A 57,065-nucleotide genomic window follows, 5' to 3' on the forward strand; every position below is an offset into this window, starting at 1 on the left:
TACTTCAGGTTGTTCACGGCGGCCATCGCCATGTCGTCCATCTTCTTCATGAGGTTCGTGATGGTGCTCATGATCTGGGACTCGAGCTGAACCTGCTTCTGCGCCTGCAGGAAGCCCTTCTGCTCGGCCGGGGCGGCGTCGATCATCTTGTCCATCGCCGTGCCAGTGGTGTTCTTCGCGGTGTTCACAGCGGTGTTGAAGACGTCGATCGTGGCCATGAGAGTGTCTCCGGGTCCTGCGAGAGATAGGTTCGTGCGGCACCAGCTACAAAAGGATTATCGCTGAAGGGGGACGGGAGTTTCCTGGGACTTTTCCGCGATCATTTTTTCCCGGGAAGCCCTGACCCGCCCGCCCTGCCTGGCCCGCGCTTCCGCCGCGCCGACGACGGGGGCCAGAAACGCCGCCGGCCCCGGACCGGTACCCTGGAAGGGCACCAGCGCGGGGCCGGAGCGAAACCAACAACCTGGAAGGATTACTTCAGGTTGTTCACGGCGGCCATCGCCATGTCGTCCATCTTCTTCATGAGGTTCGTGATGGTGCTCATGATCTGGGACTCGAGCTGAACCTGCTTCTGCGCCTGCAGGAAGCCCTTCTGCTCGGCCGGGGCGGCGTCGATCATCTTGTCCATCGCCGTGCCGGTGGTGTTCTTCGCGGTGTTCACTGCCGTGTTGAAGACGTCGATCGTGGCCATGAGAGTGTCTCCGGGTCCTGCGAGATAGGTTCGTGCGGCACCAGCTACAAAAGGATTATCGCTGAGGGGGGACCGGAGTTTCCTCGGAATTTCCCGGGATCATTTTTCCCGGCTCCCCGCCTCGGTACCACGGGCTGGATCAGCCCTTCAGCTTGCCCAGGGCCGGGTTCTTCATCCAGGCCTTGAAGGAATCCAGCTGCTGCTGGGACTCGGCGCGGGGGTCCGCCGGCTTCGCGGTGCCAGGCAGCGAGTCCTCGCGGGTCAGCGCGATCTTGGGGCGGCTGGAGTTCTCGAAACCATCCGACGTCTTGTGCCCGCCCGCGCCGCGAGCAGGAGCCGCGGGGGCCGCCGGCGCGGCGACCGGAGGCGTCACGGCGAACTTGGCGCCCAGCTCCGGGTTCATCTCCATCACGGCGCTCTGGATGGTCATGCCGTAGGTGCTGATGCGGTACTGCAGGTACTCCACCACGTGCCCGAGGATGGCCGGGGGCGGCAGGATGGGGTCCTTCATGAAGCGGTTCAGCGAATCCGTGACGTCCTTGTACATCCCCTCATCCAGCGGCGTGCCGGGGGCCGACGCGGCGACCAGCTTGCGCATGTTGCGCACCACCTGGAGGAAGGTGCCCTGGGCCGTCTTGCCCTGGACATCCAGCTCCGCCAGCAGCTTGTCGCGCTTCTCCTTCAGCTCCGGCGGCTCCGGGGGCAGCGGAAGCTGTGTCTTGGGGGGGGTGCTCATGAACCGCTCCATCGGTTGAGGTGAATGAATCCAGCCTACCAGAGATTACGGGGCTTCCAGCCAACGCGCCAGGAGGCGGGTCCCACCCCGCGGATCAGCGCCGGGTAAGGGCGGTGACCATGGCGCCAGCCTTGCGTACCACCGGATCATCCGCCGGGGGCATGGCCGCCGCGCGGCGCAGGTCCTCCAGGGCCTGGGGCTTCTGTCCCATGGCCAACTTCACCTCCGCGCGGCCCACGTAGACGGACGGGTCCTGGGGGGCCAGCTTGGCGGCCACGTCGAACGCGGCGAGCGCGCCCTGCCCGTTCCCCGCGGCCATCTCCACCACGCCGAGCGCCTTGGCGAAGTACACGTCCGTGGGGTTGATGGCGTAGAGGCCCTGGAAGAGCGTGCGCGCCTCCGCCAGCCGGCCCTGGTAGAAGAAGAAGTAGGCCGTCTTGGCGATGGCGTACAGCTCGTCGTTGGAATAGCCGCGCACCTCGCGGAGCGTGGCCTTGCCCTCCGCCCAACGCTGCAGGAGCGCGGTGAGCTTCGCCTCGTCCTGCGGATCTTCCGGGTCCAGCGCCGCCATGGGTCAGTAGCCCTCGTCCTTCTGCTCTTCCCACATGCGGCGGATGATCTCCTGCGACTCCGCGCTCACCTGATCCACCAGGCCCAGCATCGCGGACTCGCGCTGCAACAGGGCCTTGAGGCGCTCCAGGCGCTCCGGGGGCGCGTTCACCTTGGACAGGCCGCGCTCCAGCATGCGGCGCTGCCCGTCGTCCCCGCGGCCCGCGACGCTGGCCAGGTGCGGCCGGTCGCTGAAGCCCTCCAGGTCCGCGTCGTGACCGCCCGGATGGGGCGGAAGGGGCAACCGGAGCTCTTCCGACGAGTGCGCCGGACCGATGAAGTCCAGGAGCGCCGCGGAGGGCATCGACGGGTTCTTGATGTTGCCCGCCTTGCGCAGCTTCTTCGCCCGGTCCAGCTGGGACGGGTCCACCAGCCGCTCGCGGACACTGCGGGGACCTCCCCAGGGCCAAAGCGCGGTGCTGGGGGGCTGATTGTTGATTCTGGCCATGGTGGCCCGACTTCAATACAGGTGGGGGCCCCGCGTCCAGCCCCCTTCAGCGCCCGCCTGCATGCTCCCGCTGGAGCGCGTAGACGAAGTTCAGCACTTCCGCGACCGCGTCGTAGAGCTCTTCCGGGACTTCCTGCCCCACGTCCACCCGGTACAGGGCGTGCGCCAGGGACACGTTGCGCATCACCGGGATGCCGTACTGCTTGGCGATCTCCCGGATCTTCTCCGCCTTGAGGCGCATCCCCTTCGCCACCACGCGCGGGGCACCGTCCGCCTTGGTGTCGTACTTGATGGCGATGGCGATGTCCGCCTCGTCGTCGCTGGCCATGGCCTCCTCCTCAGGCGCGCGCAGGCGGCGCCGCGTTCTGCTGTTGCTTGAGCCCGTAGACGAAGTTCAGCACCTCGGCGACCGCGTCGTAGAGCTCCTCCGGGACTTCCTCGCCCACCTCCACGCGCAGGAGCGCGTGCGCCAGGGGGACGTTGCGCAGCAGGGGGATGTCCGCCTCGCGCGCCAGCGCCTTGATGCGCTCCGCCTTGGCGTCCATGCCCTTCACCAGCACCCGCGGCGCCCCGTCCTTGTTCTGGTCGTACATCAGCGCCACCGCGACGTGGTCCGGGTTGGTGACGATGACGCTCGCGTCCTTCACGGCCTCCATCTGGGCTCCCTCCATGATCTCATGGTGGAGCTCCTTGCGCTTGGCCTTGTGGTGCGGGTCGCCTTCGCTCTGCTTGTACTCCTTCTTGACCTCCTCCTTCGTCATCATCATGTCCTTCATGAACGACTTGCGCTGCCACCACACGTCGAACACGCCGAAGATGACGAAGAGCATCACGATGCGCACGCAGACCCGGTAGAGGATCTCTCCCATGATGGCCATGATGCCGTGCGTGTCCTGCCGCACTGTTTCGATGACCAGGGGCATCGAGTCCCGCACCACGCCGGTGACGACGTAGGCGGCGACGGAAATCTTGATGAGGTTCTTGAGCAGTTCCACGAAGGACTTCTTCGAGAACATGTTCTTCAACCCCGCGATGGGGTTGAGCTTGTCGAACTTCGGGATGAGCGGGTCGATGGTGAAGAGCGACCCCACCTGGAGGAAGTCCATCAGCCCGCCCAGCACCGCCGCGCCGGCCACCACCGGCACCGTCAGCAGCAGCAGCGTGCGCAGGCCCATGATGAGCAGCTGCGTCGTCGCCAGCCCCAGGTCCTGCGAATGGGCGATGGCGTCGAAGCTGAAGCGGAAGAGCGTGGCGATCTCCCTCTCCACGGTGTCCCAGGTGCCCTTGACGATGCCCAGGCCCGCGACGAGCACGGCCACGCCCGTCAGGTCCTTGCTCTTCCAGGTCTGACCCTTCTTGCGCGCGTCGTCGAGCTTCTTGTGCGACGGTTCTTCTGTTTTGTCGCCACTCTCGTCCGACATGGAGGAATCCCGGGAGGCGTGAGCCGGCTCAGGCCAGCAGCTGGATGGCGTGCTGGAACATGCGGAGCATGTTGACCAGCTCCTGCTGCATGCGGCCAATCACGACATGGATGGCGATGAACATGATCAACACGCCCACCAGCGGCTTGAGCGACATGGAGATGAAGAACACCTGGATCTGCGGCGCGACGCGGTTGATGGCGCCCAGGGACAGGTCGGTGACGAACGCGGCCACCATGCCGGGGCCGGCCAACGCCAGGCTGATCTTCAACAGGTCCGCGAAGGAGCGGATCAGCAGGTCGAAGAAGGGCCACACGCCGCGGCTGAAGCGCGGGAACCCCTCCAGCGGCACGATGGCGAGGCTGTCTCCGAGCGCCCGGATGATGATGTGGTGTCCGTCCAGCGACAGGAACAGCACCACGCACAGCTGCACCTTGAGGCTGGAGAAGAGCGACACCTGCGTGCCCAGCTGCGGCACGTAGAGCTGGGCGTTGTTGCTGCCGGACATGGTGTCCATCAGCGTGCCGGCCACGCGGGCCGCGTCGAACACCATGTTGACGATGTACGACAGCGACAGGCCGATGAAGATCTCCTTGAGCAGCAGCCCGATGTACGGGAGCGCGCTCAGGGGAATCCGGTCCATGCTGTCCGCGACGGACGGGAAGAGCACCGCGGACACCAGCAGGCCCAGGCCCAGCTTCATCTCCGAGGGAACGACCTCGCCGCCCAGGAACGGGCTGAAGATGAGGATGGGCATCACGCGGCACATGATGAGTGCCATCGTGAAGATGGTGACCGACAGGTTGACCCGAGCACCCAGCTCGGCCATCACTTCGCCGATGTTCATCTGCCGATGAGCGCCGGAAACCGGTCGAAGACGTGGAAGGTGAAGCGCAGGAGCTGACCGCCAATCCACGGGCCCGTCATGGCCAGCACGCCGAAGACGAGGACGACCTTGGGCGCGAACGAGAGCGTCTGCTCTTGAATCTGCGTGGTGGCCTGGAACAGCGAGACGAGGAAGCCCACCAGGAGGCTCATGAGCACCGGCGGCGCGGAGACCACGAGCACCAGGAACAGCGCCTCCTGGGTGATGAACGTGAGCTGATTCATGGGAGTACGGGGCTCCTTACAGGTAGCCGATGACCAGGCCCTTGGCGATGAGGTACCAGCCGTCCACGAGCACGAACAACAAGAGCTTGAAGGGCATGGAGATGGTCGTGGGCGACAGCATGTGCATGCCCAGCGCCAGGAGGATGTTGGCGACCACCATGTCGATGACGATGAAGGGCACGAACAGCAGGAAGCCAATCTGGAAGGCCTCCTTCAGCTCGGACACGACGAAGGCCGGGACGATGACCATGAAGTCTTTCGGGCCAATGTCCTTGCGGTCCTCCTCCTTCCGCATCTTCTTCGCCAGGCTGTAGAAGAGCGTGCGGTCCTTGTTGGTGACCTTCTTCATCAGGAATTCGCGCAGGGGCTCCTTGGACTTGTCCGCGGCCCCCAGCATCGTGCCCACCGTTTCAGAGGAGAAGACGGACGTCCCCCGGGACCAGACGTCGATGCCGCCCGCCCGGTACATCTCCTGGCCCACGGGAGCCATGATGTAGACGGTGAGGATGATGGCCAGGCCGGTGATGACCTGGGTGGGGGGAATCTGCTGGGTGCCCAGCGCCGAGCGGACGATGGAGAGCACCACCGAAATCTTCACGAAGCTGGTCACCATCATCAGCGCGAACGGGACCAGGGACATGGCCGCGAGCGCGAGGATGAGGATGAGCGGACGGGAGGTGAAGGAGTCGGAGCTCACCGCCTCCTTGACCATTTCATCCGGCATCGAGTCGCCGCCCTTCTTCGCCGCGGACACGACGAAGGGGTGCAGCGACACGAGGGCCGCGAAGAGCCAGGGCGGAGCGCGGAACAGCAGCGGGCGAGCGGGAGACGAACGGTTCACGTGACGGCCTTCAGACGCCCGGCGGCGGCGTGGTGCCACCGGTCCGGCGGGAGAGGAGCTTCTGGAGGAAAGGACTCAGGGACACCGGCGACGACGGCGGACGCGCGGCACGGATGCGCTCCACGGCGTCGCGGTCCAGCTTCGAAACCAGTTGCACGCCACCCTCGCCGCCACCCACCAGCAGGTACTCGTCCGCGGCCTTCAGGACGAAGAGCGTGCGCCGTTGGTCCAACGGGATGCGCTCCATCACCGACACCACCGACGCCTTGCCCACGGGTACGCCCTGCAGGCCCATCAGCCGGCGCAGGCCCACGTTGAGCGTGAGGTAGATGGCCGCGATCACCGCGCCCAGCAGCGCCACCGTGCGCACCACCACCCAGCCCAGGCTCTCCTGCGCTTCTCCGCCTTCGGCCTCGGAGATGCCCAGCTCGCGGTCCAATTCGTCCGCGTGGCGCTTCGCGCGGGCCGCGCTGTCACCCGAGGCAGACGGGGCCGCCTCTGGAGCCTGAGCTGGAGCCTGTACGGCGGCCGCGTCCGTCGCGGGCGCCAGAGCCGCAGGGGCCGGGGCCGCCACGGAGGCGTCAGGCGTGGAGGCCGCGGGCGCCTGCGCCAGGACGGCGGGCGACGCGAAGAACAGCGCGGCGCCGAGCAACAGGCGCGAGGAGGAGAGACCGAGGACCGCCATGGATGGGCGCGAGCCTAGTGCACCCGAGTCAGGACCGCCACGGGCCCGGGCACGACCACGCCCCCCTGCCCGCCTGCCTTGTGACGCATGGGCGCAAACGCTTCAGCTCAGGTGGATGATGCGCACCCCGAGCTGGCCCTCCAGCTCCACGAGCTCGCCCCGGGCCACCACCTTGCCGTTCACCGACAGGTCCACGGGCTCACCCGCCCCACGGCGCAGGTCGATGACCTGGCCTGTGCGCAGGCCCACCACCTGTTCGGCCGTGATGGGCACACGCGCCAGCTCCACCGCCACCTGCAGGGGCAGGTCGCTGAGCAGATCGCTTCCGTCCTTGTCGTCCAATGCCGCCCCTTCGAGTTCCGGAGGAACGCCCAGCTCCGGATTGGTGAAGTCCTCGTTGTCTTCCGACCCGCCCCCGGACTCCCCACCCTGCGGGTTGCCCGGCTCCCCGGGGATGATGTCCGTGATGCGCGCCCGGTAGCGGCCGTGCTCCACGGACACGTCCGCCAGGAAGTGGCCGGTGCGCCCCAGGCCCAGCCGCAGCTGCGCCGTGCCGGGCTCGCCCCGGTCCGGCCGCGCCGACAGCATGTCCAGGAGCAGCACGTCCTTGATGCGCAGGGACGCCAGGTCCTGGGCGGACAGCTCCGCCACGCCAATCTCCGCGCGCAGCCAGTCGCGCAGCGCGGACAGGCGCCGGCCGTTCGCCTTCATGTCCTGACGGCGGTGGTCGCGCCGCTGGGCGCTCTCCACCGCGGGTTCCGCCGCTTCCAGCACCGCCGACGGCACCACCAGCCGCACGATGCCGCGGTGCGAGCCCAGCACCGCGTTCAGGTGCACCGCCAGCATCGGGCCGTCCTCGCCCAGGCGGGCGGAGACTTCATCCACGCCGCGCGCCACGCCGTCCAGCCGGGGCCGGGGAACGCCCGGCTGCAGTCCAGGCACCAGCTCCTTCAGGGCCTCCAGGACGACGTAGCCCATCACGCCCTCCTCGATGTCCGTCAGGGGGCGCAGGCCCACCGTCTCACCGGCGCCGCCCAAGAGCAGGTCCACCGCCGAGTGCGCCAGCGACAGCTCGATTTCGAGGATGGCCCGGCCCTTGAGCGCGCCGGGGGCCAGCACCGCCAGGAAGGACGGGTCACCCAGGAACCGGCGCAGCTCCGTCATGGGGCGCGCCTGGGCGGACTCCACCGACAGGCGCACGTCCACGTCGAAGAGGGCCTTGAGGCGCGCGCAGACCGTCTCCAGCGTGCCCGCGTTGGGCGTCAGCCAACGCATCCGCTCCGCCAGCTGGCCCTGCGTGCGCGACACCTTCTCCAGGTTCGTGAACGCGAACTTCCGCCACGGTGACACCGGAGCCGGGGCCGGCGCGGGGGCCGGGGCTTGCGCGGACTTCGGGGGCGGGGGTCCCAGCTTCCGGGTATCGACCAACATGGTTCGCTCGAAGACTCCGGGCTCGTCGTCCGGCTCCAGGCTCATGTCTTCGCCTCGAACCTCAGATTTTCAAGCGCCAGCCCCCGGCCACCCAGGGCGCTGCGCAGGCCGTCGCTCTGCTCTTCCAGCATCTTCAAGGTGTCGCGGTCGTTGCCGCTGAAGACGGCGGAAATCTTTCCGTTCTTCGCGCTGACCTTGATGGACAGGCCGTTGAGCACGTCACCGCGCAGGTCGATCTGGAACTCCGCGTTGCCCGCGGCGTTGGTGCCCACGCGCACGCGCTCGACGATCTTCTGGGCGATTTCGTTCGCCATGGCGCGCAGCCGCTCGGAGCCCGCGGTGTCCTTGGGCTTGGCCACCGGCACTGGCGCCATCAGCGCGGGGTTGAAGCGGAAACCCGCGCCGGCCATCTGCGCGCCCTTGTCGTCCTTCTCCTTGCTGCCCCCGCCGCCCGCGCCCTTTCCACCTCCGGCGTTGACGTCGATCTTCAGCTCGCCCTTCTCCTGGCTCAGCCGGCCGGCCTGACCTTCGGCCTTGTTCATGTCGCCTTCGCGGACGTCCGTGGAGCGCTTCTCCTCCACGACCTCCGACTTGCGGGCCTCGCCGCCCTTGGACAGGCCCTGCGACTCGCTGTTGCGCTGGGACTGCTGGGCGCCCTGGGTGGACTCTCCGGGCTTGGCGAAGGCGGTCTCCTTCTGGGCCAGCTTCTCGTCGAAGGTCTTGCCCTGTCCCTGCGCCAGGCGCGCCAGCACCTGCTTGCCCAGGGGCTGCTTCAGCTCCTGCGCCTGCTTGGGCTGGGCCTGTTCGGCCTGTCCCTGCTGGACCAGCTTGGAGAAGACGGACTCGCCCTGCACGCGCTTCTGGGTCTTCGCCTCCGCGAGCTTGCGCTCCTGGATCATCCGCTCCGCCAAGCGCGCGGCATCACGATCGTCATCAACTCGGCTCATGGCGTTTCTCCAGATACAGCGGAAGGCGGCGGGAGGTTACTTGCGCTGGCGGGCCAGGAACAAGGCGCTGCCGATCTCCTCCTGGCCCAACTCCTCCCGATCCTCGCGTTCCTTCTTCACCTGCTTGACGAACTTCTCCTTGTTCTTCTCGATGGCCTTGAGCTCCTTGGCGGCCTCGGCCATCAGCATGCGGCGCTGCTCCACCAGGCGGCCCGCCGTCCGGACGACCTCCTTCTGGTGCTCGATCTGGAGGGCGACCTGGGCTTCGTCGTCCTTCAAACGCTGCTCGAAGCGGCCCATCATGTTCATGCCGTTGATGCCGGCGCCCTTGGCCATGATCTGCTGGAAGTACTCCTGGACCTTGGCCTTGCGCTCCTTGCGGCGGCGCTCCAGCTCCGCCTCCAGGCGCTTCTGTTCCTGCTCTTCCTTCGCCAGCGCCTTGACGGCGTCCGAGAAGGCCTGTTCGGCCTCCTCCTTCGCCTTCTCACGCATGTCCAGCAACACCTGCAACCGGTACGGGGGCATGGTCGGGCCATCCTACCCGGAAACGGCCCGTCCACGCGCCTCCCCCGGAGGCATCAGTCCTCGAAGAGGGCGATGAGCTGCTCCACGGTCTCCTCATACGGAGAGTTGGAGTGGGTGTCCTGCTTGAGGAAGTCGATGATGGCGTCGTACTTCTCGATGGCGTAGTCCGTCCTGGGGTCCGCGCCAGCCTGGTAGGCGCCCAGCAGGATGAGGTCGCGCTGCTTCTCGTAGGTGGAGAGCGTCTCGCGCAGCTTGCCGGCGGCCTTCTTGTGTTCCTTGCTGACGATGCCGCTCATCACACGGCTGAGGCTCTGGAGCACGTCCATGGCCGGCCACTGGTTTCGCGCGCCCAGTTCACGGTTGAGGATGAAGTGGCCGTCGAGAATACCTCGGACCTCGTCGGCGATCGGATCTTCCATGTCACCGCCGGCCACGAGGCAGGTGTAGATGGCGGTACACTTGCCCTTCGCCGAGTTGCCCGTGCGCTCGAGGATGCGCGGCAGCATGGAGAAGACGCTGGGCGGGTAGCCCTGACGCGCCGGGGGCTCGCCGATGGCGAGGCCGATGTCGCGCTGGGAGCGCGCCAGACGCGTCACCGTGTCGAGCATGAACAGCACATTGCCGCCGCGCTCACGGAAATACTCCGCGACGGCCGTGGCGACGTAGGCGGCGCGCAGACGCACGAGGGCGGGCTGGTCGGACGTGGCGCACACCAGCACGGCGCGCTTCATGCCCTCCTCGCCCATGGCGTCCTCGATGAACTCACGAACCTCGCGACCACGCTCGCCGATGAGCGCCACGACGCTGAGGTCTGCTTGCGTGTTGCGGGCAATCTGCCCCATCAGCGTGGACTTGCCGACGCCGGAGCCAGCGAAGAGGCCCACGCGCTGGCCCTCGCCCACGGTGAGGAGCCCGTCGATGCAGCGCACGCCCAGGGGCAGCGGCCGCTCGATGCGCTGACGGGTGAAGGGGTCCGGGCAGTCGCGGTCCACGGGCCAGTCGACCAGGTTCTCCCCCTCCAGGGGCATGCCGTCCATGGGCTCGCCGATGCCGTTGAGCACGCGGCCCAGGAGCCCGTCGCCACACTTGATGGTGAGCGGACGGCCGGTGGGGATGCACTCGCTGTCCGGACCGATGCCGTACAGCTCGCCCAGGGGCATGAGCATCACCTCGTCGCCCACGAAGCCCACGACCTCCGACTTCATCAGGCCGCGCTGGCGGTTCTTGACGAGCACCAACTCGCCGATGCGCACGTTGGGCACACTCGCCTTGATGACGAGCCCCGTCAGCTCCGTGACGCGGCCGCGCACCCGGACGAGGGACGCTTCCTTGATGAGGTCGTAGTAGCGCGAGAGGTCGATGGCCATGGCGGATTCCGGGAGGGGCTCGAGGGCGCGGCGGGGGCCAGCAGACTCAGGGAGGGCCGCTCTTGCGACCGGTGTCCGGCTGCAGGAGGTTCTGGAGCATCTCCAGCTGCGTGGGCAGCTGCGCGTCCACGGTGCCGAACTCCGTCTGGACGATGCAGCCCACGGGAGCGACCTCCGGGTCCTCCTTGATGGCCAGGTCCACCGTGCGACCGATGAGCTCCATCAGCTGCGGGCGCTTGGCGCGCAGCACCGTGGCCGTCTTCGGGTGCACGCGGAGCACCATGGCGCGCGCGTTGCGGAGGTTGTCGATGGCCGCGGCGCACATGTCCACCAGCAGCTCCGGCTCGCGCTCCAGGTCGCGGCCGAGGATCTTCTCCGCCATCTTCAGCGCCAGCGAGATGATGTCCTGCTCCTGGGAATTGAGCATCTCCCCGGCCTGCATCTTCGCGCGCAGGAGCAGCTCCGTGGCCTGGGCGATTCCTTCCTGACGGCCCAGGTCCCTCGCCTTGGCGAAGAGTTCCTCCTTCTCGCGCTGGGCCTCGGCGAGGATGCGCTCACGCTCGCGCTGGGCGTCCTCGATGATGCCCTGGGCGCCCTGGCGCGCCTCGAAGACCTCGGCGTTCATCACGCCCGCGCGCGGCGGACGCAGCGCCGGCCGCTCGGACGTGGCGACGACCACCGACTCCGCCAACCCGTCCCCCTTGATTACCTTGCCGATCGCCATGGGCCGCTCCTTGGGGAACGGATGCTAGCGCGTTCCGCCGCGCGGTCCACGCCCTCCCGGACCACCCGCGTCATCCGGGCCCGGCCGGTCGGTGGGAGGGGGGCGCCGGCGGCCCACCTGCGTTCCCTCCGAGGACCGGGGCGAGGATGCCTGGCTGGAGAGCACGCGCGGGGGACGCTCCGGCTCGCCCCCTGGTTCGGGACGCGCCGCGGGACGACTGCCCGTGCGCGAGCGCAGCACGCGGGCCCCGTCAGCGGCTTCCCCGGAGGGTTCCGGGCGACGGGGGGCGCGCTCCTCCGCGTCGGCGGGAGGCCGCGCGGGGCGCTCGGCCCGGACGGAGCGGCCTTCCGGCGCATCCGGCTCCGGCGGGCGTGACGCACCGCGTGCACCCAGCCGCGAGGGCGGAGGTCCAATGCGGGCGCCGTCTGGCTCCGGCCGGACGGGACGCGCGGGCCGGGAGCCCTCTGGATCACGGCGACCGGGAATGGCCCCGGTGGACGCGCGGGGCGCGGGCCCCACCGACGAGCCCCGGTCCACCGGCATGCGGCGCATCTGGGAGCCGTTCGCATCCCCTTCCGGGGCCGCCATGGACGCGCGGGGCGGGGGCCCACGCTCGCGCTCCACCGGCATCCGGCGGATCTGCGAACCACCCGCCTCACCTTCCTGTGCCCCCATGGAGGCACGGGGCGCGGGCCCACGCTCGCGCTCCACTGGCATCCGGCGCATCTTCGAACCGTTCGCGTCCCCTTCTGGCGAAGCCATGGACGCGCGGGGCGCGGGCCCCACCGACGAGCCCCGCTCCTCCCCTGGAGCCGGACGCGGACGTCCGGCGGGGGGAGCCGCGCCCGGGCCCGCGTCACGGCTGGACGCCGCACCCGCGCGACGGGCCGCGCGCTCGGCCATGAAGTCGCGCTTGGCGCCCGCATCCGCGGACTCTTCGGCAGGGGGGGCTCCCCGCAGGGCCTTGGGGGCTCGGAGCGCGGGCGGGCGTGACGGATCCGGGGCTGTGGTGCGCAGGCCTTCGCGCGGCGCGGGTGCCGCCGCCGGACGGGCTCCCGGAGCCGCAGGACGTGCTCCCGGAGCTTCGGGACGGGCTCCCGGGGCCGCGGGCGCGGGCTTCCGGGCCCCCGGCGGTGGAGGGAGCACGGCGGCGGGGCGCGGCGGCGTGATCAGCCGCACGGGCCGCTCGATGAGGCCGCGCACGGCCAGCCGCTCCAGGTCCATGACGATGTCGGTGCGTCCACCATCGCCCCGGGCAGTCGGCCGCGAGCGCTCTTCGCGCACCCACTTCGCCACCAGGTGGCCGAACTCGCCGCGGTGCTTCTCCAGCATGCGCGCGGCGAACTCCGGGGACTGCGCCACGCACGCGCGCGCCAGCCGCTGCACGCCCGCGCTGCGAATGGCGCCGGCCAGCCGGTTGAAGCCCTCGTGCAGGTTGATCTGCGCGCGCGCGTCCTCTTCCGGGAGCTTGCGCGGCGCATTGGCCGCCACGGACTTGCTCATGAGCTGGAACAGGTCTGGAGGCAGCGACTCCATGAGGCCGTTCAGCTCTTCCTCGGGCAGGCCCGCCAGCGCCGGCCCAAGCACGCGCGCGCCCAGGCGGTCACTCACCGTGAGCAACTCACGCGTCTGGAGGTTGAGCACGTCCGCGAACTTGAAGCCCGCGGACTGGCCCGCGGCCTCGCGCGACAGCGCCTCCTCCAGCTTCCAGCGGATGATGTCCAGGACCTGCGGCCGCACCTCGCGGGTGAGCTTCACGCGAGAGGGAGGCAGATGGCCGCGCACGGCATCCGCCATGTTGCCGGGCAGCGCTCGCAGGGCGACTTCCACCAGGGCGCCGCGCTCGCGCTGGAGCAGCGCCGCCAGCCGCTCCGGATCCCCGGTCCACAGCTGGCCGCGCCGGTCCTTCATCAGGCGCTTGAGCTCCTGAACCACCGCGGGCAGGCGCTTCTCGCGCGGAATCTGGAGGATCTCCTGCGCGCGGTGGCGCAAGAGCGCGCCCTCCTCGTCCGGCAGGTGCTCCAGCGCCGCCATGCTCTCCTGGCCCCCGAAGGTGACCGCGGTGAGCAACATCATCGTCTGGCGTTTGCTGAGCGAGGTGAAGAAGGAATCCAACGGTCACCTCGCGGGCCCCCAGGTGGCCCGCTGAAGATGGAGTTCGTGTCCCCGGCCTGGAGGACACGTCCCGCGGTCCACCCCAGGAGGGCCGCGGGAAGCGACGTGCAGGTCTAGCCCTCGCGACCGCCGCGCGCACGCGCGGGACGCGCCGCCGCCGCGGGGGCAGCGCCACCCGAGCCACCGCGCATGAAGGTCCAACCGGTGAGGCCCATCATCGCCAGGATGAGCGCGAACGCACCGCCGAGGATCATCTTGAAGGTGCTCGCGCTGGCGGCCGTCATGCGCACGCCGAGCACGTCCTGCAGGCGGTTGGTCTCCGTGGTCTCCGCCGAGGGGGCCAGGGCCTCCGTCATCAGCACGGTGACGGCCTCCGGCTTGAGCTCCGCGACGGAGCTGGCGACGAACTGCTTCACCGCGTCCATCGTGACGGGGGGCTTGCCGCCCTCCACCGTGCGGTACTTGATGAACACGGAGGCCGACGGCATCGGCTTGTTCTCCGGCTGCGACAGGTCGTTGTTCTCCGGCACCATCACGATGGCGCGCGCTTCCAGGACGCCGTCGATCTGGTTGAGCGCGTTGGAGACCTCACCCGCCATGGCCTTGAGGAGCATGGCGCGCTCCTCCGTGGCGGTGGGCACCATGCTGCCCTTGGCGAAGTGGGACAGGCCCTTCTCCACCGGACGCGGCAGCGAGTTGCGCTTCAACAGCTCCGCGGCCTGCGCGGCGTCGCCCTTGGGGACGACGATGGTGAAGCGCACTTCGTTACCGCCCTCCGCCTTCTCTTTCTTGGAGTTGATGCCGTTCTTGCTGAGCAGGACGTAGATTTCATTCGCGTCCGCCTCCGTCAGCTCGTGCTGCAGCTCGATGGAGCAGCCGGTGAGGAACAGCAGGGCGAGGAGCGGGGCGGCGAAGACGGGCGTTCGGCGAGTCATGGGCGCGCGTAGCTTAACAGGGCCCTTGCAAAACGCGGAAGGGCGCCCCCTCCCGACTTTGGGAGGGACCGCCCTTCGCATGCCGCCATGGCCCGGCGGGGTGGGGACTTCAGACCTGCGTCTTGACGACGTCCTTCAGGCCGCTGGTGGCCTTCTCGACGACCTTCGACGTGAGATCCAGCTCCTGCGAGTACTTGTACATGGACGCCTGGAGACCGAGCAGCTCGGCGTTGGACATGTTCTTGCCGGAGGAGGCCTCCTTGATCAGCTTGTCCATGCTGACCTGGCCCTTCTCCAGACCGGAGACGAGATCGGACACCATTCCGCCCGACTTGGTCGTCTTGGAGGCTTCGGCCTTCGCGTCCACGGGCTCGGCGCCCTTGGCCGTGGCGGGCTGCTGGGCAGCGCCGCTCACCTTGTTCAGGTTGGCCTTCTCCGCCTTGTTGACGGTCTCCACCTGGCGGACGTTGTCCACCTTCTGGGTGGCCTGCGCGGCCTGGGCCTTGTTGACGTTCTGGGCGGCGTCCACCTGGCCGGCACCCTGCGCCTTGTCAGCGAGAACTCCGTCGAACTTCGACGCGCCCGTCTTCTGAGTCTGCTGCGCGCCCTGGTCCTGCAGCTTTTGCTGCGCTACCTGTCCCGCGGAGATGCCGCTCATCGGAGCCGCCATGTGACACCCTCCTTGCATCCGTCGAGGGGGGAGGGAGTTCCTCCTCCTCGTTCAAGAGTTCCTTGAGCCGATCAATGGCCCGCGCATGAAGCCGCGACGCCCAGCTCTTCGACTGCCCGATTTCCGCTCCTGCCTCTTCCAGCGTGCGTCCCTGGAAGTAATAGCCCTGCAGGAGCTTGCGCTCTTTCTCCGGAAGCTTCTCGATGGCCGAGCGCACCCGGTTCTTCAACTGCTCCATCTCCAGGCGCTGATCCGCCGGGAGGGATTCATCCACGTAGCCCGCCGCCTCCGCCCCTTCCGCCCCCGCCGCGAAAACCGCCGCGAGGCCCGCCACGGCATCCGAGATGTCTCCAATATCATCGTCGAATGACGACCCGCGGTTGCTTGATCCCTGCTCGCGGTCCGCCAGATTTCCCAGATACGCCGTCGCGCGCTCGCCCTGATAGGCGGTGCGGGCGTCCGCGCCCCGCAAGACCCCCATCTTCCTCAGACCGTCGAAGATGGCGCCCTTGATGCGGTAGTGGGCAAAGGTGAGGAAGTTGGCGCCAACCTTGGGGTCGAAGCGCTCAGCGGCTTCCAGCAGACCGATTTGCCCATAGGCCAGCAGTTCATCCAGCTCCAGCTGGGCATTGAACTGCTTGCGCACGGTGGCCGCGAGCGACCGCACGTACGGGCCGTACTTCTCCAGGATGACCTTCCTGTCTTCACCCAGAGGCAAGCGGCGCGCTCACTCGGCCTTGGACCACAGCCGCTCGAGAACCTGGTTCAGCCGGGGATCATCCTGCAGGGCCCCGGCGATGCGGCCCGTGAGGGCAGCGGACTTCATGTTCAACTTCTCCTGCAGCACTTCAGAGACGAGCGCCTTCGTCGCCTCTTCCTTGCTCTTGAAGCCCCCGTTCTTCAGCCGCTTGGCGATGGCGAGGGCCTGCGCCGCGATCGGATCCGTTGCCTGGGGGCCCTGGATGTTGCTGGAGCCTACCAGACCCGAAGGCCCGACGAGCGATTCCGTGCGGTCCACCTTGCCGCCAAAGGACGCGCCGGCGGCACCCGACGGACCGGACGCCCCCTTCGCGCCGCCCGCGCGGCCCTTCCCACCCCCACGTCCAACTCCACCGACAGCCATCGACGTACCTCCTTCGCCTTCCGCGACTACTTCTTCGGCGGAGGCAGGGCCCCCGCTTCCTTCGCCTGGATGAGCGCCTGGGCCAGCTTCGCGCCGTCGCTTTCGGGCTCCAGGTCGATGGCGGCCTTCAGTTCCTTGAGGGCCTCCGGCACCTTGCCCATGAACAACAGCGCTTCACCCGCGTGTGCCCGGGGAAGTGACGACAGGGGCGCGAGCCGCTGGGCGACCCGGTAGGCCGCCAGGGCCTTGTCGTGCTTGCCCTGCGCGAACTCCACGGCGCCCAGACCAATCTGGGGCACCTCGCTCTTGGGCATCAGCGCGGCGGCACCGACGAAGACCTCCTTGGCCTTGTCGAAGTGCCCCATGTCCAGCCACAGGTAGCCAGACTCCAGCAGGACCATGGCCGGCTGGCGCGCCAGGGGCACGAGGCTGTTGGCAATCTCCGAAGGGGTCTCCGCCATGGACGTCGCGCTGCCTTTCCTGTCGCCGGAAGCACGGAAGGCGGCCGTCGAGGGCCGCCTTCCTTGCACCGGTCAGATTCCGCTGTCCGTGAAGACTAGCGGATGTTGCCGATGGAGTTCTTGGTCGTATCGTGCCGCGACTTCATCACGTTGGAAACAGCCGTGAAGAGCTGCGACTCGTGCTGCATCGCGGACTGCATGTTCAGCAGCTTGACGTTGTCGTCCATCATGGACTTGAGCGAGCCGTTGGTGTTGAGCTGGTCGCCCACGCTGCCGCCCGAGCTGGTGCCAACGCTGGTGCCCAGCGAGGTGGAGCCGCCCGTGGAGGGCAGGCCCGAGCCGCCGACGCCCGGCAGGTTGGTGGAGGGCACCGCGCCGGAGCCGGTGTTCATCACGCCCACGTACGGGCCGCCCTGCATGCCGGAGCCGGAGGCGCCGGAGAAGGTCTGCGCGGAGGAGACGGCCGCGGAGACGATGCCCGCGCCGGGAACGAAGCCCGCCACCGCGCCCACGCCCGCGCCCACGGCGCCGACGGTGCTGTTCAGACCGTTCTGAACGCGCGCACCGAAGCTCGTGTTCGGCGTCTGCCGAGCCGTGGTCATCTGGGTGTTCATGCGCAGGTTCGGACCCATCATGCCGCTGTCGATCTTGCTCATTTCAGCCTCCGCGCTGGTGCCAGCGTTGATTCAAAAGGGGAGCCGGGGATCATCCCGTGGCTCTTTCAAAGGATTATCGGGAGAGTCAGCCGCCGGTTGCCTGCTGGTGACAAGAAATCGTCCAGGCTCCCGAAAAGCCCGTTATTTCCGGCCCTTGGACTGCTTCGACTCGTCGACGAGCTTCTCGCGAACGTCCACGAGCATGCCGAGCAGCTCCTCGGACCGCGCGATCGCAGCCTGGGCCTTCTTCCCGATCTCCGCGCGCGGGCCCTTGAGGTCGGCGAGCCCCTGCTTGACGGGCGCGAAGAGCGCCTGGACGTCGCTGGCGGAGGCCTTCTCGATGAAGGTCTCGACGGCAGGGTAGGACGGGACAGGCAATTCCTGGGGCTGGGGCTGCGGCGCGGAGGGCCTGGCGGGCGGGGGCATCGAGGTCACGGTCTCCTGGCGGGGGCAGCCGTGCGGCCAGCCTCCGCTCTTTCCCCAGCACGCTAGGTGAATCCGGAATCGGCTTCAAGCACCCCACCCGGCGGCTGGAGCGCCGGTTGTCGGTTCCGGGCCACGCCCCACGGGCCGGAGAGCGAACGGGCACGCACGCGGTCTTCCCCCTCCGACCTGTCCCCCGCGCCCACCACCCCTAGCTTTTTCCCAGCGGGGGGTCCCAAGGGTGCCGCCCCGTCCCACTCACACATCATCCGGGAGAGATTCCATGAAGAAGCTCATTGGGGTTTTCGCGTCCGTGGCGCTGCTGGGTTCGGGTGTGGCCTTTGCCCAGGACAGCACGACGCAGCAGGGTTCGCAGCAGCCGTCGACGTCGTCCGGCAGCATGCAGGGCTCCTCCGAGAGCACAGGAGCCATGGGCGGCTCGGGCTCGTCGAGCATGACGGGCTCGAACGAACTGACGGGCAAGGTCGTCAAGAGCGAGAGCAAGAAGGTCTACGTCAGCAGCACCAGCGGCGCGGTGGTGCCCCTGGACATCGACAGCAAGACGCAGTTCACCGACCCGAGCATGAAGAACGCCAAGAGCCTGAAGGAGGGCCAGGAGATCCGCGCCAGCTTCCAGGTGAAGGACGAGAAGAACATGGCGACCAGCATCTCGCCGAGCTCGGGCACGGGCGGCTCGGGCTCCGACCCGATGGCGCCGGACTCGTCCATCAACGAGGGCACGGGTGGCTCGGGCATGGATGACAAGAACCAGGACATGGGCACCGGCAACGACTCCACGATGAACCCGGACACGGGCTCCAACACGGATTCCAGCAGCTCGCCGAAGACCTACTAGCGGCGCCACTCCCCTCCCCTGTTCCTCTCTCGCCTGGGAGGGGAACCCCGGCTCGCGGCCCCCGTTCGTCGGTGGGCCGCGGGCGTCTTTCCATGATGGGCGCTTCCGCGCGTTGGAAGCAGGAGCGGCATGGATCACAAGGCGGATGTCGTCATCCTGGGGGCCGGTGCCGCGGGGCTCGCCGCGGCTGAACGATTGATGAGCCAGGGCCTGCGGGTCATCCTGCTGGAGGCCCGAGACCGCGTGGGCGGCCGCGTGGCGACGCTCCGGGACACGGTGGCGGACGTGCCCCTGGAGCTGGGCGCGGAGTTCGTCCATGGCAAGCCCGCTGGATTGCTGAGGCGCATCCACCGGGCGGGGCTGACGGTGAGCCCATGCAACGACACGCATGCGCTCCTGTGGCGCGGGAAGCTGGGTGACGGGGACGACGCCTTCGCGTTCCAGGAGCCCCTGATGTCCGCGCAGGGACCGGACCGTCCCATGGCAGCGTGGGTGGCGGAGCAGGCCCGCATCCACCGGTGGCCGCCCGTCGTGTGCGCGATGGCGCGCTCGTACGTCCGGGGCTTCTACGCGGCGGATCCGGGCATCGCGAGCACGCTCGCCATCTCGCGGATGGAGCGGACCGCTGACGCGTCCGGGGGCACGACGCCTTCACGCGTGCTGGAGGGGTATGACCGCGTGCCGCACGCGATGGCCGCGAAGCTGTTCGCGAAGCCGGACACGCTGTTCCTCAACGCCGTGGCCGAGGAGGTGCGCTGGAGACCGGGCTCGGTCCTCGTGCGGGCCCGGACCCGTCAGGGCACTCCGCTCGGGACGTTCCGAGGGGAGCATGCGGTGGTGACGCTTCCCGTGGGTGTGTTGCAGGCAAAGCCACCTGCTCCGGGTGCCGTGCGCTTCGTGCCTCGCTTGCGTGAGCAGGAGCGCGCCTGGAACCGGTTGGCGATGGGTTCCCTGGTGAAGGTCCTGCTGCGCTTCCGCACCGCGTTCTGGCGGGAGCAGGAGGCCACCGCGCGCTTTGGATTCTTCCACGCGCCCGCCTCCGCGTTCTCCACGTGGTGGACGCTGTCGCCCCACCGACGCACGCGGCACCTGGTGGGCTGGAGTGGAGGCCCTACCGCCGCCTCGCTGTCCCGCTCGAGCGAGAAGGTGGTGCTGGGACGCGCGCTCCAGGGGCTGTCCCAGCTCTTCCACCTCTCCGTGCGGGAGCTGCACGCGCGGCTGGAGGCGTGGCGCGTGCAGGACTGGCAGGCCGAGCCGTACACGCGCGGGGGCTACGCGGTCATTCCCTCGGGCGCGATGGACGCCGTCGAGACGCTCGCGAGGCCCGTGGGACGGACGCTCTTCTTCGCTGGCGAGGCCACGCACGTGGGCGGAGATGAAGGCACCGTGCATGGCGCGCTCGAGACGGGACGGCGTGCGGCGGACGAGCTGTTGGCCCGGCGCTCGAAGGCTTGAGCCCTTTCCGCCCTCCTGGAGGAGGACCGAGCGGAGGGGCGCTGGCGGAGATGTGGAAGCGTTCGCGCGTGGACATCTTCGGGGCATGCGCTTCTGGATCGCCATCGTCGCGGGATTGAGCATGGGTCAGGCGTACGACCCGGAGCCATTGCCTCCGGAAGATCCGTCCGTGAGGGACCCCGCCGCCGCGGCATTGCAGGATGCATATCGGCAGGCCAATGAGGATCGGAACGGTGCGCGGCCTCCACAGGGCTACGTCATCCAGGCGCCGTCGGATCCGACCGAGGGCAGCTATTACTCACTGACGCCCCTGATGTCCGATGGCGACCCGCCGGTGACTTCGGGTGATGTCGCGGTCCAGCAGTCCCAAAAGTACGTGCCGCCGCCCGTCCCTACGGTCTTCGAGCAGGAGCCCACCTCGAATGAACCGACGGAGACGGAGGCCGCGCAGCCCCAGACGGGTACGGGAGGCGCTGGAACCGCGGGGAGCCCGACGGAACAGCCCGCCACGGGTTCGGGGGCGGCGGGCACGACTTCGACCACGGGTGGAACGAACGCGGGGCAGCCCGCCCCGGGCACGGGTGCCGCAGGGACTGCGCCTGCATCTGGTCCCACTGAGGCGAATGCCCCTGGCTTCGGCGGGAGCTACGACACGGGCGCGACCTCCCCGGCCGCTCCGAGCAACGTCGCTCCGGGAGGCACGGGCGGGGCACCGCTGGATACGTCCAGCGTGACGGTGCAGGAGCCGACCACCGCGACGGGTGGCGCGGGTGCGGCTGGCACTCCGGAAACCGGATCCGCCACGCAGCCCGCGACAGGCGGCGCGGGTACGGCGGGAACTGGCACCGCCGCTCCGTCTGGCACGACGGCGCCGGCCCAGACGCCTTCGGATCAGACGCAGCAGGCTCCCCAGGGAGCTCAGGGGCAGGCCCAGACGCCGGTTCAAACAACGCAAGCTCCCCAGGGAGTTCAGGGACAAGCCCAGACAACGGATCAGACGGCGCAGGCGACCCAGGGCGCACAGGGACAGGCCCAGACGCCGCAGGGCGCCGCCGCGGCCAATGAGGAGGTGACGCGTCTGCGCCAGCGCGTCGCGGACCTGGAGCAGGAGATGGAAGCCCGCGACACGCGCGCCACCGAGCGCACCCAGTCCGTGCAAACCCAGGTGGACACGCATGAGCAGCGCGCCTACGAGGCCGAGCGCGCCCGGCAGCAACGGCTGGCGCGGATCCAATCCGGCGGCCAGTGGATGCTCGCGGCGGATCAGGCGCTGGAGCAGGGCGAGATGAACGTGGACAACGCCCTGGACATCGCCGACGAGGATTTCTCCGTCGTGCGTCAGAGCGCCGCGGCCTTCGGGCAGGGCAACGTCGTGGTCCAGGCTGAACGCATCCGCGCGCAGATCGCCTACGCCCGGGATGCCGCCAACCGCCGGGACAGCTACGCCGCGCGCATCGCCCTGCAGAGCGCGGGCGATGACCTGCGGCTGGCGCGCGCCGCGAGCCTGGAGCGCTCGGGCACGTCCAACTCGCTGCTCAATCCGTGATGCGCGGGGTGGTGCTCGCCGGTGCGCCCGCGGGCTTCGCGATGAGATAGCCCTGCACGAAGTCCACCCCGTGCCGGCGCACCCAGGACAGCTCCTCGGGCGTCTCGATGCCCTCGGCCACCGTCTGGATGCCGAGCTGCCGGGCGATCTCCAGCAGCTTCTGCACGATGGACGCCTTGTAGGGGTCCGCGTGGACGCCCCGCACCAACTCCATGTCCAGCTTCATGAACTCCGGCCGGAGCTGATGGATGAGGTTCAGCGACGAGTAGCCCGCCCCCAGGTCGTCCAGCGCCACCTTGAAGCCCGCCTCCCGATAGAAATCCACGATGGCGCGCAGGTGCGCCGCGTTCGCGGCCCGGTCGGATTCGATGATCTCGAAGACGACGTGCGACTCCGGGATGCCCGACTCGCGGATGGCCTCCACCGTGGAGCGCAGGCAGTGGGCCGGATCGTAGATGGCCGTGGGCGTGAAGTTGATGAACAGGTGCGTGCTCAGCTGGTGCCGCACCGCCTCGCGGATGGCCGTGGTCCGTGCGGCCAGGTCCAGCTGGAACAACAGGTCCGCTTCGCGCGCCGTGTCGAACAGCCGGTTCGGGGGCACCAGCGCCCCGTCACGGTCACGGCCTCGCAACAGCGCCTCGTGCGCGAAGACGCGCGAGGTGTCCTGCGCGTGGACGATGGGCTGGAAGAACGTGGTGAGCCGCGACTCCGCCAGCATGTCCACCAGCCACCCGGACTGATGCAGCGTGGTGAGCCGCTGCAGTGAGTCCACGCGCGGGAAGTCCGCCATGCCGGGCTCGCCGTCGCCCTCGACGAAGAGGGCGCGCGTGCCCCGCACCTCCTCCGCCGTCAGCACGTTGGGGAGACTCGCGGAGAGCTTCCGCAGGCCGCCCTGCCCCATCCCCACCACGACACACTGGACGTCGGTGCGCAGCTGGAAGGTGTCCCCCGAATCACGCAGGTGCGCCACCAGCTTGCCCAGGCTGTGGCCCAGCGGCGGCCACAGGAAGAGACGCCCCGGTACGTCCGGCGTCTCGGGCAGGGTCTGGCAGCGGCCACATCCGTTCAACGGGGTCATGACACAGCCTTGGCGTCACGGGGTGTGGCGGAAGATGAGCAGCCCGCGCGTCGTGTCCCACCCATACACCAGCCCGTCCGCGACATGAACGCCCTGCAGGCCGTCGAAGTAGCTCTTGCCACGGCCCGCGTCGGTCTCGTTCCAGGTGTTGAAGTACCCGGCGGCCTTCGGCGTCCCCAGCGTGGACACGTCGTACACCCGCAGGCCGTCCTGGTAGTTGGCCACGTAGAGCATGGTGCCCGACAGGGTCATGCCGCCCAGCGTCGCCTCGAGCCGCAGCGGCAATTCGCCGCGCTGCACGATGGCCTCCGGGTTCGTGGCGTCCAGCGCCAGGATGGCGGAGCCCCACGCGTCCGAGCCCTGGTAGACGACCGTGGTGTCCCCCAGCTTGCCCACCGCCAGGGCGCTGGTGGAGGGCCCGCCGAAGCGGCCCAGGATCTTGGGCAACTTCGCCGTCGTCGCCAGGGGCGCGAGGTCCGTCACCGTGATGCCGTAGCTCCAGTTGCTCACGTACAGGCGGTTGTCCTGCACCGCCAGCGCGTAGGGGTACTCGCTCAGGTCGGGCGAGGAGCCCTCCACCGTGTAGCGCACCACGAGGGTCGGCGCGGCCGGCTGGGTCACGTCCAGGATGATGATGTCCGACTTGGGCAGGGGCGATGCCACGTAGAGCAGGTTGCCGTCCTTCGCCAGGCCATCCACGCGCACCGTCAGGTCCCCCAGCACCGTCTTGTCGCAGGTGGGGACCTCCGGGTTGGCGAGGCTGCAGATGCGGATGCCCTTCGCGTAGGTGCCCAGGTAGAGCGTCGTGCCGTTGACGAGCGCGTTGGTGAACGTCTCCGAGGGGATCTTCTGCTCGGACACCAGCGTCGGGTTCGCGGGGTCCTTCACGTTGTAGACGAACAGGCCCTCGCTTCCCGCGATGACGTAGGCGTAGCCGTCCGCGACCGCCACGCCGTTGGCGGCGCCGCGGGGCAGCACGCCCTGACCCAACAGCGCCACGCGGTCGGACTCGGCTTCGCCCTCGCGACGCATGACGCGCCTGGCGGTGAAGGTGCCCTGGCTCACCGTCGCGCCGTTGCCGCACACGCGCACCACCCCCAGCACCTCGCCCGGCCCGGAGGCCTTGCAGCCGGCGAACGCGTAGCGCACCGTCGAGCCGGTCGTGCTGCCCGCCACGTCGCTGGCCAGGAAGAAGGTGTCCGAGGTGACTTGCTTCGTCGTCATCGCCAGGCCGACGAGGAGCGGCTCCCCAGGCGAGAAACGGATGGACGAAGGGCCCGAGTAGCCGTCATTCAGGTCGACGTTGACGTTCCACACGCCTTCCGCCTGAACGGCACCCAACGTCGACCTGTCACAACCGGTCAGGTCGATGGCTTCAAGCTGACACTCGGCCTTGTTGTCGGAACTGTCCTTGCCACAACCGAAGGCAAGGAGCGCGGTAGCGGCGACGAGAGAGAGACGATTCATTCCCTCCTCCATACCGGTCCATCCCGACCTCCGCCAAGTCCCCCGGCGTGTACAGAGGGAGAAGCACCGGGACGTCCACCGCAACGCAAAGAAACAAAAGGACCGCTTGTGCGTTTCCGGTGGGAGAGGGAGCCTTCCGCCAGGCCCCTGATAGCCTGTCTCCTCGCCGTACCGAGGTGCTTTTTGAACCCCCGTCCGCACGTCATCGCCGTGCTGCTGGCCCTGCTCCTGCCGGAGCTCGCGCTGGCCCAGGTCTTCGTCGTTCCCCGCCGCGCGGGGAAGACGCCCGTGAACAGCTTCGAGTTCGAGTGGCGGCATGTCGACATCCTCGTGGGCCCCGCCGCCACCGGCCTGGCGAAGCCCGCGGACCACACCGCGCATGAGAATCCTCCCGGCACGCAGGGCGGCGCAAATCCGCAGGCGCCCACCACGTCGCCCCAGACGGGCGACCCGCAGTCTCCGCCGGGCGGCCCGGAGGTCACCCCTTCCGGCAACGTGACCATGGCGCCGCCGGGTGAGCGGACGCGCCCGACCGATGGCATCGCGCTCGACATGGGCGCGTCCGACGCTGGCATCCCTCCGACCGTCACGGGCCTGCCTGACGGCGGCATCCCGCCCCCGGGAGTGGTGGCGCTGGTGGACGGCGGCACGGTGGGCGACGCGGGCACGCTGGCGGGCGTCACCAGCGAGGACGGCGGCGCGGTGTTCTCCGGCGCGCCGCTGATGCTGGGAGGCGGCACGGACGGCGGCTTCAAATACACCTACGCGAAGGACCTGGGCGCGAAGACGGGCGGTGTGCGCTTCTACTTCTACGAGCGCGAGCGCGAGGTGGCCGAGCGGGCCGCGCCCATCGTCGAGGAGGCGTACCGGTACCTGGTGGATCAGTTCAAGTACGTCCCCACGGAGACGTTCCCGTACATCCTCTACAGCAGCTACGCGGAGTTCCTGCAGACGAACGTGTTCGCGGTCTCCGAGGGCACGCTGGGCGTCACCTCCACCGAGGACCTGAAGCTGTCCCTGCCGTACCTGGGCGACCACCACCTCTTCGAGGAGGTCAGCACGCACGAACTGGCGCACCAGTTCACCATCCAGAAGGTGCGCACCGTGGCCGAGCAGGCCAAGACGTTCGGCGACCCGCTGGGCGGCTATCCGCTGTGGTTCATCGAAGGTCTGGCGGAGTTCTACGCCAAGCGCGGCCTGGACCCCGAAGCCGAGATGATGGTGCGGGACCTGCTGGTGAACCCGGACCTGATGAAGGGCTATGCCTTCCTCGACTTCTTCTCCCCCGGGCCGTACGGCTACCTGTGGATCTACAAGGTCGGTCAGGCGCGCGTGGCGTTCCTGGAGGACGAATACGGCGCGGGCATCACCCAGCGGCTGCTGGAGGAGGCGCCCCGGCTGGTGGGCGGCTCGCGCGATTCCCCGTCGCTCAAGTTCGAGGAACTGCTGGAGCGGCTGACGGGGGATGATCCCAAGCGCATCTCCGCGCGGTTCGAGAACTGGCTGAAGCGCCGGGCGTTCAAGACGTACCTGGACTCGTCGCAGACGGCGCCCGCGCTGGACTCGATTGGCGAGACGCCGGGAATCGTGACGGCGATGGCCAGTGGTCCGGACGGCAACGTGCTGGCGCTGCGCACCATCATTCCGGAGACGGGCGAGAGCCGGCTGTACCTCACGGATCCGCGCACGCCGGGCAAGACGGTGAAGGTGGCGGGCGACGGCGTGCCGGGCGTGGAGTCCCTGCACCCGGTGTCCGGCCGCAACTTCGCGCTGACCAAGGACAAGCTCGCGTTCGTGGCGGAGCGCACCGGACGCGACGTGCTGTACGTGCAGGACTACGTGCACATCTCCGAGAAGCGGTCCACGGACGTGCTGGTGCGCCGGTCGGCCGTGCGCACGGGCATTGGCACGGAGGTGGGCCTCAACGTGAAGCTGGAGACGGGCGACCGGCGCGCGTACCGCGTCGACAAGCAGGGCGTGCTGGCCATCTACTCGCCGGCCTTCTCTCCGGACGGCCGCTACGTCGCGTTCATCGGCATCAACGACACGGGCCTGCGCGACGTGTACCTGGTGGACCTCACGCAGGGCGAGGACGCGAAGATCCGCAAGCTCACCGACGACGTCTTCGCCGAGCGCCAGGTCACCTGGGGCCCGTCCGGCATCATCTACACGTCCGACGCGACTTCGCACCGCAAGTACAACCTCTTCCGCATCAAGCCGGACGCGCCGGTGGGACAATCCGAGCGCCTCACCAGCGAGGACCGCGACGAGGCGGATCCGCTGGCGCTGCCGGACGGCCGCGTGTTCTTCGTGGCCTTCAACAAGAGCAGCTCCGACCTGCACGAGCGGCTGGCGGATGGCCGCATCGTGCGCCGCACCGACCTGACGACGGGCGTCTTCGAGCCGGGCCCCGGCCCCGACGGCGGCCTGTGGATGCTCTTCCACATGAGCGGTGAGCGGAAGCCGTCCCTGCTGCGTCCGCCGCGCATGCTATCGCTGGAGAGCCCCAAGGAGCCGGTGGCGGATCCGCCCTCCCCCATGGCGCTCAAGCCGCTCACCGACGCGCAGGCCTACAGGCCCTTCACGCGCGAGAACATCGAGCTGGGGCCCATCTTCGGCTTCGCTGGCGCGGGCGGTGGCGGCTTCGTGGGCCAGGTGTTCGCGTCCGCGTCCGACCGGCTTCGCGACCACCAGATGGTCCTGACGCTGGCGGTGTACGGCTCCTTCGAGTTGACGGACGGCCTGCTGCTCTACGTCAACGACGAGAAGCGCACCACGTGGGGCGCCGGTCTGTTCCAGTCGCTGCGCTTCCGCGTGGACAAGACGTTCGACAACCTGCCGCCGGAGCAGCGGCCGTTCTTCGTGTCGTCGGAGCGTTACTTCGGCGCGTTGGGCAGCCTGCGCTACCCGCTCAGCACCTTCTTCTACGTCCAGGGCGACCTGAGCATCGGCGGCACGAAGTACTTCCTGGATGACTACAGCGAGTTCTACCTGGCGTTCCCGGAGCGCAACGAGTCGAACATGGAGCTCCTGTCCGCGTGGCGCGCGGACAACCAGCACATCCGTTTCCAGACGGAGCTGAGCGGGCGCGTCGGCTACGACAGCATCAAGTACCACTACGCGACGGGGCCGCTCGCGGGCAGCTCCGTGCTGCTGGAGGCCACCGCCGGCGTGCAGCCCTTCGACGGGCAGGCGTACGGCAACCTGCGCCTGGACGCGGAGCGGTACTTCCCCATCTATGGCCGCACCAACTTCTTCGCGCGCCTGGGCGCGGGCACCACGGCGGGCGGCCGCTACGCGCGCTCCTACTATCTGTCCAGCTTCGACACCCTGCGCGGCGTGAACTTCGGCGACGAGCGGTGGCTGCTGGGCCAGCACTTCGTCTACTCCACGCTGGAGGCGCAGCTGCCCCTCAACGACATCATCCGGGTGGCCTTCCTGAGCGACCTGGAGGCCATCGCCGCGGTGGACATGGGCGGCGTGGGTGACGGCGCGAGGGACCTCTGGGACCACCGCGTGCTCAACGCCGTCGTCGGCTTCAACCTGTCGCTGGGGCCCCTGCTGCTGCGCCTGCACTTCGCGAAGCCCTTCGACATCAACGCCGCCGCGGGTATGCCCGACGAGGGCTGGGTGACGAACTTCTCCATCGGCGTCGCCGGCCTCAACGGCTTCTTCGACACCAAGGGCGACCGCAGGCCCGGCTCTTCCACGCCGGGCCCCGCGCTGATGCCTGCCCTGGGCGGCGGCTACACCACGCCCATGGCGCACTGAGGTCCAGGGCGCGCTTCCCTCTTCGCGGGGAAGCGCGCTCTTGTGTCAGGACTGCGCGGCGACGAGGGCGGCGTTGGCGCGAGCCAGCGGCCCCCCGTCGTTGGGGATGCGCTCGAAGTCCCCACGCAGGGCCTTGATGGCGAACTTCTCCAAATCAATCTCCCGGCGGGTGCGTACGCCCAGCCCCCGCACCAGCACGGAGAGGGGCCCAAAGCCGGTGAGGCCGTGCTGGAGGAGCAGGGCCAGGGTGATTCCGCCGAGCACTCGCCAGCCCCGGCCGGACCTACGGCCCAGCAGCAGGCCGCCGAGCGCCAGCGCGGGGACGCCCACGACCAGGGTGCGGTGCACGTCCCATTCGTGCTCCAGCTTTTCGAGGTACCGGCTCATCTCCGAGCGGTCCCCCTGCTCCGCCATGTAGCGGACACACGACTCCACATGGGCGTCGATGCGCCGGTTCATCGTGGAAGGCGCGTGGGCGCGCACGGCATCGGTCGAGGTCTGGTTCCAGGACTCCATCATCGCTCCCTTGACGGACTTGGGCCGTCCTCCAGCCTGCTCTCAAGAAAGCTAGGTCCGGCGGTCGTGTCCGTGCACAGCGCGGCGTTCCGTGGCCTTTGCCCGGTTGCTCGCCCCGGGGGGCGATGACGCCTGCCTCCCCTGTTCTGGAGGGCAGGCGGGCAGGCCTCACGCGGTCCGGCAGAGGCTCCTGGAGAGGGCAGGCGAGCATTCCGGGGAGGGAAAGAGTTTTCCATTCGCTGGGTGATCCAGCGCCCTTGTTTCGCCCCGTGGCCTTCCTGGCAGGGAGGCATGGGGCTTGCTCAGGGGGTAGGACGATGATGCGCCTACGACTCCTGATCAGTCTCTCGATGCTGCTGGCCGCATGTGGTGCCGGAACGTCGAATCCCGATGACCCACAGCCCTCCGTGACCGACCCCGGCATCACGGACCCCAACACTCCGGACTCCGGTGCGGACGCGGGCTCCTCGGACGCGGGGACCCCGGATGCGGGGGCTTCCGACGGCGGCTCCGTGGATGCGGGCACCGACCCCGGGGATGGCGGGAGCGCGGATGCCGGCACGGATCCGCAGCCCGTTCCGGAGGTGGAGCGGCCCTACACGCTGCCGAAGCTCCAGACGACGGTGCCGGAGTACGCGCTGATCATGCCTCCGGAGGTGCTGGAGAAGTTCATCAACGACCCGTGGACGGAGGAGCAGGACGCGACGTTCCAGGCGAACGGCAAGACGTTCCCGGTGAAGGTGCGGCTGCGCGGAGCCTCCGCGCGCTTCTTCGACAAGAAGAGCTGGAACGTCAGCTTCGCGGACAAGGACAAGTTCGAGGGCCGCACGTCGCTCAACCTCGTCGCCGAGTACGCCGACGCGTCGATGATCGCGGAGAAGATCTCCTATGACCTGCTGGCGGCGATGCGGGTGCCGGCGTCGAAGGCGACGTTCGTGCGGCTCTCCGTGAACGGCCAGTACGAGGGCGTGTTCCTGGAGGTGGAGCAGGTCAACAAGGCCTTCGTGAAGGCGCGGCAGTTCCCGGACGACGACGCGTCCATCTACCGCGCGGGCTGGAAGGACACGGAGTTCAAGACGTGGAAGGTGCCCTACCAGGGCGACTGGGTGAAGAAGACGAACGAGAGCGAGCCCGACGACGCGCTGTGGGACGTGCTGGACGTCATCAACCACACGCCGGAGCCGCAGCTGGTGGCCGCGCTGGAGAAGAACCTGGAGGTTGAGTCCTACGTGCGCTCCATGGTGTTGGACGCGCTGATGTCCAACAACTACGTGGAGGACTCCGAGAGCTACTTCATGCACGACGACATCACGGGGCGCTGGCGCTACGTGCCGTGGGATCTGAACAACGTCGATGCTCGCTGGTGGCACGAGAACACCGTCGCGGACCAGTCCGCCTCCACGAAGAACATGAAGCACCCGCTGTTCAGCTTCACGCTGCTGGATGGCTGGGTGGAGAAGATGTACCAGCAGCGCAAGCTGGAGCAGGGCAGCTACCCGGGCTACCTGCCGGCGTTCTCCAACATGGGCACGCGCGTGGTGCTGAACCCCGTGCTGCGCTCCCGTCTGGAGGCGCGGCTGGACAAGGCGCTGGACGAGGTCTTCACCTCGGCGGTGATGAACCCGTACATCGACCAGCTCCATGCGTTGATCAACGCGTCCATGCAGCAGGACCCGTACATGGACTACGCGAAGTTCAGCGCGGGCAAGGCGTACATGAAGCGCTTCGTGCAGGTGCGCCGCGAGTTCGTGATGGCGGAGGTGAATCGGCTGAAGGCGGCTCAGTCCACGCTGGTGATGGAGGCGTTCGACCCGCGCGCGGGCTGGGTGGAGGTGGCCAACCACGGCACGCAGGCCGTGTCGCTCCAGGGCATGACGCTGACCACGAACCTGCGGGTGAACCTGGCGGGCGGTGACTACGCGCCCACCATCGTGAAGGCCCCCATGGGCGCGGTGCTGGGCAACACGACGGTGGCGCCGGGCCAGACGGTGCGGATCACGGCCACCTCGCTGGGCATCACCTTCCCCGCCAAGGGCGAGGTGGGCCTGTTCGACGGCACGTCGGTGGTGGGCGTGAAGGACGCGCTGTTCTACGGCGAGCTGCCCGCGGGCAAGCACTACGCCCGCGGCGCGGAGGGCTGGGAGGTGCGCTGAGCCCTACTGCCGCTCGCGCACCACCAGGGTGCGGCGAGCGGTGAGGCCGCGGTCGTCGGTGACGAGGATGTCGTGCGTGCCCACGCTCGGCTTCCACCACAGGCGCTCCGCGGCCTTCGCCGTTCCCAGGACGGCGCCGTCCACGAACCACGTCAGCTCCCGGTCGTGCGCGGCCTCCGCCTCCAGGGGGATCTTCTGCTCCTCCGTGTTCATGCCCGGGATGAGCAGCGCCACCGTCCCTTCCGGCGGCGAGAGGATGGTCGGCGTGTCTCGCTCGCCTCCCGCGACGCAGCCGGGTGCCAGGGGCGGCGGTTCAGGCAACTGACGCTGCTGCTCCGCGAGCCACCGCCGCAGGCTGGACGGCCAGGTCAGGTACACGCGCGACTCCGTCTTGCGCCCGTCCCGGCACCCAGGCCCCACCGCCAGCCCCGTCGTCACGTCCACCTCCACGCGGTGGTGGTACGGACACGGCGTCGTCGGCACCGCCGTGCGCACCGCGTCCACCCGCTTGCGCTGCGTGCACGCGTCCGTGGGCAGGTGCCCCGAGTACGCGCACACCTCCACGCTCACCAGGTCCTTCGGCGGCGCGGCGTCCTCCTCCTGCACCGCCGTGCCTCGCGGGCCGATGCCCTCCAGGATGTCGAAGAGCAGCGGGGCCGCGTTCTCCGCTCCCACCAGGTGCACGCTCGACGCGTGGTCGAAGTTGCCCAGCCACACCACCGCCGTGTGCTTCGGACCCGAGCCCGCCGCCCACGCATCCCGGTTGCCGAAGCTCGTTCCCGTCTTCCAGTGCACCCGCGCCGGCAACCCTGTGAGCCGCCGCCGCTCCGGGAAGTCCGGCCGGTCCCTCAACGCCAACGCCTGTCGCGTCAGCCACGACGCTCCCGGCGACACCAACGCCTGGGCCTTCTTCGGCGCCGTGTCCTGCGCCAGCACCCGCAGCGGACGCACCTGCCCATCTCCCGCCAGCGCCAGGTACACGCCCGTCAACTCCAGCGGCGACAGCTCCAATCCGCCCACCGCCGCGGACAGGCCGTAGTGCCCCGGCCGTGGATCCAGGCTGGTGACTCCCGCCTGCCTCAGTGAGCCCAGGAAGCCCTCCACGCCCAGCCGCTCCAACAGCCTCACGAACGGCAGGTTGAGCGACTGCGACAGCGCGGACTCCATCCGCACCAGCCCCAGGAACCGCCCGTCGAAGTTGCGCGGCTGGTAGCCGCCGTACGCCATGGGGATGTCCGGCACCAGCGTCTCCGGCCCCACCAGTCCCTGATCAATCCCCAGCGCATACAGCAGCGGCTTGAGCGCCGACCCTGGCGAGCGCGGCGTGGCGAAGCCGATGATCTGTCCGCCGTGCTGGGCATCGAAGAAGTTGAAGTTCCCCACCAGCGCGCGCACCTCGCCCGTCTCCCGATCCGCCACCACCGCCGCGCCGTTGTGGATGCCCTGCCGGTCCAACCGCCGGGCCGCTTCGCCCAGCGTGCGCTCCACGAAGCGCTGCGTGCCCGCGTCCAGCGTCGTCGCCAGCCACGTCTCTCCGGGCCGCTTCGACTTGAGCCACACGGCCGCGTGCGGTGCTTCCCGAGGAAACGGCGTGAGCACGTCCGGCACCGTCGTCGCCCGCACCTCCGCCAGCACCGTGTCGGACGCAACGCCCTCCACGGCCAGCCCTCCGGACTCCAGGAGCCTCCGGGCAATGTCGTCCCGGGCCGAGCGCAGCCGGTCCTGGTTCTCCGGCGACGGGAAGCGCCGGTTCGGGTTCTGCGGCACCGCCAGCAGCGTGGCGATCTCCGCCGGGCTCAGGTGTTGGGCGGTGTGCCCGAAGTACGCGAGCGCCGCCGCCTCCACGCCCTCCACGTTGCGCCCGTAGGGCACGAACTGGAGATACGCCTCCAGCACCTCCTGCTTGGACAACCGCGCCTCCAACTGGGCGGCGCGGAACGACTCAATCACCTTCGAGGTGAACGTGCGGGGACGGGGCTCCAGCACGCGCACCAACTGCATCGTCAACGTGGAGGCTCCCGACACCCGCCGCCCCCGGCTCAGGTTGAGACCGAGGGCGCGCAGGGCCGCGAGTGGATCCACGCCCGGGTGCTGGAAGAACCGCTTGTCCTCCAGCGCCAGGAGGGCGCGGACATAGGCCCGGTCGATGCGGTCCTTCGGCGCGGGGATGCGCCACCGCTCGTCCGGGGCGAGGAAGACGTACGCGGGCGACCCGTCCCGGTACGCCATCACCACCGAGGGAGGCGCCGCCAACCGCTCCGGCAGCGGCACCCACCAGGCCGCCACGAGGCCCGTGCCCAACAGCACGAGCCCCGCCAGCGCCACCCCTACCCACTTCCTCACGTTGAAACGCACGCGACGCATGGGGCCTAGAGCAGGTCGTCCTTCCAGGGACCCGTCACCTGCACCGTGCCCGCGGCATCCCGGGCCCAGAGCGAGGAGTCGTACATCGCTTCCGCCTCCGCGGACGGCAGGGTGAAGCTGCCCGCCGTCACCGCGCGCACCGCGTAGACGAGCTTCTTCGTCTCGTGGGCCTGCAACGCGCCGAACGCCTCCATGCGGTCATCGCGCACGTTCACGTAGTCGGCGGCCCAGAGCGAATCCGCGTCCACCCAGTCCACGCTGCCGCCGCGCCCCAGGCGGGCGTTTTCGATCTCCCAGCCCGCCGGCAGCCGGTCCACCAGCGCGATGTTCTGCACGCGCTCGCCCCGGGTGTTGGTCACCTCCAGCTCCACGTAGATGAGGTCCGCCAGCTTCACCGGCTGCGCCTTCATGTCCAGCGCGGTGCCGTCCAGCGAGCGCCAGGTGCGCTTGAGCGTCAGCCCCTCGCCCCCCACCTTCACTTCGGGCGTGGTGCGCACGCCCTCGCTGTTGAGGATGAGGTACACGCTGCCGCTGCCCTTCTCCTTCAGGTCCAGCGACACGCTGGCGCGCTCACTGGCGCGGGCCAGGGACCACGTGCGATCCGACACGCGCGAGTCCTTCTCCGCGACGGGCGTCACCGTCTTGCCCGCCACCGTGAGCGTGGGCGGCGAGAAGCTGGTCGCGGTGCCCTGCAGCCGCTTGCCCAGGCCGGTGATGCCCCAGACCAGCTCCTGCGTGGAGTAGTACGCCGACGTGCGGGACGACAGCGCCGTCGCCACCATGCGCGCCAGGGGTTCCCCTTCCGGCGCGTCGCCGAAGAGGTCCTGGAAGGTGCTGAGCATCATCCCGCGACGGCGCCGATCCGAGTAGAACGACCAGTTGTTGTGACGGTCATCGGTGACGGTGGACACGTCCGGGTTGCGCAGCTCCTTCTCGTAGCGGCGGTCGCCGGACAGCCACAGCGCGGCCTTGAGCAGGTACAGGTCCTCCTGCTCTTCGCCGCCGAGCGCGGCCTTCTTCGCCGCCGTCTCCAGCGCGCTCACCATCGCCTGCGCCCGCGCCTTGCGCCCCTTGCCCGCCACCGCGAGCACGTAGTGCATGTACGCCTCCGAGTGCTGGCCGTAGTGGTCGTCCTGCCCCACGCGGCCCTCCTTCCGGGTCAGCTCGTCACCCATCCACGCGAGCGCGCTGTCCACGCGGTCGTCCGGCACCGGGTACTTCAGCTTGCGCGCGTCCAGCAGCATGTGCGTCGCGTAGGCCGTGCCCCAGGCCATCGGCTCCGTCTGGCCCGGCCAGTACGCGAAGCCACCCGAGGCCGTCTGCATGGACAGCACCCGGTTGATGCCCGACTGCACCATGTCCTCCACCTTCGCCGTGGAGACCAGCGTCGGATCCACGCGCTCCACCAGCTGGCTCACGAACAGCAGCGGGCGGGTGGAGGACGTCGTCTGCTCGATGCAGCCGTACGGGTAGCGCACCAGGTACGAGAGGTGCTGGAGCGACTTCGCGTAGGGATTGTTCGTCACCCAGACGTTGGTGCGCTCCGTGGTGGGCACCCAGCCCGCGAGCAGCGCCTTCAGGTCCGTGGTGCCCGCCGCCAGTTCCACCTGCTGGATCTTGCGCTCACGGGGACCGGCGGGAGACAGCGGCACGTCCAGCTGCTCGCGCGACGTGTAGCCACCGCCCTCCACCGTCACCACCAGCCGCGCCGCGCCCACGGACTGCACCGCGCGGCCCTGGAAGACGAAGGTGCGGGACTTGCCGTCCTCCAACTTCGCGCGGCCCTCGCTCTTGCCCTTGAGCTCCAGCGGCGAGCCCAAGCCCTCCGGCATCGCGAGCCCCGGCACCGCCAGCGACTCCGAGGACAGCGACACCTTCACGTCCTGCGCCTTGCCGGACAGGTTGGTGACGAAGACCGGGATTTGGATCTCGTCGTTCTGGGTGAGGAAGCGCGGCAGCGTCGTCTGGAGCACCAGCGGGTCGCGCACCAACACCTGCGCGCTGGCCCGGCCGATCCGCTTGGCCCCCGCCGTCACCACCATCACGCGCACCGCGCCCCGGTACTGCGGCAGCTTGAAGGGCACCTTCAGCTTGCCGTTGGCGGGAACCTCCACGACGCCGCTCCACAGGGCCACGGGCTTCACCGGCTGCACGCGGCCTTCGGCGCCGCCCTCGTCACCACCGGTGGAGCTGGAGTTGCCGCCCGGCGGAACCAGGAGCGCCCAGCCCACCGTCTCGTAGGTCTGGATGCCCAGCGCGCGCCGCGTGAAGATCTCCTTCAGCGGATCCGGGCTCTGGAAGCGCGTGAGGGACAGGATGCCCTCGTCCACCACCGCCACGGTGGCGAAGGTGGGGCCCTCCACGCCCTCCACCGAGACGTCCACGGTGAGCGTGTCGTTGCTGCGGACCTCCTTGGGCACCGTCAGCGCGACGGCCTGGGTGAAGTCCACCGGCTCCAGCGCGATGCTGCCCACGCCGAAGGCGCGGTCGGGCATGAACGCCTGGGCGGATTCCAGGTGCGGGTCCTTCACCAGGAACGCGCTCACGTACACGTTGGGCGCGTACTCGGACGGCGTGAACGACCAGGACACCTCGCCGGGCTCCACCTGCTTCCACGCGGTGGTGAGCACACGGTCGGTCTCCACCGTGAAGAGGACGCGGCCCCGGTAGGGCGCCTTCATCTTCACGGTGAGGGCCTCGCCCACCCTGCCCTTGGCGGGCAGCGAAATATCCAACGCCGTGGGCTTCAGGGGCCGCGGCGTCTGGTCCACGCGCGAGCCCTCGCCCCACCAGTAGTAGCGACCCTCGCCTTCGATGGCGAGGTCCGTCTGGGTGTTGCCCGCGCGAGCGCGCACGAGGTAGCCCGCGCCGTCGCGGCCCGGCAGCACCGTGGCGGTGAAGCGGCCGTTCTCCACCTTCACCGTCGTCTCGCCCTCACGCTGCGGGCGCAGGTAGCGCTGGTAGCGCTCGTAGCCGGATTCCTCGTCGTAGTAGTAGCCGTAGTTCTCCTCGAGCAACTGGTACTCCAGCTGCACCGTCTTCGGCGCCTTGCCGTCGGTGAAGGGCTGGCCGTTCCAGTCCACCACCACGCCCGTCAGCGTGAAGGGCGTGGCCGCCTTCACCTTCTGCGTGTTGGCCTGGAGGCCCAGGTAGTACGCCTCCGGATGCACGGGCACGGTGGCCTCACCGATGGTGGAGCGGCCGCTGCCGGACTCGAAGACGCTGGCCACCGCGGACAGCCGCGCCGCGCCCTTCATGGGGCCGGATGCCGCCTGCGCCGGGCAGTTGAGAAGCGCATGCCCCTTGGCGTCGAGCGTGCCCTTCACCTGGCCCAGCGTCACGGGCCGGGGCAGGTTGCCGTCCTGGCGCCAGACGCCGTAGGTGTACTGGGCGTTCTGCTTGGGCTTGAAGGCCACGGACTCCAGCCGGCACGTCATCTCCACCGGGCTGCCCTCCGCGGAGCCGCCGAAGAGATACGCGGCCTCCACGCCCACCGGAATCTCCGTGCCCTGCACGTAGCCCGACGCGGTGGTGCTGGCCGTCACCTTCATGCGTTCCGGGACGAACTCCTCCACGTTCACCGCGTAGGAGGCCAGGTCGCGGTCCGCCACCTTGAGGCGCACCCAGTAGTGGCCCGTGTCCTGGAACGCCGCGAAGGCCTGGTCGAAGGCCACGAGCCCCGCCGCGTTCGTCTTCAGCGTCACCTTGCGGATTTCGCGCTCGCGCGGGTCGATGACGCGCACCTCCACCGGCATGCCCACCGGCGGCGCCAGGTTGTCCTGGCCGCGCAACACCGCGGCCACGTGCGCGGTGTCACCGGGGCGGTACACGCCGCGGTCGGACCAGATGGAAGCGCGGTAGGGCTGCTCGGCGCGGTACGGCTCGCCCTGCACGTCCGAGTTGGCGATCTCCGTCTTCAGCTCGTCGTACTTGAGGTACGTCAGCTCGTCGCCCTTGCGCGCCACCAGCGCGAACGGGGCGCTCTCATCCACGCCGGGCGCGGGGACCTTCAGCTGGCAGCCCGCATCGCCCTGCGTGGTGCAGCGGGCCACGGCCTGGCCGCTCTTCTTCACCAGCGACACCTCCACGCCGGCCAGGGGCTCCGTGCTCTCCAGGCCCAGGGCCCAGACCCACACCTCGCCGGAGTCCTTGGAGCCCACGGCGGGACCACCGCGCTTGGCCACGAGGCTCAGGTCGGTGAGCAGGATGCGGGCGGCGGCCTTGTAGTCACCGCGCTCGGCGACGATTTCCACCAGGCCGCGCGTGTTCGCGGGCACCAGCGACGCCACGTCGATGTACGTGGTGAGCAGCGCGTCCGGCGTGGACTTGAGCGGCACCGCCTTGCGCACCAGCACGTTGCTCGTCCGCTCGTCGGCGCTCTCCGAGTAGTCGCTGCCCATCCAGAAGACGAGGTTCTCCGGCGGGATGTTGCGCACCGTGAGCGTCACCTCTTCCAGGTTGAGGTGCTGCAGGGGCAGGTTGCGCCACGCGCTGCGCGGCAGGTAGCGGCCGTTGGCGTTGAAGCGCACCTGGGACTGGCGCGCGGGCACGGAGAAGCCGCGCGACCAGGCGCCCATGAGCGTGCCGCCGCCCACGGAGAGCGTTCCCTCCGCGATGGAGAGCGTGTGCGGGCCGCGCTTGAAGTCACCGAAGATGCGGAAGCCGCGCCGCGACGGAGCCACGGTGAACTTCACCTTCGGCTTGAAGCGGATGGCGTCCTGGGCCACCGCGTCGCTCAGCGAGCAGCCCTTGTTGTCGTCGTTGTAGTAGTACGAGTCCCACTGCTCGTCGGTGGGGCTCGCCTCGGCGTCGGCCGCCACGTCGCGGCAGCTCACCTCGTAGAAGTGGCCGCTGGAGCCCTCCTGGAGGCTCACATAGGTGATGTCCAGGCGCTTGCCACCGTTCAGCATGACGGTGCCCGTGGCCGCGGGCGCCTGCACGGTGGAGACGCCCCCCGCCGCCGTCAGCCCCTCGCGCAGCGCGAACTGCACCGTCGCGCCGGGCTTGAGCTTCGGGTGGGTGAGCGCCACGGACAGCGAGTTGCGCGTGTCCGCGCGGGTGCTCCACTTCACGTCGCTGATGACGGCGTCACCCACGCGGAAGCTGGTGCGGGAGCGCACGGCGGCCAGGTCCACCGGGCCGGAGAAGTCCACGTTCGCCTCCACGCGGTTCTTCAGCAGGTCCATGCGCGTGGGGTAGATCTGGGCGAACTTGAAGGCGTAGGTCGTGAAGTTGTAGCGCCACTCGCGCGCGGACGAAGGCTTGATGATGCCCGCGTCGGTGTTCACCGCGTCCACGGACACCGTGTACGTCGTGCCGGCGGCGAAGCCCGTGGACGGAGTGAAGAGCAGCGACGAGGGGCCCGTCCACCGCAGGCTGCCCCCGACCTCCGGAGACACCGTGACGATGCTGCCGTCGACGCTCTCGTAGCGCGGGCGCACCGGCAGCGCGAACTCGATGACCACGCCCGTGGGCACGGCGTTCTCGCTGGCCAGTTCGTGGATGACGGGCGTGAGCTTCGCGGCCTGCACCGGAGCGGGAGTGGACGGGGACGTCGCGCTGGCGGCGGGCGCCTCGGTGGACGCGGGGGTGGCGGGCGGCGTCTTCGCGGGCTCTTGCTGGCAGCCGGCGGCGAGCGCACCCACGAGCAACGCCGGCAAGAGCCAGCGGGCACGGGGAGCGCGCGCGGCCTTCGGCGGGACAGCGGACTGCGGGGACATGTTTCCTCCAGGAGGTGGCGGCGGAACCGATTTCATTCCGCGTGCCGTGCGTGGTGCTCTCGGAGGCGCACGGGAAGTGCGGCCCGGCGACCACGTGCCGGCGCTCCCCCGTGCGCGTCCGCGGGCCCACAGGGTGTCCAGGCAGCCACACTCGCGGGTGGCTTGCTGGACGCGCGCGGGACGCGGGATTTCGCGGTGCAGACTGGCGGTGAGACACCTCGGCGGTCAACTGGGGTCCCTGCCCGGCGCATGCGGCGGTAGGGTGCGCGGCCATGGTGCTGCCCGTCCGATTCGTCCTCATGCGCCCGCGCAACGCGGAGAACCTGGGTGCCGCCGCTCGCGCCCTGAAGAACTGCGGCCTGTCCGACTGGGCCTGGGTGACGCCGGAGGTGGAGGACCTGGGACCCGCCCACCGGCTCGCGGTGCATGCGGAGGACGTGCTGGGTGGGGTGAAGCGGCCGGACACGCTGGACGCGGCGGTGTCCGACTGCGTCTGGGTGGTGGGGACCAGCTCCCGCAAGGTGGAGGGCAAACGCCGCCTGTCTCCAAGGGCCGTGGGAGAGGAGCTGGTGGCGAGGGCGAAGCAGGGGCCGGTGGCGCTCGTCTTCGGGGATGAGCGAAGCGGCCTCACCAACGCGGAGGTGGAGCGCTGCCACGACCTGTCTGCGGTGCCCACCGCGCCGGAGCAGCCCTCCATCAACCTGGCGCAGGCGGTGCTGCTCTACGCCTACGAGGTCCGCATGGCGCACCTGGCGGACACCGCGCCGCCGCCGGGTCCCCTGCCCCTGGCCGCCACGGACGCGGAGCTGGCCCGGGTGGAGGCGACGCTGGAGACGCTCCTGGGCGCGGGCGGCTTCCTCGTGGACGAAAAGCCCGGGCGCACGGCGGTGCGGGACCTGGTCGCGCCCCTGCGCCGCTCCCGGCTCACGCGCAACGAGGCCCGGCTCTGGCTGGCCGCGCTGCACACCGTGCGCAAGCATTTCCCGGGCAGGGACGACCCCTGAGCAGGCAGGGGGACACCCCACCCCTCGCGGCGGGATGCCCGCGCATCGCTACCTTTCCTGGAACGACCGAAGCCCTCACGGAAAGGAGCACCGCGTGAACCACATGCCCTACGAGTCGATGATCGTGGGAGGCACCGAGCCCGGCCCTGGCCGTCAGGCGCCAGCCCACGAAGAGGTTTTCGAGGAACCCGGCCGCACGCCCGGGACGGCGGAGGACGGCGGGCTGGAGGAGGAGTCCCACCGCATGGCGGACGGCGACGAGCCGGGCCCGACGCCGGGCTCCGCCGAGGGCGATGACCCCGACGAACCCGTCCGCCACTAACTGAAGGACACGCCGCCGCCTCAAGCGCGGCTACAGTGCCGCGCCCATGCCTCGCAAGCCCGAACGGCCCCCCAAGTCCCCGCCCCGCCCCAACCGCTGGGAGGGCAAGGAGAAGCCGGACTGGCTCTCCCGCGCGCTCGCCCGCGCGGGCGCCATGCCCCAGGACGAGGCCGACGCCGCCATCAAGGCGGGCCGTGTCACCGTCAACGGCCGCGTGGCGACCACGCCGCTGACGCCCGTGCCTCCCGACGCCGTCATCAAGGTGGACGGGCACCCGGTGCGCAAGGGAGCGCCCACGCACGTGCTGGCCTTCCACAAGCCCGCGGGGGTGCTGACCTCCACCGCGCGGCAGCACCGCACGGGCACGGTGTTCGAGCTGCTCCTGCCCCAGCTGCCCCTGGAGCTGAACCGCTTCACCTGGCACGCCGTGGGCCGGCTGGACGTGGACACCACGGGCCTGTTGCTCTTCACCAACGACGACAAGCTGGTGGCCCACGCCACGTCCCCGGAGACGAACCTGCCCAAGCGCTACGTGGCCACGGTGTTCAGCACCGCGGACGACGCGAAGGTGGAGCCGCTGCGCCAGGGGATGCTGCTGGATGATGGCCCCGCCCGCCCCGCCGTGGTGCGCGTGCGCGACGAGCACACGGTGGAGGTGATTCTCACCGAAGGCCGCCACCACCAGGTGAAGCGCATGCTGGGCGCCGTGGGGCTGCCCGCTCGCGCGCTTCACCGGGAGGCCGTGGGCGACATCACCCTGGAAGACATCCCCGAGGGCGGCTTCCGCCTCCTCACCGAGGAGGAGGTCCGCGAGAAGCTGAATTACTCGGGCCGGGACTGACTTCCGGGTGCCCTGGCCCCCCGGGGTGGGGTTAGGGTGCGGCCCATGGCGGACTTCGACCTGGTGGTCATCGGATCAGGCCCCGCGGGTGAATGGGGCGCGGTGCAGGCCTCTCTCGCGGGGAAGCGGGTGGCGGTGGTGGAGCGGGAGCCGGTGCTCGGCGGCACCGCGGCCAACACCGGCACCCTCCCCTCCAAGACGCTGCGCGAGACGGCGCTGCACCTGTCCGGCTTCAAGGCGCGCGGCCTCTACAGCGTGGACGCGACGCTGCGCCACGAGGCCACCGTCTCCGACTTCCTCTTCCGCGAGCGCCGCGTGAAGCAGATGGAGCGCGAGCGCATCCACAAGAACCTCCAGCGCCACGGCGTGACGCTGTTCCAGGGCGCCGGCTCCTTCGCGGACGCGCACACCGTCGCGGTGAAGCGCGACGGCGCGGAGGTCGCCCGGCTCACCGCCGGCACCGTCCTCATCGCCACCGGCTCCAGCCCGTACCGCCCGCCGCTGTACCCCTTCGGCGACCCGCGCGTGCACGACTCGGATGAAATCCTCGACATCACCACCCTGCCCCGCACGCTGGTGGTGGTGGGCGGTGGCGTCATCGGCTGCGAGTACGCGTGCATGTTCGCCGCGCTGGGCATCCCGGTGACGCTGGTGGAGGTGAAGAACGAGCTCCTGTCCTTCCTGGACGCCGAGGTCGGGCAGGTGCTGCGCGACTGCATGGAGACGCTGGGCGTGCGGCTGCGCCTGGGCCAGACGGTGGAGTCCGCGCACGTCCCGGAGTCCCACGAGGAGCCCATCCGCCTGAAGCTGTCCACCGGCGAGGTGCTGGAGGCGGATCAGGTGCTGGTCGCCTCCGGCCGCACCTCCAACACCGCGGGCCTGGGCATCGAGGCGCTGGGCGTGAAGCAGGGCAAGCGCGGCCAGATTGAAGTGGGGCTCGCGTACCAGACGGCCGTGCCGCACATCTACGCGGTGGGGGACGTCATCGGCTTCCCCGCGCTGGCCTCCACGTCCATGGAGCAGGCCCGCATCGCGGTGGAGCACGCCTTCGGCCCGGGCAAGCGCACGCTCACGCCCATCCTGCCCTACGGCATCTACACCATCCCGGAGGTGTCCATGGCCGGCGACACGGAGGAGTCCCTGCGCGCGCGCAGCGTCCCCTACGTGGTCGGCCGTGCCACCTTCGAAACCAACCCGCGCGGGCAGATCATCGGGGAGCGGCAGGGCCTGCTGAAGCTGCTCTTCCACCGCGACGACATGAAGCTTTTGGGCGTGCACGTGCTGGGCGAGCAGGCCTCGGAGCTGGTGCACGTGGGGCTCACCGCGCTGCTCACCGGCTCCACCGCGCAGCTCTTCGTGGAGACCTGCTTCAACTACCCGACGCTGTCGGAGGCCTACAAGGCCGCCACCTACGACGCGTTGGACCAGGTGCGGGTGAGCAGCACCTGATCCACCTCGGAGCCTCGACGGCCCGCGCCTAGCGCGAGTCCTTGAGGCTTCCCACCGTGAAGCCCGCCTCGCGCTGGGCCACCCGGTTCACGCCGTCCGCGGACACCCGGGCCAGCGGGGGCGCGGCGGCGGGCGATGGGGCCTTCGAGGCAGATGCCTTCTGAGCGGGCCCCTTGGAAGCGCCGCCCTGCCCCGTGGCGCCCTGGAGCAGCTCCCGGATGCGCTCCCAGCGCACCTTCTCCTCCGCCACCAGCCGCACCAGCTCCTCGCGGGCGGAGGCGTCCGGCAGGTCCGAGGCAGCCGCCGCCACCTTGTCCATGAAGGGCAGCAGGTATCCGAAGTCCCGTTCGAAATTGGGGGTCGCCATGGGGGCACCTTAGCCGTGGTAGACGCGCGACGCGACGATGCGCCCGCCCTTCACTTCCAGCACCTCTGCCACCGGCAGGGGGGCCTCGTTGGGCGCGTGGCGCAGGTACTCCATGAACACCCGGTCCCCGTCCGCCGTGAGGGCCGTCTCCTCGTAGCGCAGGCCCGGCAGCCGGGCGATCGCGTCCCTCCACCACTGCTCCAGAGCCGACCGGCCCACCAGGCGCCCGCCCGTCTCCGGGTGCAGGACGCGAATCTTGGGCGAGGTGTGTGTTGCATCCTCCGCGTACAGCGCCACCAGGGCCGTGACGTCGTGGGCGTTGAAGGCCTTGAGCCAGGCCCGGGCCAGTGAGAAGTTTTCGCTCGCGCTCATTGTTATGAGACCTCAGTCGGAACGGGGAACGGCGCAAAGTAGGCGGATGTACGCCCCGCGTCATGCGGATTTGTCTGGTAACTGGGTCCTGTGGGAAGTAAGGGCCCCGCCTGCTCTGTTCCCTCAGGCAATTTTTTCAATAGAAGAAGGACCGGATCGTGGCCTCCAACGTACCCATCGAGAAGATTCGTAACATCGGTATCTCTGCCCACATCGACTCGGGCAAGACGACGCTCTCCGAGCGCATCCTGTTCTATACGGGCAAGATCCACGAGATCCACGAGGTCCGCGGCAAGGACGGCGTGGGCGCGATCATGGACTCGATGGACCTGGAGCGTGAGAAGGGCATCACGATCCAGTCCGCCGCCACGTACGCGATGTGGGGCGACTTCAACATCAACCTGATCGACACCCCGGGACACGTGGACTTCACCATCGAGGTGGAGCGCGCGCTCCGCGTTCTCGACGGTGCCATCCTGGTGCTCTGCTCCGTGTCGGGCGTGCAGTCGCAGTCCATCACGGTGGACCGCCAGATGAAGCGCTACAAGGTTCCGCGCATCGCGTTCATCAACAAGATGGACCGCTCGGGCGCGAACTACGACCGCGTCGCCGCGCAGCTGAAGGAGAAGCTGGGCCACCACGCGGTGAAGCTCCAGTACCCCATCGGCGCGGAGGACCGCTTCCAGGGCCTCATCGACCTGCTCTCCATGAAGGCGTTCTACTTCGATGGTGAGAACGGCGAGAACGTGCGCGAGGAGGCCATCCCCGCCGACATGCTCGACGAGGCGAAGCTGCGCCGCGACGAGATGATCGAGGGCATCGCCAACGTCGATGACGTGCTGGGCGAGGCGTTCCTCATGGATCCGGGCGCCATCGACGAGGAGCAGCTCCGCGCCGCCGTGCGCCGGGCCACCATCGCGCTGAAGATGACGCCGGTGATGTGCGGCTCCGCGTACAAGAACAAGGGCGTGCAGCTGCTCCTGAACGCGGTGTGCAGCTACCTGCCCAACCCCAAGGAAGCGACCAACGAGGCCCTCGACCAGAAGAACAACGAGGCCAAGGTCATCCTAGAGTCGGACGCGAACAAGCCCTTCGTCGGCCTGGCGTTCAAGCTGGAAGACGGCCGCTACGGCCAGCTCACCTACATGCGCATCTACCAGGGCAAGGTGAGCAAGGGTGACTTCATCTTCAACCAGGTGAACCAGAAGAAGGTCAAGGTTCCCCGCATCGTCCGCATGCACGCGTCGGAAATGCACGACGTGAGCGAGGCCACGGCCGGCGACATCGTCGCGCTGTTCGGCATCGAGTGCGCCTCCGGCGACACGTTCACCGACGGCACCGTGAACTACACGATGACGTCCATGTTCGTGCCGGACGCGGTGATCTCCCTGGCGGTGACGCCGAAGAACCGCGACAAGCTGACCAACTTCTCCAAGGCGCTCAACCGCTTCCACAAGGAAGACCCCACCTTCCGCGTGCACCGTGACGAAGAGTCCGCGCAGACCATCATCAGCGGCATGGGCGAGCTCCACCTGGAGATCTACATCGAGCGCATGAAGCGCGAGTACGACTGCGAAGTGGTCGCCGGCAAGCCCCAGGTGGCGTACCGCGAGACCATCTCCCAGAAGGGCGAGTTCGCGTACACGCACAAGAAGCAGACCGGTGGTTCCGGTCAGTTCGCGCGCGTGTGCGGCTACGTGGAGCCCCTGCCCTCGGACGCCGTGCAGCAGTACGAGTTCGTGGACGACATCGTCGGTGGCTCCATCCCGCGCGAGTTCATCCCCGCGTGCGACAAGGGCTTCGCGGAGGCCGTGAAGAAGGGCAGCCTCATCGGCTTCCCCGTGGTGGGCCTGCGCGTGGTCATCAACGACGGCGCGTTCCACGCGGTGGACTCGTCCGAAATGGCGTTCAAGACGGCAGCCATCATGGGCTTCCGCGAGGGCTACGCCGCCGCCAAGCCGATCATCCTCGAGCCGATCATGAAGGTCGAAGTCACGGCTCCGGAGGACTTCCAGGGTTCCGTCGTCGGCCAGCTGAACCAGCGCCGCGGCACCATCATGGAGACGGGCACCGCCGAGGGCTACGTCACGGCCGTGGCGGAAGTGCCGCTGAACACGATGTTCGGCTACTCCACCGACCTGCGCTCCGCGACCCAGGGCAAGGGCGAGTTCACGATGGAGTTCGCCCGGTACTCGCCTGTGCCCCGCAACGAGGCGGAGGCCCTGATGGCGCAGTACAAGGAGAAGCAGGCCGCGGAGCAGGCTGCCCGCAAGTAGTCCGGGTGCCCACGCCGCACTGGCTGTAGGAAGGGCGCTCCCCGCTTCAAGTGGGGGGCGCCCTTTTGCTTTCTTCCGTCCCCCCTTTTCGAAAGGTTCCTTTCCGTGACGCTGCTTCGCGCCGCCAACGTCCAGCTCGCCTTCGGCAGCCGCACCGTCTTCGAGGGCCTCACCTTCACCATCGAGGAGGGCGAGCGCGTGGGCCTCGTGGGCGTCAACGGCTCCGGCAAGTCGTCCCTGATGAAGATTCTGGCCGGCGCGGCGAAGCCGGACCTGGGTGAGCTGCAGCTGCGCCGGGGCGCGCGCGTCACCTACCTGCCCCAGGAGCCGGAGTTCCCCGAAGGCGCCACCGTGCAGAGCGAGCTGGCCGTGTCGCAGGCGCCGCTGAAGGAGGCGCTGGACGCGCACGCGGAGCTGTCCCGGAAGCTGGAGGCGGACCCCGCGCACGCCACCCAGAAGATGCTGGAGCAGCTGTCCGCGCTGAGCGACCGGATTGAACAGGCGGGCGGCTGGGACACGGAGCACCACGCGAAGACGCTGTTGGACAGGCTGGGCGTGAAGGACTGGGACCGGCCGGTGGCGCAGCTGTCCGGAGGCCTGCGCAAGCGCGTGGCCATTGCCCGGGCGTTGCTCACGCGCCCGGACCTGCTGCTCTTGGACGAGCCCACCAACCACCTGGACGCGGACACCGTGGACTGGCTGGAGGACGAGCTGGACAAGCTGCCCGGGGCGCTGCTGCTCGTCACGCACGACCGCTACTTCCTGGACGACCTGGTGGACCGCATCGTCGAAATCCAGCCCGGCGGCGGCCTCATCTCCTACCCCGGCAACTACGCGGCCTACGTGGAGCAGAAGCTCGTGGCCCAGGAGAACGCGGAGACGGCGGAGCACAAGCGCGGACGCTGGATTGCCCAGGAGGTGGCGTGGCTGCGCAAGGGCCCGGAGGCGCGGCGCACCAAGAGCAAGGCCCGCATCGAACGGGCGCAGAAGCTGCTGGCGGAGAAGGGCTTCCAGCGCCCCAAGGTGGCGGACTTGAAGGTGGTGGCGGCGCCCCGGCTGGGCCACACCGTCATCGAGGCGGAAGGGCTGAAGAAGTCCTTCGGCGAGCGCAAGGTGCTGGACGGCGTGGACTTCCGCCTCCAGCGCGGCGAGCGCGTGGGCTTCCTGGGGCCCAACGGCGTGGGCAAGACGACCTTCCTGCGCGTGATGCTGGGCGAAATCCCGGCGGACAGCGGCAAGCTCGTCATCGGGAAGAACACCAAGGTCGCCTACTACGATCAGCAGCGCGCCCAGTTGGATCCGGAGCAGACGGTGTACGACGCGGCCTCCAACGGCGAGGACCACGTGGAGCTGGCGGACCGGAAGGTGGCCCTGCGCGACTACCTGGAGGACCTGCTCTTCCCGGTGCCCATGCAGCGCATGAAGGTGGGCGCGCTGTCCGGCGGTGAGCGCAACCGGCTGCTGCTGGCGCGGCTGTTCCTGGAAGGCGCCAACGTGCTGGTGCTGGACGAGCCCACCAACGACCTGGACATCGTCACCCTCAACATCCTGGAGCGCCTGCTCCTGGACTTCGCAGGCAGCACCCTGCTGGTGACGCACGACCGGTACTTCCTCGACAAGGTGGCCACCGCCATCCTCTCCTTCGACGGCGAGGGCAAGGTCACCCGCTACGAGGGCAACTACGACATGTACAAGCGGCTGCGCGAGCAGTCGCGGGCCGCCTCGCTCAAGGCCGCCGCGCTCAAGAAGGACGAGCCGAAGAAGGACGAGGCCCGCGAGGAGCCCGCCCAGAAGCCCGCGCAGAAGAAGCTCGGGAAGCTCTCCTACAAGGATCAGCGCGAGCTGGACGGCATGGAGGCCACCATCGAGGCCGCGGAGAAGCGCAAGGCGGAGCTGGAGGCGAAGCTGGCCGACCCCGCCGTCTACAGCCAGGGCTCCAAGGTGGCGGAAGTGAATCAGGCCCTGGAAGCCACCACCGCCGAGGTGGATCGGCTCTATACGCGTTGGCAGGAATTGCAGGACCTGGCGGCTGGAACTGCCTGACGCGGCGATATTTGCGCGGGGCAAACATCAATTGATGGCACCCGTGCATGATTTTCGGGCGGGGGGACTCTGGCTAGAGTCCGCGTCCCTCCGCCTCGGGAGTCGTCACGTGTTCCGTCCGGCCTCGGTCCTCGCCGCTGCCCTTCTGTCCGTCCCCTTTTCCGCCCACGCCCTGGAAAGCGGTCCCAAGAGTCCGCTGCCCATGTTTGACCTGCAACGGTTGCGCCTGGACCCGGCGGCCCTGGGCTCGCTGGTGGTGGGGACTGGACGGACGCTGGAGGCAGGGCAACTGCGTGTGGCGTTGAACTACCACTACGAGCAGCTGCCCCTGCACTTCCAGACGCGCTGGGAGCCCGGCGAGGGCACGGGCCTGGTGGAGAACAAGATGACCGCCCACCTGACGGTGGGCTTCGGCGTGCTGTCGTGGCTGGAGGTGGGCGGTGAGCTGCCCCTCGTCCTGACGCAGGGGGGAAAGCCCACGCTGGAGTACTACGGGCCGAATTCCGGGGGCATCGCCACGCCGTGGCTGACGGCCCGGGCCGCGGTGCTCCGCCAGACGAAGGGCGCGCCCATCAACCTCTCGGTGGGGTTCACCGCGGGACTGCCGGTGGGCAGCCGCGCGGCGCAGGCACACGAGGAATACGCGTGGCAGCCGCGTCTGCAATTGGGCTACGTGGGCGAGGGCTTCCAGGTGGGCGGCGAGGCCGGCATCTTCCTGCGCAAGCGCCAGGACCTGGGTCCCGTGTCCTACGACCCGAAAGACATCGCTGGCAATGAGCTGCGATTGGGCGCCACGGTGACGTCGCTCCACGGCGAGCTGACGCGCGGCGAGGTGAGCGTGCTCACGGGCATCCCGCTGAACGGAGGCCGGGTGGGGGCGGAGCTGCTCATCGCCATCCGCCGCCATGCCCTGTCCAGCCTGGACCTGTATGTGATGGGCGGCCCGGGCGTGGGCGCGGGGTTCGACACGCCCACCTTCCGCTTCGTCGCGGGCGTGTCCTGGGCCACCAGCAAGGTGGACTGAGCAGGCCCCCTACTTCGGCATGAAGCCGAAGGCCTTCACCATCGCGATGGCGATGCCCAACAGGCTTTCGCCCGCGATGAAGCCGGAGCTGACGGGCAGCACCGCGTCCTCCGCGAGCTTCGGCTTCACGCGCCGGAGGAACGCCGCCAGCGCCGCGCCCACGAAGAGGCTGATGGAGCTGGAGCCGGGGATGACGATGGCCAGCCCCAGGCCGGACGCGCTGGGGAGGAAGGCCTTCACCTTCGGGTGGGCCCAGCGCTCCAGCAGCACCAGCGTGATGCCCAGCAGCGCGCCGCACAGGGCGCCCACGCGCGCGGTGGGGTGCAGCGCGGACACGCCCGAGGCGAGCATCTTCGACACGCCAGCCCACACCATGGACGCGGGCGCGGGGAACTGCTCCGTGCCCAGCACGTCCGCGGTGGGCACCAGCAGCTTGAAGATGGGCACCACCACCATGGCGCCCGCGGCCACGCCGAACAGCTGCGCGAAGAACTGCTGACGCGGCGAAGCACCCAACAGCCACCCGGACTTCAGGTCCGTGAGCAGGTCCGCCGAGTGCAACCCCACGCCGCCCGTGGCGTTGGCGCTCATCACGTTGGCGGGGATGTTGCCCGGCGCCAGGCCTCCGAAGATGAGCTGCGTGACGGGGCCCAGGGCCTTGGTGGGCGTGGTGTCCGTCTCGCCCGTCACGCGCGACGCGATGACGCCCATCACCACCGCCAGGGGAAGCGCGAGCACGCCGGCCCACCAGGGAATCTGGAACAGGTAGGCCATGAGGAAGACGGCCACCGGGCCCAGGAGCCCGAAGCCCAGGGGGAACCACGCCGGGGGACACTCGATGTCCGCCAGCGGATCCTCGCGAGCGCCCTCCTTGGGCTTCATCCCCACCAGCCCGCCCAGCGCGGAGAACGAGCGCACCACGCTCTTCCACTGGAACGCGAACGACAGCAGGCCGGACGACACCAGCACCGCGGAGCCCGTCCACAGCGACCAGCTGTTGATGGCCTTGTACGTCACCTCCGGGATGACGCCCTGGGCGACCATGGCCGGCGCGAGGAAGCCGTAGTTGAGGATGGCGCCCAGCAACATGGACCAGCCGGTGCGGAAGTTCACCAGCGCGCCCGCGCCGATGAGCAGCAGGCTGAAGTCGAACGACAGGGACCACTTGCCCGCCTCGCGTCCGAGGATGCTGAACGGCAGGCTCACCTTCTCCGGCAGGTTCTTCAGCCAGGTGAAGCGCGCGTCGCGAACCAGCACCAGCAGCGCGCCCACCAGCCCCGCCAGGCCCAGCAGGCGCGACTTGCGGCGGGCCACCTCGCCGTGGCCGTGCAGCGCGCGGATGGTCTCCGCGGTGGCCGTGCCCGTGGGGAACGGGAGCGCTTCGATGTTGATGAGCTGGCGCTTGATGGGGATGGCGGCGAAGACACCCAGCGCGGAGATGACGGCGAACCACACCATCAGCCAGCCGGACGACGGCAGCGTGCCGGTGAGCATCAGCAGCGCGGGCACCGCCGCCATGTTGCCGCCGCCCGTCATGTAGCCCGCGGCGGACGCCACGGAGCCCATGGCGTTGTTCTCCAGGTCGGTGAACTCGTTGCGCAGCAGCTTCAGCGAGCGCAGCGTGCCGAACACCGCGAAGGCCAGGATGCACGCGGTGATGGTGACGCCCAGGCTCCAGCCCGTCTTGAGGATGACGTAGAGGTTGGACAGACACATCACCGCGCCAATGAGCATCCCGGCGATGACGGCGCGCACGGTGAGCTGCCGCGCGCCGCCCTGGTAGACGTGCTCCCGCCAGTACAGCTCCGGATCCATGGCCGCGGAGGCGCCGGGCCGTTCGGGGACGGCGCCGGGGTCGGGCGCGGGGACGCGGAGCTGGCTGGGGTTCGGAACGGGAGGAACCATGGGGGGCGCAAGATAGTGCACGCCCCCCGAGGTCACGAAACGCTCCGTGCCCGGAGGCAGGGAAAAGCGCTACCCGTGCGCGCCGCCCGGCCCGTGGACGTGGCCGTGCGCCAGCTCTTCCTGCGTCGCGTCACGCACTTCGCGCACGGTGACGTCGAAGTGGAGCGTCTTGCCGGCGAGCGGGTGGTTCAGGTCCACCACGACGTGGTCCGGGTTCACGGCGATGATGCGCAGGGGGACGTCGCCGTCCTCCGTCTGGGCCATCAGCGTGCCGCCCACCTGGGGCAGATAGGTGCTGGGCAGCATGGTGCGGGCGACGTTGCGCACGCCCTCCGGCTTGTGGATGCCGTAGCCATTCTCCGGGGTCACCACCACCTGCTTGCTGTCCCCCACTCCCAGGCCTTCCAGCGCGCCCTCCAGGCCGGGGACGATCTGCTTGTGCCCGTGCAGATAGGCGAGCGGCTGGTTCGGGGCGCTCTGGTCGATGATCTGCCCGTCTCCCATGTGGAGGCGGTAATCGAGGGCGACGACGCGACCGTTGGCGACTTTCATGCGGCTGAAGCTCCTTGGATTCGAAAGACGGCGGAGGGGACTTCGGTCAAAGGTGGAACCGGGGTGACGCCACGTCAGGCGGTGGGGGACTGCGCCGCCTCCTCGCCGACCGGCCGGTCGGGGGGCTCGCCGCGCGACACGTACACGGCGGCCGCCAGGTCTCCGGTGACGTTGAGCACGGTGCGGCACATGTCCAGGAAGCGGTCCACGCCGAGGATGAGGCCCAGGCCCTCCACGGGGATGTGGAACATGCCCAGAATCATGGCGATGACGGGGATGGAGCCCGCCGGCACGCCCGCGGTGCCAATGCCCGCCAGCACGCAGATGAACATGATGGTCGCCTGCTGCGTGAGGTCCAGCGGAACGCCATACACCTGCGCGAGGAAGAGGACGGTGACGCCCTCGAAGAGCGCGGTGCCGTTCTGGTTCATCGCGGAGCCGGCGGTGAGCACGAAGCGCGACACGTTGCGCGGCAGCTTCAGGTTCTCCTCCGCCACCTTGAGGGCGGTGGGCAGCGTGGCGCTGGAGGAGGACGTGGAGAACGCGGTGACAATGGCCAGCCGGCAGGAGCGGAAGAACTCCACCGGGTTGCGGCCGCCCAGGAAGCGCACGGACAGCGAGTACATGACGAACATGTGGATGCTCAACGCCAGCAGCACCACGCCCACGTACGACGCCAACTGTCCCAGGATGTGGAAGCCCAGGCGCGCCGTCATGGAGAACAGCAGCGCGCCCACGCCCACGGGCGCCAGTTGGAGCACTCCATCGATGAGCTTCATCATCACGTCATAGAGGCCCTGGATGACGTCCTTGAGCCGCTGCGCGGGCTCGCCCGGGGTGAGCGCCAGGCCCAGGCCGAAGATGAGCGAGAAGACGATGAGGCCAATCATGTCCCCATCCGCCGCGGCCTTCAGCGGGTTGGTGGGCACCATGGACATGAAGAGCGCGCCCATGGACGTGTCGCCGGGGGGCGGCGCGGCTTTGATGGTCGTGCCCGTGCGGGCCAGGGCGCGGGCCTCGTCGCTCAGGCCGTCACCGGGTCTCAGCGTGTTGACGAGCAACAGGCCGATGAGCACGGAGATGACAGAGAAGACGACGGTGTAGCCCAGCGTGCGGGCGCCCAGGCGGCCCACCTGCTTCAAGTCCAGCTCCGCCACGCCCACGACGAGCGCGGAGAACAGGAGCGGCACGACGAGCATCAGGAGCAGGCGGATGAAGATCTGCCCCAGCGGGTTGGTGACGTGCTCGACGAGCCAGATGAGCCAGTCCGCGCTCCCGAACACGGCGTTGCAGACGAGCCCGGCCACCGCGCCGACGGAAATGCCGAGGAGCATCTTCTGATGGGGCTTCATGAGGGGGCGAAGCCTACCGGTGAAAGGGAGTGGCGCCCACCTCGCGTTCAGGGGAAAGCTTCCGCCCCATCGTGGAATCCCTCGTCCAGCTCACCGAGCCCGCCCTGCCCCCGACCCTCTTCCAACGGCTGTCACGCCGAGTGGGGGACCTGAAGGGAGAGCGCCTGCGTCACACGTACCAGACGACGTTCTGGTACGCCTTCGGGTCCCCGGAGAACGTGGTGGAGGAGGTCATCCACACGCTGCGGCCCCGGGTGACGAAGGGCTGGAAGATCGCGGGCGTGGAGTGGTGGCTGTCCCGGATGCGGGCCACGGACGTGCGGGTGGACTTCCATCAGGACCGGGACGAGCGGCTGGCGTTGGCCACGGGGAAGCTGGTGCACCCGGTGCGCTCGTCGGTGTTGTTCCTCAACCGGGTGCGAGGCGGCGCGCTGGCGGTGACGCGGGATTTGCCGTGTGACGACAACCCGTCGCTCGCGCCGGACCGGCTGGAGGATTTGACGCTGGTGGCGCCGCGGCCCAACCGGCTGGTGGTGTTCGACGGGACGCTGACGCACGGGGTGCTGGACGCGGACAACCAGGTGCCGGACGGCAAGCTGCCGGGCCCTTCACGCGAGCGGCGCACGCTGGTGATGAACTGGTGGGGCCACCGTCCCACGGACGTGCCCCTGTGGAGCGAGACGCGCTTCTACCGGGCGCTGGCCAGCTGACGGGCGGTTTCGCGCAGGCGGTGGGTGACGCGCTCGGCCCACTCGGGTTCGACCTCCATGCAGACGGGGCGGCGGCCCAGGCGCAGGGCCGCGGAGGGCATGGAGCCGCTGCCGGCGAACGGATCCAACACGGTGTCGCCGGGGCGGCTCCAGGTGCGGACCAGGGGCTCCAGCACGGAGAAGGGCTTGTGGTGCGGGTGGCCGCCCCACTGCGCGGCCTCTGCGTCATCGTCGTAGCCGCCGACGACGGCCCACACGGTGGGGGCGTCCCCGAGGGCGAGCACCGGAGCGGGCGTGCGGGCGATGACGAGGGCGACCTCGTAGACGCGCAGCATCTGCTCGTTGGCGTTCTTGTCGGTGGTGCGCTTGCCCCAGACGTACTCGCCGCGCAGGTGGGTGTAGCCCAGGCCGTGCGCGGCGGTGAGGATGGGCTCCTTGCCCAGCAGGTTGGTCCAGATGATGAGGGGCGCGTCGGGGGTGAGGTGCGCGGTGGCGCGCGAGAGCCAGGCCTCGGAGAAGACGCGGTAGTCGCGCACGGACTCGAAGCGGACGATGGGGTTGCGGTCGATCTTCTTGTTCGCGCGGGGGTCGCGCAGGTCCCCGCCCTTGCGGCGCCGGGTGAGCAGGCAATACGGCGGGTCCGTGTGGAGCAGCGAGGCGCGGGTGTCGCCGAGGGCGGCCCGGTAGCCCTCGGGCTCGCGCGCGTCGGCGCGGACGCAGCGCAGGGATTCGGGCGTGAGGTCGGAGGTCATCGTGTGGAGCCACACCCTACCCGGCATGGGGACGGGGGTGCCGGGATTCTGGCACGCTCGGTGGCCATCTTGACTCGGCCTGGAGTAGCACCGTGACGCGTTCTCATCCCTACATCCGGGATGGCGTGAGCATTGCCTTCTACTTGAGGCATTCGCACCATGACATCACCCAGCGTATTGAACACATCCTCCATGTGTTTCAGCACGCTATCGCCCCGGCATCCCTGGATTGGTATTGCGATTACGAAGAGGACTTCCAGCTGGCACTGAAACTCGCAGCGGACCTCCCATTCGCCTCGGGACACGGGGGGCTTGCATTCAACGCCGAGCTTGGACTCCTGGAGGTCGATGAATGGATTCAGCGCGAACGCCTTCGCCATCCCGGAATGGATGTTCCCGATGAATCCGCGTCCCTGCACCTGGGCAAACACGTCCGCGGCGCCCATTGGATGAACTTCCTGGGGCCTCCGGTGCTCACGGAACTGCGTGTGGATGCCGAAGCCCAGCGTCGATGGGAGCGCCGCTTCCTGGACTGAGCCGGGCTGGGTGGGGACTCAGGGGAAGTTGACGCCACTCCACTGCACCGTCCGGGTACCATCCACATCCGTGACGCTCAGTTGATAGCCATCCAGCGCCGCGTTGTTGACATCGAACTCCAGGATCAATGTCGCCTCAGACTCAGCCGCAATGGGTCCGGTCTGAAAGGGCGGAAAGGATTGCCACTCCTTTCCCTTCCGGTCCACCAGCACGGCCCTCCCGATGATCCATGGCTTCTCGTCGGCCGTCCTCAGCACCAACTGCAAGGCCCGTCGCGGGCCCGCCGTGAACGCCGTACCTCTCTCCAGCTTGAATGAGCACGGACGCCTGCATTTCGCGGGCTCCCAATCTTTCTCGACCCCGATGCCAGGATGTTGCGTCGAGCCCATCAGGAGCCCCCGAAAACCCATCGGCTCACGCGTGCTCCCTCCCGAGGAAACGCGTTCCTGCCGCAAGCGCTCGATCTCCGCGCGAAGTTGCTGCACTTCCTGGCGGTACGACTCCGCGGAACGCACCCGTCGGAAGACTTCCACCTGCCGATCCACGGCGCCTGAATCCACCACCAAGGTCAAAGACAACCTTGAGGGAAGCGCCGAGCCCGGATCCTTGAAGGGAATGGACAGCTTCAAGCTGCTCCCCCCTTGCAAGTCATTGGACGGCACGAGCACGAGCACGGAACTGCCCGTGCTCACCCGAGCAAACTGTGCTCGTGACTCCAGGCTCAGTTGTTCCTGCTGGATGTCGGTATCGAAGAGGAGCGTCGTGCTCACCCCAGGCCCGATGTGGATGGGGCGCGTCCCCACGCCGTCCGCGCCCACTTCCATCCGGAGCGTCCCCTCAACCGCATCGCCTCCGACGGGGGGGGCCGCCAATACATGGGTCGACCAGAGAAGAACCGGAAGCGCGACGAACAGACAGGAGGGCACGGTGGGGAGGGCTCCTCGAACCGGGGAAGCAGGAGCTCCCTTCTATCACGGGGCTTTACGCGTACCCGCCGTTCGCGGATGACCCACCTCCACGAGTAGGCGTCGATGCGGCGAAGTGCCTACTACCTGGGCTCGTGCCAGATGTTGAGACGCTTGACCCCCAACACACCGAACAAGTGGCTCGGGACCCACCGGGTCGTGGCGCTGGTGTCCGGGGAGTACTTCGGCGCGTTCACCGCGTGGCCCCATTGAGCGCCATCCTCGTCGAAGTACTCCATGCAAATGGGGAAGACCCTCCCATCAGGTAGGGTGGCCTCCGTGAAGAGCAGTCGGGTGATCACCGGGTCGAACACCGCGCGGCCCTTCACGATCGTCCCTATCGGCAAGGCACCGCGACGTGCCGCCTCGCTATGGACGATGCCCTGGATGGGCCCTTCACGGATCTCCAGTTCCCTACTCTGCGACTCCTTCAGCCAGAGGCCGTACCAAATTTTGAAGCCGGAGTTCAACTCCAACATGGCCTCCTTGGCTCCCGCCGGGCACGGTTCGCTCTGATCCCTGTAAGTGTTGGCACTGCCACCCGCGCACGACGCGCCCACGCAGGCCGCAACGGCCGCGCCAGCGATCTTCCGCATGACACCGCCGTCCGCTCGCAGGGACTTCACGGAGGTTGTCGCAACCACGGAAGGCTCGGGCGGAGTCGGCTCCACCGCAGCGGAGACGCCCGCATCCGGGGAAGACGCCACCGCGAGCACGGCGGCATCGGGAAGACTCGGGGTTGGTGTCACGGACGAACTTCCTTTCTCAGACACAGGCGCTACGGCAGGTGGAGGACGGTCCGGCGTCTGTCGCGCCAGTCCGAAGATCAAGAAGCCCAGCAGGAGTGCTCCCAGGCCGAGCACCGCGCCGGAACGACTGCGCCGCTTCGGCTCGACGGCCTCCGCGGGTGAGGACGGTTCCGAAGGCGCTGACTCCCGGGCTTGCGCTGTCAGCTCCGTGGAGCTCCCAGGGAACTGAGACAGCGACACGACACCCCGGTCCAGGCCGGACGCATCCGGATCCGCAGGGACGTCCAGCGAGACCTTCCAGTCCGCGTGGCGCTTGTCCTTGGCCGCGTCCCAGAGCGCCTGCAGCAGCGTCTCCGTCCCCGAGTGGCGATCCTCGGGGCGCTTGGAGAGCAGCCGCATCGCGATGTCCGACAGGCTGGTGGGGACCTTGGGGTTGATGTCCTTCGGCGCTCGCGGCACCACCGTTTCGATGGCGGGCAGCAACCGTTCGTAGGGCAGGCGCGGGTCGAAGGCGTAGCCGTCCGTCAGGGACTCGTAGAGCAGCGCGCCCAGTGCGTAGAGGTCACCCGGGATGCCCGCGTCGAAGTTCGCGCCGGCCTTCCAGGAGCCTTCGCGCAGGAAGGTCACGCACTCCGGCGGCAGCAGGTGCGGCGACGCGGGCGCCACGCCCACGGTCAACGTGGAGGCCCCCGGGATGCGCGCCGTGCCCAGGTCGATGAGGATGGGGCGCTCATCCAGGCGGCGGATGAGCAGGTTGTCCGACTTGAGGTCGCGGTGATGCACGCCCCTGCGGTGGAGATCCGCCACCACCCGCACGACCTCCGTGTAGACGGTCAGCAGGTGCGCGGCGGAGGGCTTCACCCGCCAGCGCCACTCGTGGAACGTCTCTCCGTCCACGAAGTCGGTGACGTGGAAGAGGTAGCCGTCCGGTGGCTCCGGCCAGCGATCCACGGCGTGCACGCGCGGCAGGTTGGGATGCGGCGCGCACGCGAGCAGCGCCG

The 57,065-nt window shown here is 69.1% G+C and carries 51 protein-coding genes (1 of these 51 cut by a window edge); 14 read left to right on the forward strand and 37 right to left on the reverse strand.

The features are described from left to right. From D7Y04_RS44475 to D7Y04_RS17030, 24 genes are all read right to left on the reverse strand, one after another. A partial coding sequence (locus tag D7Y04_RS44475; RefSeq protein ID WP_120580926.1) for a hypothetical protein occupies positions 1–218 on the reverse strand: 218 nt, incomplete at its 3' end. A gap of 254 nt (positions 219–472) precedes the next feature. Then, a complete protein-coding gene (locus tag D7Y04_RS16920) occupies positions 473–691 on the reverse strand; it encodes a hypothetical protein (RefSeq protein ID WP_120580926.1) in 219 nt (72 codons plus the stop codon). Between the two features lie 139 nt (positions 692–830). Continuing rightward, positions 831–1,427 (reverse strand): hypothetical protein, encoded by a 597-nt coding sequence (locus tag D7Y04_RS16925; RefSeq protein WP_126936331.1) that lies wholly within the window; start codon positions 1,425–1,427, stop codon positions 831–833. A 94-nt stretch (positions 1,428–1,521) separates the two neighbouring features. Next, a complete protein-coding gene (locus D7Y04_RS16930) occupies positions 1,522–1,998 on the reverse strand; it encodes a SycD/LcrH family type III secretion system chaperone (protein ID WP_120580928.1) in 477 nt (158 codons plus the stop codon). Between the two features lie 3 nt (positions 1,999–2,001). Next, entirely contained in the window at positions 2,002–2,484 is a 483-nt protein-coding gene (locus D7Y04_RS16935) for a hypothetical protein (RefSeq protein ID WP_120580929.1), read from the reverse strand. Positions 2,485–2,530: 46 nt separating this feature from the next. Further along, a complete protein-coding gene (locus D7Y04_RS16940; protein WP_120599200.1) occupies positions 2,531–2,812 on the reverse strand; it encodes an EscU/YscU/HrcU family type III secretion system export apparatus switch protein in 282 nt (93 codons plus the stop codon). Positions 2,813–2,822: 10 nt separating this feature from the next. Then, a complete protein-coding gene (gene sctU, locus D7Y04_RS16945) occupies positions 2,823–3,905 on the reverse strand; it encodes a type III secretion system export apparatus subunit SctU (protein WP_120599201.1) in 1,083 nt (360 codons plus the stop codon). A gap of 28 nt (positions 3,906–3,933) precedes the next feature. Beyond that, positions 3,934–4,752: a flagellar biosynthetic protein FliR gene (locus tag D7Y04_RS16950; protein ID WP_120599202.1), complete on the reverse strand. Its 819-nt coding sequence runs from the start codon at positions 4,750–4,752 to the stop codon at positions 3,934–3,936. Further along, the gene (gene sctS, locus D7Y04_RS16955; RefSeq protein ID WP_120528175.1) at positions 4,749–5,015 is read right to left on the reverse strand and encodes a type III secretion system export apparatus subunit SctS; all 267 of its coding nucleotides are present in this window, start codon (positions 5,013–5,015) and stop codon (positions 4,749–4,751) included. Before sctS ends, D7Y04_RS16950 begins: the two co-directional genes overlap by 4 nt. A 16-nt stretch (positions 5,016–5,031) precedes the next feature. Further along, positions 5,032–5,856 (reverse strand): type III secretion system export apparatus subunit SctR, encoded by an 825-nt coding sequence (sctR, locus tag D7Y04_RS16960; protein ID WP_121759986.1) that lies wholly within the window; start codon positions 5,854–5,856, stop codon positions 5,032–5,034. Between the two features lie 10 nt (positions 5,857–5,866). Beyond that, the gene (locus tag D7Y04_RS16965) at positions 5,867–6,541 is read right to left on the reverse strand and encodes a flagellar biosynthetic protein FliO (protein ID WP_121759987.1); all 675 of its coding nucleotides are present in this window, start codon (positions 6,539–6,541) and stop codon (positions 5,867–5,869) included. 102 nt (positions 6,542–6,643) lie between these two features. Then, positions 6,644–8,017, reverse strand: coding sequence for a type III secretion system cytoplasmic ring protein SctQ (gene sctQ / locus D7Y04_RS16970; protein ID WP_121759988.1), 1,374 nt, complete (start codon positions 8,015–8,017; stop codon positions 6,644–6,646). Then, the gene (locus D7Y04_RS16975; RefSeq protein ID WP_120599415.1) at positions 8,014–8,919 is read right to left on the reverse strand and encodes a flagellar hook-length control protein FliK; all 906 of its coding nucleotides are present in this window, start codon (positions 8,917–8,919) and stop codon (positions 8,014–8,016) included. Before D7Y04_RS16975 ends, sctQ begins: the two co-directional genes overlap by 4 nt. A 36-nt stretch (positions 8,920–8,955) precedes the next feature. Continuing rightward, positions 8,956–9,444, reverse strand: coding sequence for a flagellar assembly protein FliH (locus D7Y04_RS16980; RefSeq protein ID WP_120580839.1), 489 nt, complete (start codon positions 9,442–9,444; stop codon positions 8,956–8,958). A 53-nt stretch (positions 9,445–9,497) separates the two neighbouring features. Continuing rightward, complete coding sequence (sctN, locus tag D7Y04_RS16985; protein ID WP_120599414.1) at positions 9,498–10,811, reverse strand: type III secretion system ATPase SctN; 1,314 nt, start codon at positions 10,809–10,811, stop codon at positions 9,498–9,500. 46 nt (positions 10,812–10,857) lie between these two features. Further along, positions 10,858–11,535 (reverse strand): FliH/SctL family protein, encoded by a 678-nt coding sequence (locus D7Y04_RS16990; RefSeq protein WP_120599413.1) that lies wholly within the window; start codon positions 11,533–11,535, stop codon positions 10,858–10,860. Between the two features lie 24 nt (positions 11,536–11,559). Further along, positions 11,560–13,650, reverse strand: a complete 2,091-nt coding sequence (locus tag D7Y04_RS16995; protein WP_120599412.1) for a hypothetical protein — start codon at positions 13,648–13,650, stop codon at positions 11,560–11,562. 113 nt (positions 13,651–13,763) lie between these two features. Continuing rightward, entirely contained in the window at positions 13,764–14,585 is an 822-nt protein-coding gene (locus tag D7Y04_RS17000; RefSeq protein ID WP_120580835.1) for a type III secretion protein, read from the reverse strand. Between the two features lie 109 nt (positions 14,586–14,694). Then, the gene (locus D7Y04_RS17005; protein WP_233601465.1) at positions 14,695–15,255 is read right to left on the reverse strand and encodes an ATP-dependent helicase HrpB; all 561 of its coding nucleotides are present in this window, start codon (positions 15,253–15,255) and stop codon (positions 14,695–14,697) included. After that, complete coding sequence (locus D7Y04_RS17010; protein WP_120580834.1) at positions 15,137–15,973, reverse strand: sigma-70 family RNA polymerase sigma factor; 837 nt, start codon at positions 15,971–15,973, stop codon at positions 15,137–15,139. Before D7Y04_RS17010 ends, D7Y04_RS17005 begins: the two co-directional genes overlap by 119 nt. Before the next feature lie 9 nt (positions 15,974–15,982). Then, positions 15,983–16,378 (reverse strand): hypothetical protein, encoded by a 396-nt coding sequence (locus D7Y04_RS17015; RefSeq protein WP_120580833.1) that lies wholly within the window; start codon positions 16,376–16,378, stop codon positions 15,983–15,985. A 26-nt stretch (positions 16,379–16,404) separates the two neighbouring features. After that, the gene (locus D7Y04_RS17020) at positions 16,405–16,839 is read right to left on the reverse strand and encodes a lipopolysaccharide assembly protein LapB (protein ID WP_120530743.1); all 435 of its coding nucleotides are present in this window, start codon (positions 16,837–16,839) and stop codon (positions 16,405–16,407) included. A gap of 95 nt (positions 16,840–16,934) precedes the next feature. Next, entirely contained in the window at positions 16,935–17,495 is a 561-nt protein-coding gene (locus D7Y04_RS17025; RefSeq protein ID WP_120580832.1) for a hypothetical protein, read from the reverse strand. 141 nt (positions 17,496–17,636) lie between these two features. Next, positions 17,637–17,921, reverse strand: a complete 285-nt coding sequence (locus tag D7Y04_RS17030) for a hypothetical protein (protein ID WP_121759989.1) — start codon at positions 17,919–17,921, stop codon at positions 17,637–17,639. Between the two features lie 280 nt (positions 17,922–18,201). On the opposite strand from D7Y04_RS17030, the gene D7Y04_RS17035 reads away from it, so the two are divergent. The 3 genes from D7Y04_RS17035 (at position 18,202) to D7Y04_RS17045 (ending at position 21,775) form a co-directional block, all read left to right on the forward strand. Further along, complete coding sequence (locus D7Y04_RS17035; RefSeq protein ID WP_120597751.1) at positions 18,202–18,774, forward strand: hypothetical protein; 573 nt, start codon at positions 18,202–18,204, stop codon at positions 18,772–18,774. Between the two features lie 129 nt (positions 18,775–18,903). Then, positions 18,904–20,229 carry an NAD(P)/FAD-dependent oxidoreductase gene (locus tag D7Y04_RS17040; protein WP_121759990.1) on the forward strand — a complete coding sequence of 442 codons (1,326 nt, stop codon included), beginning with the start codon at positions 18,904–18,906 and terminating at the stop codon, positions 20,227–20,229. Positions 20,230–20,314: 85 nt separating this feature from the next. Beyond that, on the forward strand, positions 20,315–21,775 hold the full coding sequence (locus D7Y04_RS17045) for a hypothetical protein (RefSeq protein ID WP_121759991.1): 1,461 nt from the start codon (positions 20,315–20,317) through the stop codon (positions 21,773–21,775). Here the strand turns inward: D7Y04_RS17045 and D7Y04_RS17050 are convergent. Continuing rightward, entirely contained in the window at positions 21,765–22,853 is a 1,089-nt protein-coding gene (locus tag D7Y04_RS17050) for an EAL domain-containing protein (protein ID WP_120597748.1), read from the reverse strand. The genes D7Y04_RS17045 and D7Y04_RS17050 overlap by 11 nt on opposite strands. A 15-nt stretch (positions 22,854–22,868) precedes the next feature. Beyond that, positions 22,869–24,320, reverse strand: a complete 1,452-nt coding sequence (locus D7Y04_RS17055; protein ID WP_158627530.1) for an LVIVD repeat-containing protein — start codon at positions 24,318–24,320, stop codon at positions 22,869–22,871. A 183-nt stretch (positions 24,321–24,503) separates the two neighbouring features. Between D7Y04_RS17055 and D7Y04_RS17060 the strand changes: the two genes are divergently transcribed. Continuing rightward, positions 24,504–28,091 carry a PD40 domain-containing protein gene (locus D7Y04_RS17060; RefSeq protein ID WP_121759993.1) on the forward strand — a complete coding sequence of 1,196 codons (3,588 nt, stop codon included), beginning with the start codon at positions 24,504–24,506 and terminating at the stop codon, positions 28,089–28,091. A gap of 45 nt (positions 28,092–28,136) precedes the next feature. On the opposite strand, the gene D7Y04_RS17065 is transcribed toward D7Y04_RS17060, so the two are convergent. Beyond that, positions 28,137–28,610, reverse strand: coding sequence for a hypothetical protein (locus tag D7Y04_RS17065; RefSeq protein WP_233597370.1), 474 nt, complete (start codon positions 28,608–28,610; stop codon positions 28,137–28,139). Positions 28,611–28,924: 314 nt separating this feature from the next. Here D7Y04_RS17065 and D7Y04_RS17070 point away from each other — a divergent pair, with 314 nt between their 5' ends. Continuing rightward, on the forward strand, positions 28,925–30,760 hold the full coding sequence (locus tag D7Y04_RS17070; RefSeq protein ID WP_121759994.1) for a CotH kinase family protein: 1,836 nt from the start codon (positions 28,925–28,927) through the stop codon (positions 30,758–30,760). 3 nt (positions 30,761–30,763) lie between these two features. On the opposite strand, the gene pbpC is transcribed toward D7Y04_RS17070, so the two are convergent. Then, the gene (pbpC, locus tag D7Y04_RS17075) at positions 30,764–33,124 is read right to left on the reverse strand and encodes a penicillin-binding protein 1C (RefSeq protein WP_121759995.1); all 2,361 of its coding nucleotides are present in this window, start codon (positions 33,122–33,124) and stop codon (positions 30,764–30,766) included. 5 nt (positions 33,125–33,129) lie between these two features. After that, a complete protein-coding gene (locus D7Y04_RS17080; protein ID WP_121759996.1) occupies positions 33,130–38,844 on the reverse strand; it encodes an Ig-like domain-containing alpha-2-macroglobulin family protein in 5,715 nt (1,904 codons plus the stop codon). Positions 38,845–39,116: 272 nt separating this feature from the next. On the opposite strand from D7Y04_RS17080, the gene D7Y04_RS17085 reads away from it, so the two are divergent. From D7Y04_RS17085 to sthA, 4 genes are all read left to right on the forward strand, one after another. Next, positions 39,117–39,848, forward strand: coding sequence for an RNA methyltransferase (locus tag D7Y04_RS17085; RefSeq protein WP_120581713.1), 732 nt, complete (start codon positions 39,117–39,119; stop codon positions 39,846–39,848). A 94-nt stretch (positions 39,849–39,942) separates the two neighbouring features. Further along, positions 39,943–40,170, forward strand: coding sequence for a hypothetical protein (locus D7Y04_RS17090; RefSeq protein WP_014398446.1), 228 nt, complete (start codon positions 39,943–39,945; stop codon positions 40,168–40,170). Between the two features lie 46 nt (positions 40,171–40,216). After that, positions 40,217–41,011: a pseudouridine synthase gene (locus D7Y04_RS17095; protein ID WP_121759998.1), complete on the forward strand. Its 795-nt coding sequence runs from the start codon at positions 40,217–40,219 to the stop codon at positions 41,009–41,011. Between the two features lie 45 nt (positions 41,012–41,056). Then, positions 41,057–42,460, forward strand: coding sequence for a Si-specific NAD(P)(+) transhydrogenase (gene sthA, locus D7Y04_RS17100; protein WP_121759999.1), 1,404 nt, complete (start codon positions 41,057–41,059; stop codon positions 42,458–42,460). A 28-nt stretch (positions 42,461–42,488) separates the two neighbouring features. Here sthA and D7Y04_RS17105 read toward each other — a convergent pair whose 3' ends face one another. Then, positions 42,489–42,827 carry a hypothetical protein gene (locus D7Y04_RS17105; protein WP_121760000.1) on the reverse strand — a complete coding sequence of 113 codons (339 nt, stop codon included), beginning with the start codon at positions 42,825–42,827 and terminating at the stop codon, positions 42,489–42,491. 9 nt (positions 42,828–42,836) lie between these two features. After that, complete coding sequence (locus D7Y04_RS17110; RefSeq protein WP_121760001.1) at positions 42,837–43,199, reverse strand: nuclear transport factor 2 family protein; 363 nt, start codon at positions 43,197–43,199, stop codon at positions 42,837–42,839. A gap of 158 nt (positions 43,200–43,357) precedes the next feature. Between D7Y04_RS17110 and fusA the strand changes: the two genes are divergently transcribed. The 3 genes from fusA to D7Y04_RS17125 all read left to right on the forward strand — a co-directional run bounded on the left by fusA (position 43,358) and on the right by D7Y04_RS17125 (position 48,542). Next, entirely contained in the window at positions 43,358–45,475 is a 2,118-nt protein-coding gene (gene fusA / locus D7Y04_RS17115) for an elongation factor G (RefSeq protein ID WP_121760002.1), read from the forward strand. A gap of 105 nt (positions 45,476–45,580) precedes the next feature. Beyond that, positions 45,581–47,518, forward strand: a complete 1,938-nt coding sequence (locus D7Y04_RS17120) for an ABC-F family ATP-binding cassette domain-containing protein (RefSeq protein ID WP_121760003.1) — start codon at positions 45,581–45,583, stop codon at positions 47,516–47,518. Between the two features lie 202 nt (positions 47,519–47,720). Continuing rightward, positions 47,721–48,542, forward strand: coding sequence for a flagellar motor protein MotB (locus D7Y04_RS17125; protein ID WP_233601466.1), 822 nt, complete (start codon positions 47,721–47,723; stop codon positions 48,540–48,542). Positions 48,543–48,551: 9 nt separating this feature from the next. On the opposite strand, the gene D7Y04_RS17130 is transcribed toward D7Y04_RS17125, so the two are convergent. The 3 genes from D7Y04_RS17130 to D7Y04_RS17140 form a co-directional block, all read right to left on the reverse strand. Further along, positions 48,552–50,447: an OPT family oligopeptide transporter gene (locus D7Y04_RS17130; protein ID WP_121760005.1), complete on the reverse strand. Its 1,896-nt coding sequence runs from the start codon at positions 50,445–50,447 to the stop codon at positions 48,552–48,554. A gap of 69 nt (positions 50,448–50,516) precedes the next feature. Beyond that, a complete protein-coding gene (locus D7Y04_RS17135) occupies positions 50,517–50,999 on the reverse strand; it encodes a peptidylprolyl isomerase (protein WP_121760006.1) in 483 nt (160 codons plus the stop codon). A 74-nt stretch (positions 51,000–51,073) separates the two neighbouring features. Next, a complete protein-coding gene (locus tag D7Y04_RS17140) occupies positions 51,074–52,351 on the reverse strand; it encodes a dicarboxylate/amino acid:cation symporter (protein ID WP_121760007.1) in 1,278 nt (425 codons plus the stop codon). A 71-nt stretch (positions 52,352–52,422) separates the two neighbouring features. Between D7Y04_RS17140 and D7Y04_RS17145 the strand changes: the two genes are divergently transcribed. Then, on the forward strand, positions 52,423–53,061 hold the full coding sequence (locus D7Y04_RS17145) for a hypothetical protein (RefSeq protein WP_121760246.1): 639 nt from the start codon (positions 52,423–52,425) through the stop codon (positions 53,059–53,061). Here the strand turns inward: D7Y04_RS17145 and D7Y04_RS17150 are convergent. Beyond that, entirely contained in the window at positions 53,040–53,813 is a 774-nt protein-coding gene (locus D7Y04_RS17150) for a DNA methyltransferase (RefSeq protein ID WP_121760008.1), read from the reverse strand. The genes D7Y04_RS17145 and D7Y04_RS17150 overlap by 22 nt on opposite strands. A gap of 92 nt (positions 53,814–53,905) precedes the next feature. Here D7Y04_RS17150 and D7Y04_RS17155 point away from each other — a divergent pair, with 92 nt between their 5' ends. Then, on the forward strand, positions 53,906–54,349 hold the full coding sequence (locus tag D7Y04_RS17155) for a type VI immunity family protein (protein WP_120598034.1): 444 nt from the start codon (positions 53,906–53,908) through the stop codon (positions 54,347–54,349). A gap of 18 nt (positions 54,350–54,367) precedes the next feature. On the opposite strand, the gene D7Y04_RS17160 is transcribed toward D7Y04_RS17155, so the two are convergent. Continuing rightward, a complete protein-coding gene (locus D7Y04_RS17160; RefSeq protein ID WP_120598033.1) occupies positions 54,368–55,276 on the reverse strand; it encodes a DUF2381 family protein in 909 nt (302 codons plus the stop codon). Between the two features lie 122 nt (positions 55,277–55,398). Continuing rightward, positions 55,399–57,065, reverse strand: the 3' portion of a protein-coding gene (locus tag D7Y04_RS17165; RefSeq protein ID WP_121760009.1) for a serine/threonine-protein kinase. It continues 211 nt past the right edge of the window; 1,667 of the gene's 1,878 nt are visible here — the last part of the coding sequence; its start codon lies beyond the right edge, outside the window; it ends in the stop codon at positions 55,399–55,401.

This window comes from Corallococcus sp. AB038B, from assembly GCF_003668955.1.
GTDB lineage: Bacteria > Myxococcota > Myxococcia > Myxococcales > Myxococcaceae > Corallococcus > Corallococcus exiguus.

Excerpts from the sequence above, each read along its gene's own strand:
- sctQ (WP_121759988.1), bottom strand. The coding sequence starts at position 8,017 with ATGAGCCTGGAGCCGGACGACGAGCCCGGAGTCTTCGAGCGAACCATG.
- sctU (WP_120599201.1), bottom strand. The coding sequence starts at position 3,905 with ATGTCGGACGAGAGTGGCGACAAAACAGAAGAACCGTCGCACAAGAAG.
- D7Y04_RS16925 (WP_126936331.1), bottom strand. The coding sequence starts at position 1,427 with ATGAGCACCCCCCCCAAGACACAGCTTCCGCTGCCCCCGGAGCCGCCG.
- D7Y04_RS17040 (WP_121759990.1), top strand. The coding sequence starts at position 18,904 with ATGGATCACAAGGCGGATGTCGTCATCCTGGGGGCCGGTGCCGCGGGG.
- sctS (WP_120528175.1), bottom strand. The coding sequence starts at position 5,015 with ATGAATCAGCTCACGTTCATCACCCAGGAGGCGCTGTTCCTGGTGCTC.
- D7Y04_RS17015 (WP_120580833.1), bottom strand. The coding sequence starts at position 16,378 with ATGGCTGTCGGTGGAGTTGGACGTGGGGGTGGGAAGGGCCGCGCGGGC.
- D7Y04_RS17140 (WP_121760007.1), bottom strand. The coding sequence starts at position 52,351 with ATGAAGCCCCATCAGAAGATGCTCCTCGGCATTTCCGTCGGCGCGGTG.
- D7Y04_RS17110 (WP_121760001.1), bottom strand. The coding sequence starts at position 43,199 with ATGAGCGCGAGCGAAAACTTCTCACTGGCCCGGGCCTGGCTCAAGGCC.
- D7Y04_RS16920 (WP_120580926.1), bottom strand. The coding sequence starts at position 691 with ATGGCCACGATCGACGTCTTCAACACGGCAGTGAACACCGCGAAGAAC.
- D7Y04_RS16950 (WP_120599202.1), bottom strand. The coding sequence starts at position 4,752 with ATGAACATCGGCGAAGTGATGGCCGAGCTGGGTGCTCGGGTCAACCTG.
- D7Y04_RS17080 (WP_121759996.1), bottom strand. The coding sequence starts at position 38,844 with ATGTCCCCGCAGTCCGCTGTCCCGCCGAAGGCCGCGCGCGCTCCCCGT.
- D7Y04_RS17020 (WP_120530743.1), bottom strand. The coding sequence starts at position 16,839 with ATGGCGGAGACCCCTTCGGAGATTGCCAACAGCCTCGTGCCCCTGGCG.
- D7Y04_RS17005 (WP_233601465.1), bottom strand. The coding sequence starts at position 15,255 with ATGGCGGCTCCGATGAGCGGCATCTCCGCGGGACAGGTAGCGCAGCAA.
- D7Y04_RS17085 (WP_120581713.1), top strand. The coding sequence starts at position 39,117 with ATGGTGCTGCCCGTCCGATTCGTCCTCATGCGCCCGCGCAACGCGGAG.
- D7Y04_RS17065 (WP_233597370.1), bottom strand. The coding sequence starts at position 28,610 with ATGATGGAGTCCTGGAACCAGACCTCGACCGATGCCGTGCGCGCCCAC.
- D7Y04_RS17105 (WP_121760000.1), bottom strand. The coding sequence starts at position 42,827 with ATGGCGACCCCCAATTTCGAACGGGACTTCGGATACCTGCTGCCCTTC.
- D7Y04_RS17055 (WP_158627530.1), bottom strand. The coding sequence starts at position 24,320 with ATGAATCGTCTCTCTCTCGTCGCCGCTACCGCGCTCCTTGCCTTCGGT.
- D7Y04_RS16965 (WP_121759987.1), bottom strand. The coding sequence starts at position 6,541 with ATGGCGGTCCTCGGTCTCTCCTCCTCGCGCCTGTTGCTCGGCGCCGCG.
- D7Y04_RS17125 (WP_233601466.1), top strand. The coding sequence starts at position 47,721 with ATGTTTGACCTGCAACGGTTGCGCCTGGACCCGGCGGCCCTGGGCTCG.
- D7Y04_RS17030 (WP_121759989.1), bottom strand. The coding sequence starts at position 17,921 with ATGCCCCCGCCCGCCAGGCCCTCCGCGCCGCAGCCCCAGCCCCAGGAA.
- D7Y04_RS16975 (WP_120599415.1), bottom strand. The coding sequence starts at position 8,919 with ATGAGCCGAGTTGATGACGATCGTGATGCCGCGCGCTTGGCGGAGCGG.
- sthA (WP_121759999.1), top strand. The coding sequence starts at position 41,057 with ATGGCGGACTTCGACCTGGTGGTCATCGGATCAGGCCCCGCGGGTGAA.
- D7Y04_RS17130 (WP_121760005.1), bottom strand. The coding sequence starts at position 50,447 with ATGGTTCCTCCCGTTCCGAACCCCAGCCAGCTCCGCGTCCCCGCGCCC.
- D7Y04_RS17070 (WP_121759994.1), top strand. The coding sequence starts at position 28,925 with ATGATGCGCCTACGACTCCTGATCAGTCTCTCGATGCTGCTGGCCGCA.
- D7Y04_RS17050 (WP_120597748.1), bottom strand. The coding sequence starts at position 22,853 with ATGACCCCGTTGAACGGATGTGGCCGCTGCCAGACCCTGCCCGAGACG.
- D7Y04_RS16930 (WP_120580928.1), bottom strand. The coding sequence starts at position 1,998 with ATGGCGGCGCTGGACCCGGAAGATCCGCAGGACGAGGCGAAGCTCACC.
- D7Y04_RS17000 (WP_120580835.1), bottom strand. The coding sequence starts at position 14,585 with ATGACTCGCCGAACGCCCGTCTTCGCCGCCCCGCTCCTCGCCCTGCTG.
- D7Y04_RS17035 (WP_120597751.1), top strand. The coding sequence starts at position 18,202 with ATGAAGAAGCTCATTGGGGTTTTCGCGTCCGTGGCGCTGCTGGGTTCG.
- D7Y04_RS16935 (WP_120580929.1), bottom strand. The coding sequence starts at position 2,484 with ATGGCCAGAATCAACAATCAGCCCCCCAGCACCGCGCTTTGGCCCTGG.
- D7Y04_RS16990 (WP_120599413.1), bottom strand. The coding sequence starts at position 11,535 with ATGGCGATCGGCAAGGTAATCAAGGGGGACGGGTTGGCGGAGTCGGTG.
- D7Y04_RS17150 (WP_121760008.1), bottom strand. The coding sequence starts at position 53,813 with ATGACCTCCGACCTCACGCCCGAATCCCTGCGCTGCGTCCGCGCCGAC.
- D7Y04_RS17025 (WP_120580832.1), bottom strand. The coding sequence starts at position 17,495 with ATGAGCAAGATCGACAGCGGCATGATGGGTCCGAACCTGCGCATGAAC.
- D7Y04_RS17045 (WP_121759991.1), top strand. The coding sequence starts at position 20,315 with ATGCGCTTCTGGATCGCCATCGTCGCGGGATTGAGCATGGGTCAGGCG.
- D7Y04_RS17135 (WP_121760006.1), bottom strand. The coding sequence starts at position 50,999 with ATGAAAGTCGCCAACGGTCGCGTCGTCGCCCTCGATTACCGCCTCCAC.
- D7Y04_RS16980 (WP_120580839.1), bottom strand. The coding sequence starts at position 9,444 with ATGCCCCCGTACCGGTTGCAGGTGTTGCTGGACATGCGTGAGAAGGCG.
- sctN (WP_120599414.1), bottom strand. The coding sequence starts at position 10,811 with ATGGCCATCGACCTCTCGCGCTACTACGACCTCATCAAGGAAGCGTCC.
- D7Y04_RS16940 (WP_120599200.1), bottom strand. The coding sequence starts at position 2,812 with ATGGCCAGCGACGACGAGGCGGACATCGCCATCGCCATCAAGTACGAC.
- pbpC (WP_121759995.1), bottom strand. The coding sequence starts at position 33,124 with ATGCGTCGCGTGCGTTTCAACGTGAGGAAGTGGGTAGGGGTGGCGCTG.
- D7Y04_RS17095 (WP_121759998.1), top strand. The coding sequence starts at position 40,217 with ATGCCTCGCAAGCCCGAACGGCCCCCCAAGTCCCCGCCCCGCCCCAAC.